Raw genomic sequence first — 54,699 nt, 5'->3', positions numbered from 1 at the left:
GTCGATGTGTCCGTAGACGGTGACGGTGCCATCGTCGTGGAGGATACGGACCCACATGCCGAAACCGGAGGCTGGACCCGCTTCGAGGACCACGCCGTCGGCCACCGCGTAGATGGGGGTGCCGATGGGGGCGGCCACGTCGATACCGAGATGCTGGACGCCCCAGCGGGCTCCGAACCCGGAGGTGAAATTGCCGCTGGTGAACTTGGTGAACAGCGGGCGCAGCTTGGCGGCCTCCTGGGCGGCCAGGTCGGCGGCGAACTGTTCGCCCTTGCGCAGGATGTCGTCGAAGGAGCCCACGTCCATCGGCGTCGAAACATTCAGGACCTGGGGCGATTCCGAATCCTGCGTCTCCGCGCCGGTGAGGCTCACGCTCTGGGCGGCGAGTTCGGTCACCTGATCGGCGGCCTGGAACTCGCCGGTCGTCGGCGCGGTGTCCATACCGGTCTGCCCGGCGGCCACCACGGCACCGGCGGCGACGGCCACCACGGCCGCGCGGCCCTTCAGCGCCGCGGGCGGGGCGGGCAGCCGGTGCGCGCCGCCGGAGCGGCGGTTGCGCGTGGCGCGGGAGGCGGAACGGGATGCGGGGGCGGCGGATTCGGGCGCGCCGGGGGCGGCGGAATCGACGCGGGCGCCGTCGCGGGAAAACTCCAGCGGCTCACCGGAGGCGGTGCGGAACGTGTAGACGGGCCGGTGCTCGTCGGAGGGGTTGGGGTCGGCGGGCGATTCCCAGGCGCTGTCGCCGGAATTCCAGGAGTCACCGGACCATTCGGCCGCGGGCTCACCCCAGCCGCCGTTCGCGGCGTCGCCATCCCAGGTTCGGCCGGAATCCGGGTTCCAGCCGGTGTCGCCGTTCCAGCCGCCCTCGGCGTGCGCGTTCCAGTCGCCCTGGCCGCCGTGGTGCCAGCCGCCGTCGGCGGTCTCGCGGTTCCCGTCGGCGGCGTCGTTCCAGCTGGCGCCGTCGTAGCAGGTACCGCTGTTCCAGTCAGCGCCGTTGTCGCCGAAACTATTGTCGGCGTAGCCGTTGCCACCGTGCGTGCTTTCGGCGTGCGCGTCCCAGCCGCCGTGGGCATTCCACTCGCCCGGTGTGGACGCGGGGGCCTGCCAGCCGTAGACCTGGCCGTGCTCGTACCGGGTGCCACCGGACTGATCGCCGTGGCCGAAATGCCCGGATTCGCCGAAGCTTTCGTCGTCCTGTCGGTATCGGTTGGCCCGCGAGCGCCGCCCGGTCGGGAATGCGCCGTCACTCATGGGCGTTCGTCCGACGTGCGAGGTGGGGGCTCGATTTCGACGGGTCGCCTGCGGAGCGGCTTCCTACCTGCGGAGCGCTGTGCTGCGTCAAGCTTGCCGTCCTCCTGCCGTGACCGTGTTGTGACATCGACCGCAACGACGGTAACGAAACGATTGCGGGTCGGCAAGCGATGAACCCCTCTCGTGTCGATGCTGTGACATTCATCACGTCGCCCCCCGGGATTGCCTCACTGTGCTGTGGGTAACTGCGTGAGCTCTTTCCACTACAAGGCGTCGTAGTCTGTGCCACCCTCCGGGATTCGTCGCGCTCACCTGCCACGTGGCCCGAAAGCTACTCGCGAGTAGTCGTACCCAGCGGTTTTGTGGCCCTGGAGACTGTACCGTGACCTGCGCCACTTAGGCTGTATGCGGCTGATTTCGGCTCCATGTGACTGATTAGAGTCCGACCCGACCCACTGGCCTTCGCGAGCGACCTGCAAGCGGTCGCTACGGGCCGACGACGGGCCGCCAACAAAGACGTTGTCACAACAACGCAGACGAGACGGTGAGTACATGGATCTCTTCGAATATCAGGCGAAGGAACTCTTCGTGAAGCACGGAGTGCCTTCGTCGGAGGGCCGCGTCACGGACTCGGCCGAGGACGCTCGCGCGATCGCGGAGGAAATCGGCAAGCCTGTGATGGTCAAGTCGCAGGTCAAGGTCGGTGGCCGCGGCAAGGCCGGTGGCGTGAAGTACGCCGCCACCCCTGACGACGCCTTCACCCACGCTCAGAACATCCTGGGCCTGGACATCAAGGGCCACATCACCAAGAAGATCCTGGTCGCCGAGGCCAAGGACATCGCGTCGGAGTACTACATCTCCTTCCTGCTCGATCGCGCCAACCGCACCTACCTGGCCATGTGCTCGGTCGAGGGCGGCATGGAGATCGAAGAGGTCGCCGCCACCAAGCCCGACCGCCTGGCCAAGGTTCCGGTCGACGCCGTCAAGGGCGTGGACCTGGCCTTCGCGCGATCCATCGCCGAGCAGGGCCACCTGCCCGCCGACATCCTGGACGCGGCCGCGGTGACCATCCAGAAGCTGTGGGAGGTGTTCATCTCCGAGGACGCCACCCTGGTCGAGGTCAACCCGCTGGTGCGCACCCCCGACAACGAGATCCTGGCCCTCGACGGCAAGGTCACCCTCGACGAGAACGCCGAGTTCCGCCACCCCGACCACGCGGCCTACGCGGATATCGACGCCACCGATCCGCTCGAGCTCAAGGCCAAGGAGAACGACCTCAACTACGTCAAGCTCGACGGCGAGGTCGGCATCATCGGCAATGGCGCGGGTCTGGTCATGTCGACCCTGGACGTGGTCGCCTACGCCGGTGAGGGCCACGGCGGCGTCAAGCCCGCCAACTTCCTCGACATCGGTGGCGGCGCGTCCGCCGAGGTCATGGCCAACGGCCTGGACGTCATCCTGGGCGACAAGCAGGTCAAGTCGGTGTTCGTCAACGTCTTCGGCGGCATCACCGCCTGCGACGCGGTCGCGAACGGCATCGTGAAGGCTCTCGAGATCCTGGGCGACGCGGCCACCAAGCCGCTGGTCGTCCGCCTGGACGGCAACAAGGTCGACGAGGGTCGCCAGATCCTCGCCGACGCCAACCACCCGCTGGTGACCCTCGCTCAGACCATGGACGAAGGCGCCGACAAGGCCGCCGAACTGGCCGCGGCCAAGTAAAGGACACGAACCACAATGTCTATCTTCCTGAACAAGGACTCCAAGGTCATCGTCCAGGGCATCACCGGCGGTGAGGGCACCAAGCACACCGCGCTGATGCTGAAGGCGGGCACCCGGGTCGTCGGCGGCGTCAACGCCCGCAAGGCCGGTACCACGGTCTCGCACACCGACTCCGACGGCAACGCGGTCGAGCTGCCCGTCTTCGGCACCGTCGCCGAGGCCATGAAGGAGACCGGCGCGGACGTGTCGATCGCCTTCGTGCCGCCGAAGTTCTCGAAGGACGCCATCATCGAGGCCATCGACGCGGAGATCCCGCTGCTCGTGGTCATCACCGAGGGCATCCCGGTGCAGGACACCGCCTACGCGTGGGCCTACAACGTGGAGAAGGGCAACAAAACCCGCATCATCGGCCCGAACTGCCCCGGCATCATCACCCCGGGTGAGTCGCTGGTCGGCATCACCCCGGCCAACATCACCGGCAAGGGTCCGATCGGCTTGGTCTCCAAGTCGGGCACCCTGACCTACCAGATGATGTACGAGCTGCGGGACTTCGGCTTCTCGACCGCCATCGGCATCGGTGGCGACCCGGTCATCGGCACCACCCACATCGACGCCATCGAAGCGTTCGAGAAGGACCCCGAGACCAAGCTCATCGTCATGATCGGTGAGATCGGCGGCGACGCCGAAGAGCGGGCCGCGGCCTACATCCAGGCCAATGTCACCAAGCCGGTCGTCGGCTACGTCGCGGGCTTCACCGCCCCCGAGGGCAAGACCATGGGCCACGCGGGCGCCATCGTCTCCGGTTCGTCGGGCACCGCCGCGGCGAAGAAGGAGGCCCTGGAGGCCGCGGGCGTGAAGGTCGGCAAGACCCCGTCCGAGACCGCCGCCCTCGCGCGCGAGATCCTCGAGAAGGCCAGCATCAGCGCCTGATTCGGATATCGGCGCGCGCCGATCCGATGTCGCAAGGCCGCCCGCCGTGTCCGGTGGGCGGCCTTCGCGTATCCGGACCGTTATCTCCAGGTGGCCGGATAACGCCGATCCGGTCGGCTTTCCGGTGCCGTCGAGCAGGGTATTTCGCGGAACTCCGGTGAACAGTGTTGTCGCCCAACGCCTTACGCAACGCTATGCCGGGTAGCATGCGTTCGGTTCGGCGCAAACGCGCCGGTCGCGGGCGGCGGTAGATGGTGACCCGGACGGTCTGGTGCAGTAGCGTCGGGGGAGCAGCCAGCGCTGTTCGTGAACTATTCGATAGGAGACGACGACATGTCATACCCGACCGGGGGCTCGGGGTACAACGCGCCCGCGCCGACGCCCTCCTCCGCACCCGGCTTCGGCCAGCCGCCCGCCGCCGGTCCCGCCGGTGGAGCGAGCGCCGCGGCCGCGACGGGCAAGGGACTGCCGTTCTTCCTGGCCATCGGTGTCGCCGCGCTCGGTGTCATCAACTTCCTGCTCGGATTCACGCCGTTCACCAGCTTCGACCTGGGTGGCGGCGGGGTGGAGGTGGACACGTCGGCCAGCTTCTTCGAGGGTGGCGGCTCCGCGCCGCTGGCTCTGCTGCTGATCGCCGGGATCATGGCCGGGCTGTCGCTGATCTCCAAGCAGAACTGGGCCCCGATCGCGGCCGCCGCCTCGCTGGCGGCGTTCCTCACCCTGCTGTTCAATACCTTCTCGCTCGGTGATTCCGTCTCGCTGGCGTGGGGCGGCATGGTCGTGCTGGCCCTCGCCTTCGCGCAGGCCGCGGTCGTCATCGCGGCCCTGCTGTTCGAGCTGGGCATCCTGAAGCCCCCGGCTCCGAAGCCCGCGCCGCAGCCCGGCGGGTACGGCCAGGGCGGTCAGCCCGGCGGGTACGGTCAGCAGCCGGGTGGCTACGGTCAGCAGCCCGGCCAGCAGTCCCCCTACGGTCAGCAGCCCGGTCAGCCGGGTGGCTACGGTCAGCAGCCGGGCGGGTACGGCCAGCAGCCGCCCTACGGCGGCGGCCAGGGCACCGGTCCGCAGTACCAGCAGCAGCCCTCCTACGGCCAGCCGGGCCAACAGTCCGGTCAGCAGTCCTACGGCCAGCAGCCCGCCTATGGTCAGCAGCCCGGTCAGCCGGGTGGTTACGGTCAGCAGCCGTCCTACGGCCAGTCGCCCTACGGCACCGGTTCGCAGCCGCAGCCGCGCCCGGACGAGGGCGGCCAGCAGTACGGCGGCCAGCAGTACGGGGGTCAGCAGTACGGCGGCGGCCAGGAGAAGCCGTTCGGCGGTGAGCAGAGCGCCGATCCGGCCGCCGACGCCACCAAGGCGTTCCGGCCGGGGCAGGACGACAAGTAGTCGGTCCGGGTATCGACCGATGTGACGAACGGCCCCCGGTGGGAACACCGGGGGCCGTTGTGCTTGCGGGCGACCCGGGTCCGCTCGCGGCTCACACGATGTCGCCCGTGGGCCCCGGGTCGGCCGCTCGCGGACCACGGGAATCCGTGCCGCCGAACCCGGGACCGCTACCCTCGCCCGACGGCCGGTACGCGTCGGACCCCCGCACTGTCCCACTCGCCTCGTCGATCCGCCGCGGTGGCACCACCGCCGCCCGTCGTTCGCCCTCGTCGCCGCTCGACCACCCCGCCGCGCGTTCGCAGCCACGCGCCGCGCTCGAGTTCGATCCGGCGGCGTCGGCGACATCCGCCCCCGGCGGCGCGGTTCGTCGACCACGCTCGAATCGGATTGCCCTGTCACCGTGAATTCTTCAGAACCCTCGCGCAGACCCCGCCCACGCCACCCGGGAGAGGGCGACGGCCCTCCCCCCGACGCGGACCGCTCCGGCCGCTCGCGGGCCCCGCGCCGAGCGCGGCCCGACGATCCGCGACACGGTACGGCGGATTCGCACCGTGCCGCCGCGCCGGAATCACGTCGAGCGCCCCGGGATTCGCGTGCTGCCGCCGAGGGTCCGCGTCGTACTTCCGAGGATCCGCGGCACGCCGACCGGGATTCGCATCGTGCCGCCGCGCGACGGTCACGCCGCGAGCCGATTGCCGACGCACGCCGGGCCGCTACGCCACGCCGTACGCCCGCTGCCGCACCCGCCGAGTCGTCTCTCGACCCGGCCGCCGCACGCCGAGCCGCCGGCGGGCCGCGCCGGACCCGCGGCGACGCGTCGTATCGGGCCGCACCGGGCACTCGCATGCCGTGGGACGGCGTGCGCCACCTGCTGTCTCGGGCTCAGCGGCGCATCATCGCGAGAACGTCGTCATCGACCGGGACCGCCGACATCCGCGCCACACCGCATCACGATGGGATCGACGACTACCGCCGCAGCGGTGCGGGTGAGCCGGGCGGGACACCCGCCGGGCCACCTGGAGGCCGTTCGGCGAGTACCCGGCACGGCGACGCCGAGTCGCGTGCCGACCGCCGGGCGTACCCGGACGACCGGCGGCGCGCTCCCACCGAAGACTCCGGGCGCGGCGGCGTGCGGGCGCGTGCGGGTGGTCGGCGCATGCGTCCGGCGGACGAGCAGATCGACGGCGAAGCGCCCGGCAGCGGCCCTGCGGCCCCGAGCGACTCGGGGGCGCGGTCTCGATGGTGGGAACCGAGCGGACGACGCCTGCGCATCGGTGCGGGCGCGCGGCGGCGTTCCCGCGCCGGGGATTCGGAGGAGTGGGAGCGGGCCTCGGCTGCCGAACGGCGACGCGGCGGTGGTGGGCAGCCGGATCACGCGTCCTCATGGGCGCAGGAGAGCGGGGTGGCCGCTCGCCCGCGCCCTCGTTCGGAGGCGGGGGAGCGTTCCCGCGCCGACGTTGGGCGCACGCCTCCGGGGGCGCGGCGGCCCGGGTCGGCCACGGACCCGTACCGCGCGGGTGCCGTGGAATACGAGCGTGGCGACAACGGGGAGCGGGGGCGTGGGGCTTTCGGGAGGCGTGGGTTCACGGCCGAGGCGGGGCGTGGATTCGCCGGGCGATCGGGTGGTGCACCGGACCGAGGGCCGGCCCGGGGTGGGCGGCGGGGGCGGGTGCGCGGCGCGCCTGAGGCGATGCCGCGGGCGAAGCTGCCAGGGTGGATGTCCATGAGCGCTGCGAAGGCCGCATTGGCGCGTCTGAGCGATATCGAGCCGCCGGAACCGGGTTCGACGGGACCCGGTGGCGGGTTCGGGTCGTTGACTCCGGAACGGGCTCGGGTGCTGCTGGTGGTGGCGGCGCGGGCGTCGAGCATCACCCTGCTGGTCATTGTCGCGCTGGTGTTGGCGGCGCTGTTGGCGGCGGGCAGTGGGCTGGAGGGGACCGGCGGCGCGATCGCGGCGAGCTGGCTCGCGGTGCATCAGGTTCCGCTGGTGATCGGCAAGACCTCGCTGGGACTGCTGCCCCTGCTGCCGACCGGGCTCATGCTCTGGATCGCGGCGCGCGACTGCGCCCAGGCCGTGCCCGCCGAGAGCAATCGCGCCGACCTCGGTTGGATCGTCGGCGCGGCGCTGGGCGGTCCACTGCTCATCACGGCGGTCTGCCTGGCCGTCGCCGACGACGCCGCCGCGGTCGTGTCGTTGCAGCCGCCGAACACCTCGGCCGCCTTCGGCTGGGTCTTCGGCCTGCACCTGCTGGCCGCCGCCGCGGGAATCGGCAGTCGCCGGTGGCGGGAGCTGCTCGCGCTGTCCCCGGTGCCGGTACCGCGCTGGGTGGTGCCCGGGGTGCGGGCCGGGGTGCGGGCGGTGTGGCGGCTGCTGATCGTCGCCGCCGCCGTCACCCTGGTGTCGTTCCTTGCGCACTGGTCCGTCATCGGTGAGACCTACCGGGCCGCGGGCGATTTCGCGGGGGTGGTCGGCCTGACCCTGCTGTCGGTCGCCTACCTGCCGAACGTGCTCGTCGACGCGGTGGCGGTGCTGATCGGCGGGCAGGTGCACATCGGCGCCGGATCGCTGAGTCTGTTCGAGGTCACGGGTGCGCCGGTTCCGGCGGTGCCGATCGCGGCCGCGGTGCCGACCGGTCCGGCGGCGGGCTGGTGGGTCGCGCTGCTCCTGGCGCCCGCCGCGGTGGGCGTACTCGGCGGCCTGGACACCGGACGCACCACCGACGACCGGCCGACCGCCCCGTGGGCCACGCTCACCTCCGCCGCCGTGGCGGCGGTGCTGCTCACCCTGCTGGGTTCGCTCGCGAGCGGCGCGCTCGGCTCCTTCGGACAGATCGGACCGCACCTGCCGCTGCTGGCGATACCGGCCTTCCTCTGGCTGGCGCTGCCCGGATATGTGGGCATGTTCGCCGCGCAGTGGTTCGCCGTCCCCGCCGCCGGCGGTGCCGCCGACTATCCGGACGGCGCGGCGGACACCGCGTATGCCGACGACGACTACCCCGCGGGCGACTACGCCGACGACGACCCCGACGGCGACTACGTCGACTACGACGGCGGATACGACTCCGACGGCGACTACGACCCGGACGGCTACTACGACCCGGACGGCGACGACGACCCGGACGGCGACTACGACGGCGCGTACGACTCGGACAGCGAGTACGACTCCGACGGGTACGGGGACGCCGACTACTACGACGAATTCGACGACTACATGGACGCGCCCGACGGCGACGAACGCGTGGTCGAGGTCGACGGCGAACTCGTCGACGAACCGCCCGCCCTCACCGCCGAACCGCACGCGGACAACGCGGCCGACGCCGACATCGTGGATGCCGAAGTGGTGGAGGCGGACCTGCTCGACACCGGTGAAGTGGACGGTCGTTAGGCTCTAGGGCGGCGGTTCGCAGCCGCCCGCCCCCGCCCCGCCCGACTCACAGGGAGTAGTGCGCTGACGTCCACGCCCGCCCAGCTGCTGCCGCCCACCGCGCCCGCGAGCGTCGTCGTGCTCGCCTCCGGCACCGGTTCACTGCTGCGTTCGCTGCTCGCCGCCACCCGGGAACCGGACTATCCGGCCCGAGTCGTCGCCGTCGGCGTGGACCGCGACTGCGCCGCCACCGCCCACGCCGACGAGTTCGGCCTTCCGAGTTTCCGGGTCGCCCTGCGCGATTTCGACGATCGCGCCGCCTGGGATGTCGCGCTCACCGAGGCCGTCGCGGCCCGCGAACCCGATCTGGTGGTGTCGGCGGGGTTCATGAAGATCCTCGGCCCCGTCTTCCTGGACACCTTCGGCGGTCGCGTCATCAACACCCATCCCGCGCTGCTGCCCGCCTTTCCGGGCGCGCACGGCGTGCGGGACGCGCTCGCGTACGGGGTCAAGGTCACCGGCTCCACCGTGCATCTGGTCGATGCCGGTGTCGACACCGGGCCGATTCTCGCGCAGGAAGCCGTCGCCGTGCTGCCCGCCGACGACGAGGCGTCGCTGCACGAGCGCATCAAGGTTGTGGAACGGCGGTTGTTGGCGGAGGTGGTCGCCGCCGTCGCGACGCGCGGCATTGTCTCCGATGGACGAAAGGCAGTTATTCCAGATGAGCGAGTTCTCCGGTGAGTGAGGCACAGATGGACCCGGCCACGCGCAAGCCGATCAAGCGGGCACTGGTCAGCGTCTACGACAAGACGGGCCTGATCGAGCTGGCCTCCGGTCTGCACGCCGCGGGCGTGGAGCTGGTCTCGACCGGTTCCACCGCGGGCAAGATCGCCGACGCGGGCATTCCGGTCACCAGGGTCGAGGACCTGACCGGCTTTCCGGAGACCCTGGACGGCCGCGTCAAGACCCTGCACCCGCGCGTGCACGCGGGCATCCTGGCCGATACCCGGCGTGCGGAGCATGTCGATCAGCTGGTCGAACTCGGCGTGGAGGCGTTTCAGCTCGTCGTGGTGAACCTGTACCCGTTCACCCGGACCGTGGCCTCGGGCGCGAGCGTGGACGAGTGCGTGGAGCAGATCGACATCGGCGGGCCGTCCATGGTGCGCGCGGCCGCCAAGAACCACCCGTCGGTGGCCGTGGTGGTCGACACCCGCGACTACGACGACGCACTGGCCTCGGTGCGGGACGGCGGTTTCACCCTGGCGCGGCGGACCGAGCTGGCGGCCAAGGCTTTCCAGCACACCGCGACCTACGACGTGGCGGTCGCCAGCTGGATGACCTCGGTCGCGGTGCCGGCCGCCGCTCCCGCCGCCGCGGCGTCCGAGGGCGTGGAATCCGAGGGCGTGGAATCCGATGGCGCGCAGCACTTCCCGGAGTGGGTCGGTGCCACGTGGACCCGTGAGTCGGTGCTGCGTTACGGCGAGAATCCGCACCAGGCCGCCGCGCTCTACACCGATGCGGCCGGACCGGCCGGGCTGGCGCAGGCTCAGCAGTTGCACGGCAAGGAGATGTCGTACAACAACTACACCGACGCCGACGCGGCCTGGCGGGCCGCCTACGACTTCGAGGCTCCGGCGGTGGCGATCATCAAGCACGCCAACCCGTGTGGGATCGCGGTGGGCACGGACATCGCGCAGGCGCACCGCAAGGCGCACGCCTGCGATCCGGTCTCCGCGTACGGCGGGGTGATCGCGGCCAATCGCGAGGTGTCGGTGGAGATGGCCGAGCAGGTCGCCGACATCTTCACCGAGGTCATCGTGGCCCCCGGTTACGCCGACGGCGCCGTGGACGTGTTGCGGCGCAAGAAGAACGTGCGCATCCTCATCGCCGAGGCGCCGCGGCGCAAGGGCGCGGAGCTGCGTCCGGTGAGCGGCGGCGTGCTGCTGCAGGATCGCGACATCCTCGACGCCGAGGGCGACGCGCCCGCCAACTGGCAGCTGGTCGCCGGTGACGCGGCCTCCGACGACACCCTGGCGGATCTCGAATTCGCTTGGCGCGCTTGCCGTGCCGTGAAGTCCAATGCCATCCTGCTGGCCCACGACGGCGCGTCCGTCGGCGTCGGCATGGGGCAGGTCAACCGCGTGGACGCGGTGCAGCTGGCGGTGCAGCGCGCCGGTGACCGTGCCAAGGGTTCGGTCGCGGCCTCGGATGCCTTCTTCCCGTTCTCGGACGGGCCGCAGCAACTGGTGGCCGCCGGGGTCACCGCGATCGTGCAGCCGGGCGGGTCGATTCGCGACAAGGACACCATCGACCTGTGCCGCGAGGCCGGGGTGACGCTGTACTTCACCGGAGCGCGCCACTTCGCGCACTGACCGACGGTGCTCCGAGCCGGTACGCGGGTGACGCGTACCGGCTCCGCTGTATTCACCCGGCGCTTGTATTCACTCGGCGCTCAACACTGTTCGGTCGCCCAGCGGTTTCTCCAACTCGATCTCGAGCGTGCCGAACACCGCGATCATGGTGCACATCCGGCCCACCGCGTCGGCTCGGGTCCCGGCACGCAGTTCCACCGTGACCGTCTCGTCGGTTTCGGTGGTGCCGACGTCAACGCCGTAGCACTCCGGCGACCCGGTCTGGAAGTTCACCGCGATCCTGTCGTCGTCGAGGCGGGTCCAGCTGTCGAAGGGGATGGGGCGGGGGTCGACGATGGTCGGGTCGGCGGTGAAGGACCGGCCCAGCTGTCCTTCGGGGGCTTCGGTGGGTGTGGTCTCCGTGGTGGAGGCGGTGGTGCCGAGTGGCGTGTCGGCGCTGTCGTCCGAGCTCGAGCAGGCGGCGATCGTCAGGCTCAGCAGCCCGGCGGTCGTGGCCGCGGCGAGGCGGCGTCCCCAGTTCCCGTACATGGCCCCAACCCTAATCGTCCGGCCGATTCCGCATGCCCGGTCTGATACTCCGGCGAACTTCTGGCGAAGGGTCGTCAAAATCTCATCGGATGCGGCGCGTATCTCCCCGGCGCGTGGCATCCGAGCAGTAGCCTGTTCGGCAGATGCGCGAATGCACTTCTCCCGCCATCGATTTACCGAAGATCCCCCCTCCGAAAGGACGCATCGTGGGCGACGCGTTGCATGTAGGCGAAGAACTCGGGCTCGGTCAGTCCCTGAAGGGTGGTGCCTACACCCTGACTCTGCAGAATGACGGCAACCTCGTGCTGACGGAGCCGGACGGCAATGTCGTCTGGCACACCTCCACCCACGATCAGGGTGTCGAGCGGGCCGTGTTGCAGGCGGACGGCAATTTCGTGCTGTACAAGGGCGAGGGCGCGGCCTGGTCCACCGAGACCAATGGCAAGGACGCGGACCGTCTGGTGGTGCAGCCCGACCGCAATGTCGTGCTGTACGGCAAGGACGGCAGCGCGCTGTGGTCGTCGGGCACCAATACCGACAACCCGATCCAGGCCGAGCCGGAGGCCGCCGCGGCCCCCGCGGCGGAGGCTCCGGCCCCGCCCCCGGCTCCGGAGACGCGCACGCACACCGTCGCTCCCGGCGAGACCCTGTGGGCCATCGCCGAGCAGTACTACGGTGACGGCAACCGCTACCTGGAGATCGCTGCGGCCAGCGGTATCGACAATCCGGACATGATCAATGTCGGTCAGGTGCTGACCATCCCGTAGGCGGTCGGTCGCGCGGAACGAGCATCGAGCCCCGGCGTCAAAGGCGCTGGGGCTCTTCTCGTTCCGGGCGCGTCGGCAAACTTCCCGGCACAATGTGTGCCATGAGCCTCGGCTACGTTCCGGTCACCGTCGAATCCACCTGCCGCACCTCGGCGGCGACGGCCATGGAGGTGATCGCCCCTATCGATCTGCCCACCATCTTCACCGGCATGGGTCCGCTACCCGCCGTCCGCGAGGTGCGCGACCAGTCCGGCCCGTGGGATACCGCGGGCAATACCCGCATCGTGGTCCTCTCCGATGGCTCCACCGCCCGGGAGGAACTCACCGGTTACACCCGAGCCCGCCATTTCAGCTACGAACTCACCGAATTCACCGGCACCATGCGGCGGCTGGTGGCCAAGGTCGACGGCGAGTGGACCTTCACCCCGGCGGGCCGCAATTCCCTTGTCCGCTGGACCTATTCCTTCTTCCCCCACCCCGGCCGTGCCCGCCTGGTCCGCTTCGTCGTCGCCCCCCTCTGGCGTCGCTACGCCACCGCCACCCTGGCCCGCGCCATCCGCGAGGCCGAAAAGGCCACCGTCTGACCCCGACCGCGAGAACGCATCGAGTTCGCCCGCGCGAACGAATCGAGCCCCCGATGTGAAAACATCGGGGGCTCAGCCCTTTACGTCCGCGCCCTTTACGTCCGCGAGTCGCGTCAGCGGCTGGTGAACGGCAGCAACGCCATCTCCCGCGCGTTCTTCACCGCGACGGCGACCTGCCGCTGCTGCTGCGGCGTCAGCCCGGTCACCCGGCGGCTGCGAATCTTGCCGCGGTCGGAGATGAACGTGCGGAGCAGGTTCACGTCCTTGTAGTCGACGGTTTCGATACCGGCGGCGATCAGGGGGTTCTTCTTCGGACGTCGGGCCTGCTCAGCGCGGACCTTCTTCGACGGTGCTCGCTTCACTGCCATGTCAGCGGTTCCTTACTCACGAGATGTGGTTGCTTACCAGCTCGATTTGTGCACGCCGGGCAGTTCGCCCCGGTGTGCCATCTCGCGCACGCGCACGCGCGAGAGACCGAACTTCCGGAGATGGCCGCGTGGGCGTCCATCCGCGGCGTCCCGATTGCGCAAGCGTACCGGACTGGCATCGCGCGGCAGTTTCTGCAGGGCGGTCTGCGCGGCGGCGCGGTCGGCCTCGGAAGTGGTGGGCCTGCGGATGAGCTCCTTGAGCTCGGCACGGCGCTCGGCGTAGCGCGCCACCACGATCTTGCGCCGCTCGTTCTTCTCGATCTTGGACTTCTTGGCCACGTCAGCGCTCCTCGCGGAAGTCGACGTGCTTGCGCACCACCGGGTCGTACTTCTCGAGCACCATCCGGTCGGGATCGTTGCGGCGGTTCTTGCGGGTGACGTAGGTGTACCCGGTGCCGGCGGTGGACTTGAGCTTGATGACCGGACGCAGCTCGGTCGACTTGGATGCCATGGGTGGTCTTCCTAGATCTTCTCGCCGCGCGCCCGGAGCCGGGCCACCACGGCCTCGATCCCGTCGCGGTCGATGGTTTTGATGCCCTTGGTGGAGACGGTCAGCGTGATGCGCCGGTCCTCGCTGGGCAAGTAGTAGGTCTTGCGCTGGATATTGGGGTTCCACCGCCGGTTCGTCCGCTTGTGCGAGTGCGACACGGACTTGCCGAATCCCGGTTTGCGCCCGGTGACCTGGCAGATGGCCGACATGTCACTCCCTTCCAGTCGTTGATGACAATCGTTTTCGACAATGCCTGTCGGACAATGTACCGTTACCTTCCGGTAAATGAAAATCGTTATCGGAAGAGGTGATGGTGGTGCCGGGGATGCACGACGACCGCAAGCCCGTGCTCGTGGTCGCGGGCCTGCCGGGGCGTGCCGCCGCGGGCGTCGACCAGGTGGCGGGTGAACTCGCGGAGCCGGGCACCGTCGTGGTCCGCCACGACCTGAGCGAACTGCGGCAGGGCGTGGTCCGCCGCATCGTGCACAGCGAGGGCCGGGCGAGCGAGACCATCCTCGAACTCGCGCACGGCTGTGTCTCCTGCACGCTGCGCGCCGACCTGCTGCCCTACCTGTGCCTACTGGGACAGCGCGATTCGGTGCGCCGCATCGTGCTCGCCCTGGACCCGGCATTCGAGGCCGAGGCGGTCTGCCAGGCCATCGAGAATGTCACCGTCACCGGCGTGCACGGCCGCGTGGACGGTCCGGCCGGGCGCAGCGTGCGGATCGAGGCCGTGCTCACCTGTGTGGACGCCCGCGACTGGCTGGCCGACGCCACCGGTGACGACACCCTCGCCGACCGCGGCCACGTCACCACCGACGACGAGCGCACCGTCGCCCAGCTGGCGGTCGGCCAGGTCGAATTCGCCGACGCCGTCATCGCCGTCGAGGTCGCCGCGGTGGACGAGCTCGACCAGGCCCGCCTGGCCGCGGTCTTCGACCGGCTGGTGCCGCTCGCGCCGGTGTTGTGGGTGGCCGATCCGGACGGCGCGTCCGGCACCGATCTGCGCGCCCTGCTCGACCAGATCCCCGCCGACGCGCGGCGTGGCCGCGGCTTCGGCGCGCACGCCCCGCTGCTGCGCGGCGAGCCGCCGCTCGACACCGAGCACGGGGTCACCCTCATCGAATTCGCCACCGACCGCCCCTTCCATCCGGAGCGACTGCACTCCGCGCTGGATGTCCTGTTCGAGGGTGTTGTCACCGCGCGCGGACGGATCTGGCTGGCCACCCAGCCCGACGAGGTGGTGTGGCTGGAGTCCGCGGGCGGCGGCCTGCGGGTCGGCAGCGCCGGGAAGTGGCTGGCCGCCATGACCGAATCGGAACGGGCGCAGGCGGACCCGGACCGGGCGGCGATGGCGGCGCTGCGCTGGCATCCGGACTTCGGCGACCGGGACATCTCCCTGGTCATCCTCGCCCACGACGCCGAGCCGAACACCATCCGCGAGGCGCTGCACTGGGCGCTGGTCGACGAGGACGAACTGCGCCTCGTGCGGCGCGCCCCCGACCGGGTCGCGCAGTGGGAGGACCCGTTCGGGGACTGGCACGAGGATCCGTGCGAGGCGACCGAGGAGACCCGCTCGGTCGGCACCGAACCGTCCGGCCCCGCCACCGGCGACAACCGTTCCAACGAAAGGTAATGCGATGAAGCCAGGTATCCACCCGGACTACCACCCCGTGGTCTTCCGGGACAACAACACCGGCAAGCAGTTCCTCACCCGCTCCACCGCCACCTCGGACCGGACCGTGGAGTGGGAGGACGGCAACACCTATCCGCTGCTCGTGGTCGACGTGACCTCCGACTCGCATCCGTTCTGGACCGGTGCGCAGCGTCTGCTGGACACCGCCGGACGCGTGGAGAAGTTCGAGCGCCGCTACGGCAGGCGTCGTCGCGCGGGCGGGGCCCAGGGAGAGGAGAACTGAGATGGCGGTTCCGAAGCGGAGGATGTCGCGGTCCAATACCCGCAGCCGACGGTCACAGTGGAAGGCGACGCCGCCGGATCTGGTGCCCGTGACGGTGAACGGCGTGGTGCACAAGGTACCGCGCCGACTCCTGGCCGCCGTGCGCCGCGGCCTGATCGATCTCGACAAGCCCTGAGCGACCGATCGATACGCGACGCGTATCACTGATACGGAATGCCCGGATGTCCCGATAGACCGGAACAAGCCGACGGTCCGGGCAGGGGCCGAAAGCCGAAGGCGTCGAACCGCGGTGCGGTTCGACGCCTTCAGTGCCTGCGGTTCAGCGCGGCGTCGGCCGAAGCGCTCCAGGTGCGCCATTCCTTCGATGACGAGTGATTTCGTACGGCGAGGGTAACTCGTCGGGAACGCCCGATATCGTCTCGGTACCCGACCGGTAGCACGTGTACACGGGCGGCAAACGGCTTTCCACCGCGCGCTTGATTCACGGAGTGCGGAACAGAATTGTCCTCGGGAAGTGATGAACTCGTGGCCTCGCGTCGGTATCCTCGTGGCCGAGGGCGGGTTCTCCGGATTGCCGGGGAACCCGCTCATCGCCAGTTCAGGGCCGTTTTTCCGGTGCTTCCGCGGCGCTGTTCTCCGCGCCCGGTACCGTTCGCCGGTCATCGTCGTCGCCCCAGCCGGGCAGCGGCAGATCCGGAAGTAGCTGCTCGATTCGATTGCCGACCGCGGTGGCCGGACCCTCGATGAGGGAGAACGGCCACGGCCAGTGCGGACCGGACAGTCGCTCCACCTCCTTGGCCAGCTCCGCGGTGGTCGCCTCCAGTTCGCTGATCTCCGTGCGCAACTCGTCGATGTGATCCAGCGCGGCGGCGAGGCCGTCCACCACGGTGCGGTACCGACCCTCCGGATCGGTGCCCAGCTGCGGCCACCCGGACAGGCCCGGACCCCGCAACTGGACCTGCACGTCGCGCAGAATCGCCTCCTGTTCGGGTGTCAAATCCGCATCCTCCTGTTCGAAGTCCCATTGGCCGAAATCGGCTCGGTCGGTGGTGTTCACATCGCAGCGCACGCCGTTCACGTCCACCTGGGTGGCGTGCTGCAGGATGTGCCGCCGCGGTTCGAGGTTGTTGCCCGACCAGGCCACCGTCTGCCAGGCCCAGGTGGCGGTACCCGTGTCCAGGGCTCGGCTGATCGGCCAGTAGCCGCCGTAGATCCCGGTGTTCTCGCGGCCGAGCACACTGGCCGCGCCATCGAGGTAGGCATTGATGGGCGCCTGCTGCTGCGGGGTGGCGTCGAAGTCCACGGAGAAGTAGATGGGCCGGTCGCGGCGGCCGCCGCAGCGCAGCACCTGCGCCAGCGCGGCCCGTGCGTCGGTGACGCCCGCGCCGTAGCCGTCGAGCATGCGGGTGGCGTAGGTCTCCCAGTTGGAGACGATCGAAACATCGTGCGCGCGCAGGTCGTCGGCTTCGGCGGGGGTGAGCAGCTTGCCGGGCAGGGTGGGGCCGCCGTCGGAGAGGTAGCGGACGACGAAATCGAAACCCGCGGCCCGGATCGCGGCACCACCGGGCCGACCTCCTGCGTAGTCCAGCCCGAAACGCATGCTTCCCACTGTAATTCGCGAGACGCGCCGCCGCCCGTGCATCCGGAAATCGGTCAGTTCGGGAATACCGCTCCGCTCCGGGTCGTCGGTGAGCCGCCGACCCGGCCGGGTGACCCGCGGCCCCGCACGACGTGTCCGGGCGAGGTCGGAGGTCGGTTCAGCGCACCGCTTCCGGGACGCGGTCGGCCGCCGCGCCCGGCCGGCGCGAGCCACCGACGGGTGCCCGGGCGGGCACCGCGCCGGATTCCCGACGGTCCGGGGCGACCAGAATGGCCGTGATCGGAATCGCCAGCGCGAGTGAGCCGATGATGAAGAACGGCACGAAGAAACTGAACAGGTCGACACCCTCCGGGGTCGGAGCCGCATGGTCGACATCGAAGCTGACGCCGACCAGACCGGTGTAGTGCATACCCGCCACGACCAGTGCCCATCCGACGGCGGCGCCCAGCATCAGCAGCGACGAGCGCACGGTGAGACTGAACCACAGCACCGCCACCGCCAGCACCAGCGCGATGGCGTAGACGGCGATGATCGACAGCACATTGTGCTCCACCTCGCCTTGGACGTGTACCGACAACAGCACGACCAGTTCCATGGAGCCGAGACCGGCGCCCATCACCACCGCCCCGATCCCCAGCCGCACCCGGTTCAGGGTGCGCCCGGCGATGACGAGCGCGGCCAGCACGGTGGTCCCCGACAGCGCCGAGAAGACCGCGATCAGCATGCTGTCGTAGCGCACCGGACTGCCGTGCGCCCCCACGCCCAGCATGGAGACGAAGATCGGCATGGCGACGCCGACGCCGCCGATGGAGCAGGCCGCCACGAACAACCACACGAACCGGAACCGTGCGGTCACCGATTTGGTGGACTGCCGGATGCAGGCCAGGCCGACTGCCGCCCCCGAAGCCGACACGATCAACGCCAGCGCGATGATCCAGTAGCCCATTGCGAAGTAGATCACGCGGTAAGTACTCCCAGGTTCGTTCTGACTGTCCGGTTCGCGCCCCGCCTGCCAACGGGACGCGGCTGCCTAACCGCGCCAGGCGCTTTCGCGCTGCTGGGCCATGAGGCGTTCGATGGCGTACTCCGTGACCGCGGCGAGGGAACGGCGCACCTCACCCGGGTCGCGGGCATCGATGTCGACGATCGGCACCCCCTCCCGGATGCTGAGCGCTTCGCGGAGCTCACCCACCGGGAAGCGGGGCGCGTCGGGGAAGCGGTTGACCGCGACGAGGAACGGGAGTTTCTTGGCCTCGAAGAAGTCGACGGCGGCGAAGCTGTCCTCGATGCGGCGGGTGTCCACCAGCACGACCGCGCCGATCGCCCCGCGCACCAGGTCGTCCCACATGAACCAGAATCGTCGCTGCCCGGGGGTGCCGAACAGGTAGAGCACCAGGTTGCCGGGCAGGATGATGCGGCCGAAATCCATCGCGACCGTGGTGGTTTCCTTGCCCGGCGTCGCGGCGAGGTCGTCCACGCCGTCGGACATGCCGGTCACCATGGCCTCGGTGCGCAACGGCACGATCTCCGAGACCGCACCGACGAACGTCGTTTTGCCCGCACCGAATCCGCCCGCGACGACGATCTTCGTCGATGCGGTGCGGAACTCGCCGCCCTCACCGGGACGCGGGGGGTACTGCTGTGCCGCCCCGGTATTCGGGTGCTGCGGTCCGCCGTTGTAGGGCGCGGCGTCAAAGCGCCCGGAGTCCATGCAGGGTCCTCTCCATCAAAGATCGGCGTTCGTCGAAGGTCGCCTGATCGCTCAGAGTCGAATGCACGCGCAATGTTCCGGCGACCACCAGGTCACCGATCACCACACGTACCATGCCCAGTGGCCGCTGCAGGTGCGCGGCGATCTCGGCCACCGAGAGCCGGGCCGTGCCGAGACGCAGGATCTCGGTCCGGATGTCGCCCGCCGGCCAGTCGAAATGGGCAGTGTAGGAGAGGGTCTCGACGACCGCCTCCAGTGGCAGCTCGACCGCCGGCTCGGTGCGGCCGGAGGTCAGTGCGTATGGGCGGACACGCGATGTTGGCCGGCCGGCGCCGGCGCCGTTCGGTGCGGACATGTGCGGTGGCCGATCACGCGGTCTGGCGGGCGGTGGCCTGCACCACGGACCCGACGCGGTCTACCAGTAGCGCCATCTCGTAGCCGATGCGTCCGATGTCGTGCTGCTTGTTGGCCAGCACCGCCAGGTGCGAACCATTGCCGACACTCATGACGAGCAGGTAGCCGCGCTGCATCTCGACGATGGACTGCATCACCTTGCCGCCGTCGAACAGCTGGGCCGCCCCGGCCGACAGGCTGGCCAGACCGGCGGTGACGGCCGCCAGCTGCTCGGCGCGGTCGTTGGGCAGGTGCGGACTGGTGGCCTGGAGCAGACCGTCGGCGGAAACCAGAACGGCGTGCGAGACCCCGGGCACCTCCCGGGTGAACCGGGTGACCAGCCAGTTCAGATTCTCATCGGTTGTGGTGCGCTGTTCGGTCATGCATGCCCTCCGTCGTTGTATGGGGCTCCGTCTTTGTGCTGGGCGTCTGCCCGTCCACTGAGAACCCCGCTCAGATGCCTGGTCAAGCTGTGACGAATCTCTTCCGGATTCCGTGCGCCCTCTTCGTCCGCGGGTACCGCCGCGCCGGGGACCAGCTGGGCGCCCGGGCGGCGAATCGGCAGGCCGCCCTGCGTCTTCCCGCCGACCGCCGGTTCCATGGCCTGTTCGGCGGCGGCCCATCCGGCGTCCGAGGACGAGGTCCACGCGGCCCCGGTCTGTCCGCCGACCGCCGGTTCGACCAGCCACTCCGACACCATGCGCTGGTAGATGGGCGTGGGCGCCTCGCCGACCGGACGCAGCGCCTGAGCGGGCGCGGGCGGCCGCGGCGCGGCGGGCGGGCGCTCGGCGGCACCGTTTGCGTTCGGGGACGCGGCGTTCGGGGTTGCGGCGTTCGGGGTTGCGGCGTTCGGTGCGCCGACGGCATTCGGCCGCGGGGAACCGGGATCGGCACCGCCGCCGGATGAGCCGGTGCCGCCGGTCGCGGAACCGTTGCCGACGGTACCGACGACGCTGTCGCGGCCGGTGTCCTCCGTGCCGCTGCCGCTCGTATCGTCGCTGCCGTTGGTGCCATTGCCACCATTGTCACGGCCGTTGCCGCCGAGGGTGACGAAACCATTGCCAGGAGTGGCGGTGCCGTTGCCGCCACCCGCGAAACCGTCGTCACCGGCGGCGGACGGGCGGGCCGGTGCGAAGCCGTTGTCCCGGACGCCGTTCCGGCCGCTGTCGGCGTTCTCGAAACCGTTGAAGCCCTGACCGTTGCGGCCCTGCCCGCTCAGGCCCTGCCCGGTGGCGTCCTGACCATTGAAATCCTGCCCGTTGAAGTCCTGGCCGCCACCGGTCGGTGCCGCGGAGCCGGGCGCGGGCTGGTTGCGGCCGCCGCCGTGGGCGAGTCCCCAGGCCTCGACATCGCTGGCCTGGTACTGCTGGGTCTCGTTGTTGTCCCACTCCCTGTTCTCGCCCCAGAAGTCCACCGGGGTCGGCTCGGCCGGAACCTCCCGCGGCGTGTCGCTCGGTGGCGGTTCGACCGGTTCGCTGGCGGGCGGACGCCGCTGCGGCAGGCCGGAACTGGTGACCCCGAATCGCGGTGTGGACTCCGGCGGATTCGGCACCGGCATGAGCCGGGGCGGTGCGATCGCCGGGGTCGCGGGCGGGGTTATCGGCGAACTCAGGTTCGTGAACTGGGTGTTCAGTGCCGCGGGCTGGCTCTGCGGATGCAGCGGCAGCGCGGGCGCCACCGGCAGTGTCCCGGTGAGCGGGTAGCTGCCGGTGCTGCTGTCGTTGCGTTCCGGCGCGGGCGAGACCAGGCTGCCCGGCAGGTGCACGCTCGCGGTGATGCCCGGCTGCGCCACCATGGCGGAGGTGCGGCGCAGGCTGACCGTGATGTTGTGCCGCTTGGCCAGGCGGCCGACCACGAAAAGGCCCATGCGGCGCGCGGTCTCGACATTGACCTCACCGCCGGAGGCGAGCCGGTCGTTGATGGATTGCAGATCCTCGGCGTTCATGCCGAGGCCGCGGTCGGTGATCTCGATCAGGTAGCCGCCGTCCACGGCCCGCGCCACCGACACCGCCACCGGGGTCGAGGGCGGCGAGTAGCGCAGCGCGTTGTCGATGAGCTCGGCCAGCAGGTGTTCGATGTCGACCGCGGGCTCACCGGCGACGATGCCGTCTGGCACGGTGCCGATCTCGACGCGCTGGTAGTCCTCCACCTGGGAGACCGACGACCACAGCATGTCCGACAGCGGCACCGGCGGCAGATGGCCGCGGCGCAGCGCGGTACCGGCGAGCACCAGCAGGTTGTCGCCGTTGCGGCGCATGCGGGTGGCGAGGTGGTCCAGGCGGAACAGCGATTGCAGCCGCTCGGAGTCGTCCTCGTCGCGTTCCAGTTCCTCGATCAGATTGAGCTGCTGTTCCACCAGCGATTGGCTGCGGCGGGACAGGGTTTCGAACATATTGCCGATCTGCAGGCGCAGTCGCGCCTGTTCACCGGCCAGGTGCAGCGCCTGGGCGTGGATGTCGTCGACGGCGCGGGCCAGCTGGCCGATCTCCTCGGTGGTGTGCACGTCGACCGGATTGATCTCGGGTGTGGTGCCGCCGGAGCGCACCACCTCGAGTTCCTGCGGCAGGTCGATGTGGGCGACCTGGAGGGCGTCGCGCCGCAGGCGGCGGACCGGGACGACCAGCGAGCGCGCCACCACGAGCGCGATGGCCAGGCCGGCCAGCAGCATGCCGATGACGATCGAGGTGTCACGCAGTACGTTGTTGCGGGCCTCGGTGCTCAGGGCGGCGAGATTCTCATCGAGAGCGGCGGCGAGGCCGGTGGACTCGCGATGGTAGGCATCGACGCTGGTGTTGATGGATTCCGTCATGGCCGGTACGGCCATGGGGTCGGACACGTTCTGCATGAGGATGCCGATGCGGGCCTGCGCGGCATCCTTGAGCGTGGTGTAGGCGGCGGCCTGCTCGGGCTGCATGCCGCGGTACACCTCGAGCATGGTGACCTCGGCGCCGATGGCGGTGAGCAGTCGGGTCCGCAGCGCCGGGTTGGTGCCCGCGCCCGGCGTCGCGAGCATGATGCGCTCCTGCGTGAGCAGGCGGTTCGCGGTCATCACGGTGCCCATTTGCAGGAACAGCTGCTGCACCCGGAGGTCGGCGACGGATTGCGAGGTCGACAGCGCGTTCTGGATCTTGCCCGAGACGGTGTCGGCCTGTTCGCCGATGGCCTGCGCCGAACCGGTGCGCAGCGAATTGCGCATGCTGCGGGCGATGGCGAGAGTCTGGGTCAGTTCGTCCGTGACGGCGGCGCCGGGCTTGGCGGTGCGCAGCACCGTCTCCAGGTCGGCCGCGGCCTGGTCGAACTTGGTGGTGGCGGTGTCGATGACGGGGTCGGCCGCCGGATTGCCGAATCCGGTGATGGCGGCGACCGCGAGTTCCTGTGTGGCGGACTCGAACTTGATGGTGGGGTCGAAGACCACGGCCTGTTCGGTGCCGGTGCTCAGTTGGTTGATGGTCTGCAATTCGCCGTTGATGCGCAGCACCGCGAAGGTCGAGGCTAGGAGCACCGGTAGCACCAGTACGATGCCGACCTTGCGAGTGACGGGCCAGTTGGACAGGCTGAATTGCCAGGACCGGGGTGCAGCTTCCATCCCGTTTCCGTCGCCTCCGCTTTCACGAGTGGACCCCGGGGTCGTATGCGGTTGTACGGATGTGGGGTTCAACCCGCGCGGAACCAACTAAGGGTCTTCTTTTACGGCACGCAACATACCGCGAGAAGTGTGTATCGGCAATTCGGACGACTCGTCGTGACCGACTCCGAAAGTAGCTGGGCGCAACATCTTTCGAATTCACATTCGCACGCCAGAGCCGACACGCATCACTGTCGAATAGAAAGACGCAGGTCACTCCATGGTGTCACTCGGCGTGTCGGATGCCGCCTTCTCAGTCACCTCTCAGTCGCTGCGGTCAGACTGGAGGCCATGCGCATTCTGGTAGTCGACGACGACCGCGCGGTTCGCGAATCGCTGCGGCGTTCGCTGACCTTCAACGGCTACACCGTCGACCTCGCCGTCGACGGCGTCGACGCCCTGGACAAGGTGGTCGGACAGCGCCCGGACGCCCTGGTGCTGGATGTGATGATGCCCAGGCTGGACGGCCTCGAGGTGTGCCGCCGCCTGCGCAGCACGGGCGACGATCTGCCGATTCTGGTACTCACCGCGCGGGATTCGGTATCGGAGCGAGTGGCCGGTCTCGACGCGGGCGCGGACGATTATCTGCCCAAGCCCTTCGCACTCGAGGAACTGCTCGCGCGACTGCGCGCACTACTGCGCCGCACCACCGCCGATGCGGCGGATTCCTCGGAGACGATGAAGTTCGCTGATTTGTCGCTGGATCCGGTTACCCGGGAGGTGTGGCGCGGTGAACGACAGATCTCGCTCACACGTACCGAATTCTCACTGTTGGAAATGCTGATGGCGAATCCTCGGCGTGTGCTGACGCGCAGTCGCATCCTGGAGGAGGTGTGGGGGTACGACTTTCCCACCTCCGGCAACGCACTCGAGGTGTACATCGGATATCTGCGCCGCAAGACCGAGGCCGATGGTGAGCCGCGACTCATCCACACCGTGCGCGGCGTCGGCTACGTGCTGCGCGAAACCCCTCCGTAGGAGTCGCGCTCGTGGGTAGAACCGTTCCGCGGCGACCGGTGGTCGCCGGAATCGGGCATCCGGCCGGATCCTTCGGCAAGGACGCGGCCGAACTGCGCCCGCCCATGCCGCTGACCCGGTCGGTATCGCTGCGCTGGCGGGTGACGCTGCTGGCGGCCTCGCTGGTGGCCGTCGCCGTCGCGGTCACCTCCATCGCCGCGTACGCCATGGTGGCGCGCTCGCTGTACGCCGACGTGGACGCGCAGCTGCGCGCCCGCGCGGCGCTGATGATCGACAACAACTTCGACAGCCTCGGCTTCCAGTCCATCGTGCTGGCCGGGCTGTACTCCAGCGACGTGGGCGTGGCGCTGATCTTCCCGGACGGCGCGGATCTGCAGCGCTATGTGCCGCCGCAGGCCACCAAACCGCCCATCGGCGCGCAGGAGGAGGCGGTCGCGCGCGGCGAACTCGGTTTCTCTTTGCACACCGTCGACAACCAGCGGGTGCTGGCCCGGCGCACCAATTCCGGCTCCACCCTGGTGGTCTCGCAACGGTTGCAACCCACCCGCGAGGTGCTCGACCGGCTGGCCTGGCTGCTGTTCGTGGTCGGCGGCTGCGGCGTGGTGCTGGCCGCGGCGGCGGGAACGGCGGTGGCGCGCACCGGCTTGCGTCCGGTGGCGCGCTTGACCGCGGCGACCGAGCGGGTGGCCCGCACCGACGACCTCACCCCCATACCGGTGACCGGTGACGACGAGCTCGCCCGGCTCACCGAGAGTTTCAACACCATGTTGCGTGCCCTGGCCGAATCGCGGGAGCGGCAGCGCAGATTGGTGTCCGATGCCGGGCACGAACTCAAGACCCCGCTCACCTCGCTGCGCACCAATATGGAACTGCTCATCGCCTCCAGTCGCCCGGGCGCGCCGCGCATCCCGGACGAGGACATGGCCGAACTGCGCGGCGACGTGATGGCGCAGATCGAGGAATTGTCCACGCTGGTGGGCGATCTGGTGGACCTGGCGCGGGAGGACGCGCCCGAGACGGTGTACGAGCAGGTCGACATCGGGGATGTGGCCGAACGCGCGCTGGAACGGGTGCGGCGGCGGCGCACCGGCATCGAGTTCGACGCCGCCCTCCGCCCCTGGTTCGTCTACGGCGATGAGGCCGGATTGGAGCGGGCGCTGCTCAATGTGCTCGACAACGCCGCCAAATGGAGTCCGTCCGGGGCCAAGGTCTTCGTTCGCATGACCGAGAACGGGCGCGGGCTGCTGGAGTTCACCGTGGACGACGCCGGGCCGGGAATCCCGCCCGCCGAACGGGAACTGGTCTTCGAGCGGTTCTACCGCACCACCGCCTCGCGCTCCATGCCCGGTTCCGGGCTGGGGCTGGCCATTGTCAAGCAGGTGGTGACCAAGCACGGCGGCACCATCACGATCGACGGTTCCGACCGCGGTGGCGCGTTGATCCGTATCGTGCTTCCCGGGACGGGCGCGCCGCCTCCGGTCACCGCCTGACCTGGCACGAATGCTCGGCGAAAAGCCAGCGCGATCTCAGTCCGCTCTCAGCCGTCGCCAGCAGGCTGGTCGTCAGACTCGAGGAGAAACGAGAGACATGACCGAGGATTCGAAGGACAAGCGGAGCGATCGGCCCGAAGCGACCGGCGCCCACCCCGGAGCGGCCACCCCCGGCGACCCGGCCACCCGGCCGTTCGACGCCGCGGCCGACCAGCCTTCCGGCGTCGTGCACCCGACCTTCGGCCACACCCCGCCCAACCCGTCCGCCGGTTCGGTCGGGGGACCGGCGGACGCGGGTTCGGGTGGCGGGACCGGCCGGAGCGGCGAATCCGCGTGGCCGTTCGGCGGTGGTGCCGGTGATCCGGCCGCGCAACCGTTCGGCGGCGCGCCGGGGCAGCCGCACGGTGGCGGTCGGTCCTTCGGTGGGGCAGTCCCTTTCGGCGGTGGGGCCACCCCGTACGGCCCCGGCACTTCGGCATACGGCGCGGCGGGGCGGGGCGCGGGCCACGATGCGTCGGGAACCGCGGAGATTCCCGTCGGTGAATCGCATTCGGCTGGGTATGTATCGGATATGAGTGGTTCCGGGCAGGGTGGATTCCAAGTCGGCCCATACACGACCGCCGCCATGGGTGCGGGCGGTACAGGCGGGCACGCGGGTGGCGGCGGACTGTTCGGCCAGGGCGGGCCGGGCGGCCACGCCGGACACGGCGGGTACGGCGGGTACGGCGGCCGGAGTGGGCCCGGCGGGCACGGCGGCCAGGGTGGACCCGGCGGGCACGGCGGCCAGGGGGGACCCGGCGGGCCGGGCGGACCCGGCGACCCCGGCCACCCGGGCGGACCGGGCAACCCGGGCGGACCCGGGCAGCCCGGCTATCCGGGCGATCCGGGGCACAAGGGCGGCAAGCGCACCGCCCTGCTGGCGGGCGCGGTGGTGCTGGCGCTGGTGAGCGGTGGTATCGGCGGCGTGGTCGGCTCGGTCGCGACGCGCGATGCCGGTGGTGGCCGACCGGCCGTCACCAATGCCCTCGACGCCCCGCGCGAGAAGGCCACCAATGTCGCCAGCGCCCCCGCGGGGTCGGTGCAGGCGGTGGCCCAGAAGGTGGTGCCGAGCGTGGTCATGATCCGGGTGGAGGGCAATCGCGCCGAGGGCGAGGGCTCCGGCGTGGTGCTGTCCAGTGACGGCCTGATCCTCACCAACAACCACGTGGTCAGCGGCGCGGGCCCGAACGCCCGGATGGAGGTCGCGTTCAGCGACGGCTCCACCGCCCCGGCCACCGCGGTGGGCAGCGACCCGGTCTCGGACCTGGCGGTCATCAAGGTGAGCGGGAAGTCCGGCCTCACCCCGATCGAACTGGGCAGCTCGGAGAACCTCCAGGTGGGTCAGCCCGCGGTGGCGATCGGCTCGCCGCTCGGCCTCGCGGGCACCGTGACCACCGGTATCGTGTCCGCTCTCAACCGCCCGGTGTCGACCAGTGGCGATTCCGGCTCGACGGGCACGGTGATCGACGCCATCCAGACCGACGCCGCCATCAATCCGGGTAATTCCGGTGGCGCGCTGGTGGATATGAACGGCAAGCTGATCGGGATCAACACCGCCATCGCCACGCTCGGCGTGTCCGATCTGTCCGGCGGTCAGAGTGGTTCCATCGGCCTCGGCTTCGCCATCCCGGTCGACCAGGCCCGGCGTGTCGCCGATGAGCTGATCAAGACCGGCAAGGTCACCTACGCCCAGATCGGGATCAAGGTGCGCGGCCGCGACGACGTGAACGGCGCGCGGGTGGTGGAGGTGACCCCGGACGGCGCGGCCGCGGCGGCGGGCATCCCGAACGGCGCGATCATCACCAAGCTCGATGATCAGGTCATCGACTCCGGCAACGCGCTCATCGCGGCGGTGCGCTCGCACCAGCCGGGTGACAAGGTGAAGGTCACCTTCACCGACGAGCAGGGCAACAATTCGAGAACCGTCGAGGTGACCCTCGGCGAGGTAGTGGAGGGCGGCCGATGAGCCAAGTACGAACCAGACCGATCGCGCTGGCCGCGGAGCGGATCCTCCGGGACGGGGGTTGGGAGCCGTTGTCGGGCAAGGACGCTACGGTGAGCACCATGGAAATCGATGCCGCTGTGGCGGGCCGTGCTCTTGTCGTGGTCGTCGACGACCGAACCGCTCACGGCGGTGTGGACTCGCTGGGTCCGCTGGTCACCGAGCTACTCACCGAAGCGGGCTTCCTGGTGGACGCCTCGGTGTCGGTGCAGGCCGACGAGGTCGAGATCCGCAACGCGCTCAATACCGCGGTGATCGGCGGCGTGGATCTGGTCATCTCGGTGGGCGGCACCGGCATGTCGCCGCGGGACTGCACGCCCGAGGCCACCGCCGAGGTGCTGGACCGGGAACTGCCGGGGATCAGCGAGGCACTGCGTGCCTCCGGATTGTCGGCCGGTTCGGTGGACGCGGGCCTGTCCCGTGGCCTGGCGGGCGTCTCGGGCAGCACCCTGGTGGTCAACCTGCCCGGCACCCGCGCCGCCGTCCGCGACGGGATGGCCACCCTCGGTCCGCTGGCGATCCGGGTGATCGAGCAGCTGTCCGGTCTCGCGGATGAACTCTGACCCTGATCGCGATACCGCGACCGGCCGCGAACCCGAGGCCGGTCGCGATTGCGAGCCGCCCCGGCGCAAGAAGCTCTCGGTAGCGGAGGCGGCGCGGCTCGCGCGGGTTTTCGGTGACACCCTCCCAGCTACCACCCGGGACGAACGGACGCCGGAGCCGAACGCGGGCGCGTCCGACGACTGGTTGCGCTCGCAGGTGCCGCCGCATCACGGCTGAAATTGATCGGTGCGATCTGCACCGGCTATCGCCGGCAAAGGCTCGACGCTTAGCGTCGAGCCTTTTCGTTGTTTCTACGAATTCCCTGCTCACCGCACTTATGCAAATCAAGTGATATGAGAATCATGGTCAGTGTGATTCAGATCACACACTGTTTACCAACTCTTACATTGCTCAGTCATTGCCTGAGTGTTTAATGTCCCACTTCGGGCTGTACAACCCGTGGGTTCTCCAGTCTCGGAGTGTGGCGTTGCCGCGCCCACTGCAACAGGAGCCTGGCCCGGCTCCTGCGGCTGAACTCGCTTGGAGCACAAAATTTGTCATTGGTTACACGGTGGCAACAAAAGAGCGACAAACTGAGCTGGGCCTGAGAGGACCCATTTCAGCCTCGGGTGTCGAGGCTGACCGCTAGAAACCTGATGAGGGGAAGTATGAGCGAGAACCGCACCAACGGTCTGCGTCGTGGTGCCCGGATCGCGGGCGCTGGCGCGGCTGCGGCCGTTGCCATCGGCCTGATGTCGACCGGTGCTGCCCACGCGGATACCTTCGTGCCGTTGCCGGACGGCCAGAAGACGAGCCCGGGTGGCGAGGTCACCATTACGCGCACGGGCGAGCAAGCGATCGTGTCGCCGTCGCTGGCGGCCAACGGCGCCGGGCGCACCGTGTGGGTGAGTGGCAATGCCACCGCCGATGTCCGGAGCACCCCCGAGGGCGACCCGGGCCCGTGGAACGGCCCGTCGGGTCGTGACGGATCCAACAACTCGTCCACCCACGGCGCTTCGCGAATCAGCACCGGCTACATCATCGGCTGCCAGGTCAGCATCGGTGACGAGGCCGTGTCCGCGGGCGTGTCGGCGAGCGTCAACCTGAGCGATCTCGGCGGCGGCGTGTCCATGGGCCTGGAGCTGGGCCCCGGCCAGGTCAAGTGGGTCGAGGTCGAGGGCAAGGACATCCTGAAGCCGGGCGTCTACTCGGTCGAGTACATGGATGCCGAGATGCAGATCCAGGGCTGCGCGGGCTACGCGCAGGCCCGTTCCTACACCGTTGTCGAGATCATCGGCGACCACTACTCGAAGACGACCCTCTACGGTATGCCGTTCAGCATCGGCTGACGTGTCCCGGTCTCGCCAAATCACTTCTCGCGCAAGCGAATCAAACCCTTGAGGGAAAACAATATGAACATCCGTAAGACCGTGGCTCGGATGGCTGGTGTGGGTGCCACTGCCGCCGTCGCCCTGGGCCTGTTCTCCACCGGCGCCGCCAACGCCGACACCTTCGTGCCGCTGCCGGGCGGCGAAATCACCAAGACCCTGTCCGACGGCACCGCCGTGACCGTTCGCCTCGTCGGCGAGTCGGCCCTGATCAGCCCGTCCATGGGCGCCACCCCGCTGCACCGCAACGCCTGGGTCTCCGGGTCGGCTCAGGTCGAGCTGTCCGGTGCCAGCAAGGGCAAGATCTACCCCGGCTACGTGGTCGGCTGCCAGGTGAACATCGGCGGCGGCGGCGTCGAGGGCGGCGTCGAGGGCAGCGTTCCGCTGGAAGAGGGCGGCAGCGCCTCCCTCGGTGCGTCCACCGGCGGCAGCCTGTCGCTCGGCCCGGGCCAGGCGGCGCGCTTCTACGTCCTCGACATCGAGAAGCCGGATGACTACGGCAACGAGGACCACGGCAGCAACACCACGTTCAAGGGCCAGAGCGGCTCGGTGACCTGGGCCGACACCACCATCGGTCTCAGCGGCTGCGCCGGGTACGCCCAGGCGCGTGCGTTCGTCACCGTCAAGGTCGAGACGGACAACGTCATGAGCACGGTCACCCTGTGGGGCCAGCCGTTCAGCCTCGGCTGATCGACGCCTAGTTCGAGAATGGGCCCGGTGCGGTTTCGCACCGGGTCCATTTCTTTGTTTCGCGCCCTTCTTTGTTCACCGCGTGGTAGTCCGCCGTTCAGGATTCGTGTTTCCCGCCGCTGTGTTCGGGGCCCGCGGCGAGCAGATCACGAATCTCGGCGAGCAATTCGAGCTCGGTCGCGGCGGCTTCGGCTGTGCCCCAGCGATTTTTGGCCTTGTTCGTCGGAACCACCACGATGAAGTAGAGCAGGGATGCGATGATGACGAAGTTGAGCGCGGCCGTGATGATGGGGCCGATGGCGATGAAGGTCGCCGGTTTGTCGGCCACGAGCTGGAATCCCAGCCCGAGTTCGTCGCTGCCGCCGAATACGGCCAGCAACGGGTTGATGATGCCATTGCTGAAAGCGGTGACAATGGCGACGAATGCGGTACCCATGACCACGGCGACCGCCAGGTCCACCACATTGCCGCGAAGCAGGAAATCCTTGAATCCCTTGAGCATGGCCGAAACTCCCTCTGCTTGATCGCCGCGCCGGGGCGGGTCGGATACGAGCGCCGGACGGTGCGTCCGGTGGAGCCGTGCACTGGTGGTTCATCGGGGATACGGGGAATGTTAATCGCTCGGGGGTATCGGTCAGTGGAACACCACCGTGAGGGCGGTGCGTAGCGAGGCGGCTGCGACGGCGGTGGCATGTCGGGCGTCGAGCGCCACCAGCACCACCTGTGCACCGGAATCACGTGGCCCGTCGGCTCCGGACACCAGCACCACCGCGGCATCGGTCGCCAGCACGCGCACCGGCCGCGCGGTGTCGGCTCCGGCGGTCCGCCGCGGCCGCTCCTCGCGGGCATGGTCCGCGGGGCCCTCCTCCTCCGCCGCGACCACGTCCACGCGGTCACCGGCGCGCAGCACGGACGCGACCGCGGCGTCCGCCAGGCGGATCGGGACGATGCGCGCATCGGGGGTACCGGCCGCCGCGGCGGCCAGCCGGGGGCCGACGACGCGGACGTCGGTCAGTATCTCACCCGTGCGCACCGCGCCGGTCAGCGTCGCACCCAGGACCGCGGCGGGATCTCCCGCGAAACCTTCCGGCAGCCCGGCGGTTTCGCGACCGACGGTGCGGATGTCCGTCGCGCCGAGCGTATGCCCGGGCGGTAGCTCCCGGGCGGCGACCACGACCTCGGTGCGCCGGTCGGCCGGGTCGCCGCGCAGTGCCAGTACGGCGGCCAGCGCCAGCAGGCCCACCGCCACCAGGCGGCGCAGGACGGCACCGTCCGACCACGGCGGTCGTGGGAGCTCGGCGAGCGCGGAGCGCAATCGGTTCATGGCCGGGAGCCTAGGCCCGCGCACGGACCAGCCGACCCCGGAGGCGACTGCCGAAGGGGTCGGCTGTGGATAGCGAAAGCGGTGTGGACAGAGCCTGTTTCAGGCCCGGTCCGTCAGGCCGCGGAGGTGCTGGATCCGGTGCTGGAGCCGACGGAGGCCGTCGACGCGGTGGCCGTGGAACCGCTGGACGAGCCGCTGTCGGAGGACGCCGCCGCCTTGGCCGGTTCACTGGAGGTCGACCCGTTGCGGCTGTCGGTGCGGTAGAAGCCGCTGCCCTTGAACACGATGCCCACCGAGTTGAACAGTTTGCGCAGCTTGCCGTCGCACGCGGGGCAGACGGTCAGCGCGTCATCGGAGAAGGACTGCACGATGTCGAACTTGTTGTCGCACTCGGTGCAGGCGTACGAGTAAGTAGGCATCGGATTACCTCCACGGTCTCTGTCGACTTAGCACTCTACAGCCGATAGTGCCAACGCGGGTAATCGACCGCTTGTTCCTCTCCGCCTCTCCGGGTCTCCTCTCCGCCTCTCCGGGTCTTCAGCGGACGGCACAGTGCCGTGGGGGCTCATGCACCCGTGCCGGCGGTGGGGGAGCGAACCCATTCTGGGCGTACCCGAGGAGTTACCCCGATCCTTGCGAGATCAGTGGTCGCGTTGCTCTGGTGATCGGCGCTCGCGTTTCTCGGCGACGGGAGCGCAATGGTCGTCTCGCTCGGGGGTGATCAGGTGGTCGCTCAGGCGTGCGGCTCGGCAGGGGCGGGCGCTTGTGTGGGGGCGGCGCGGCCTGCTCGTGCGGGATCGGTGCACGGGTCGTTGATAGGAGGGGGCGTCTGCACGTGGAGAACGGGCGATGGTTTTGCGGGTGGGCGTGGTTTCTCGCGTGCGATCTGGTGGCCGTTGCCGTGGGGGCGTGGTCAGTCGTGGGTGTCGGCCTCCAGTCGGCGGAGGCCGTGGTGGGGGGTGAGGACCCAGCCCATGCGGTGGTCGTGGGGTTCTTCCGGCAGGTGGTCGACCAGTTCGTCGTCGCGGACCACGGCGATGAGCCGGGCGTCGGGGCGGGCGGCGTGCAGGGTGCGGTCGTAGTAGCCCGCGCCGCGGCCCAGGCGGACGCCGCGGCGGTCCACGGCCAGCGCGGGGATCAGGATCAGCTCGGCCAGGTCCAGGGCGTCGGGGATCGTCGGGCCGTCCGGTTCCAGAAGGCCGTAGCGGGCGCGGCGCAGGCGATCGCCGCCGAGGTATTCGGCCCAGGCGAGCGGGCCGGGTGGGCCGGTGACCGGGAGCAGCACCCGCGCGCCGCCAGCGCGCAGCGCGTCGAGCAGGGCGAGCGAACCGGGCTCGGAGCCGACGGGGACGTAGGCGCACACCCAGCCGTCGGCATGCAGTGCCGTCACCCCGGCCGCCAGGGCCGCGGCCTCGGCCATACGCTCCTCGGCGGATACGGCGGCACGGCGTGCCAGCAGCTCGGCCCGCCACGCCTGCTTGTCCCATTCGCCGGTCGTCACGGCCTCACCCTAGGTGTTGCCAGCGCCGTGCCCCGGCGGTGTGATAGGTGTCGCAGTGTCCGATTTTCGACCTGAGACTTCCGACGCCAGCTGCGAATATCGCTGTTGCCGCGCGATAGCGGGGCGCTGTGGACGGTTTCGGCACACCTCCGGACGGGCAGCTTATCCCCGTGTGAGCAGTGACGTTCGACGCGCTCGTCACGGGTTCGCCGCATAGGCTCTCCGGCATGTCGGAGCGCTGTCGAATGCGTCTTCGGCCCAGGTGACGGATGGATAGGGTGTGTTCATGACAGCAGATGCCGGACAGTCCGGGAACGGGTCGTGCTTCCGCACCGCGGTGGTGCCCGCGGCCGGACTCGGCACCAGGTTCCTGCCCGCGACCAAGACCGTGCCCAAGGAACTGCTACCGGTGGTCGACACCCCCGGTATCGAGTTGGTCGCCGCCGAGGCCGCCGACTCCGGCGCGAGCCGCCTGGTCATCGTGACCTCACCCGGCAAGGACGGGGTGGTCGCGCATTTCGTCGAGGACCTGGTCCTCGAGGGCACGCTCGCCGAGCGCGGCAAGTTCGCGCTCCTGGAGAAGGTACGCAAGGCCCCGGCTCTCCTCGATGTCACCTCCGTCGTGCAGGAGGAGCCCCTCGGGCTGGGACATGCGGTCGCGCAGGCGGAGTCGGCACTCGACGACGACGAGACGGCCGTCGCCGTGCTGCTGCCCGACGATCTGGTGCTGCCCAGCGGTGTGCTGGCCGTGATGAACAGGGTGCGCGACGCCTTCGGCGGTTCGGTGCTGTGCGCCATCGACGTGCCCAAGGATCAGGTGAGCGCCTACGGCGTCTTCGACGTCGATCCGGTGGCGGGCGGCAACCCGAATGTGCTGAAGGTCAACGGCATGGTGGAGAAGCCCAAACTGGAGGACGCCCCCTCGACCTACGCGGCGGCGGGCCGCTACCTGCTCGACCGCGCCGTCTTCGACGCCCTGCGCCGCATCGAGCCCGGCGCGGGCGGTGAGCTGCAACTCACCGACGCCATCGCGCTGCTGATCGCCGAGGGCCACCCGGTACACGTGGTGGTGCATCGTGGGTCGCGCCACGATCTCGGCAACCCGGGCGGCTATCTTCGTGCTGCGGTCGATTTCGCTTTGCAACGCGAGGAATACGGCCCCGCCCTACGCGAGTGGCTGGAACAGCGCCTGCGTCCGGATTGGGATCCGCAGCCGACCTCGTACGAATGATCCGCGTGACCGGTTGGGTCGGGTTGGAACGAGGAAGGGCTGAATGCGCTCGGTTGAGGATCAGCAGATCAAGGTGACCGCGGCGGCCGTAGCGCCGCGCCCGGTACGGGTGGCGATCTCCGAGGCTCAGGGACTGCTGTGCGCCGAGGACGTGGTGACCGAGCGTCCACTGCCGGGGTTCGACCAGGCGGCCATCGACGGCTACGCCGTACGCAGTGTCGACGTCTCGGGCGCGGGCGCCGACATCCGGGACGAGGACGGCCGCCCCATCGATCTGTCCCTGCCGGTGGTGGGCGAGGTGGCGGCCGGATCGCGGCAGCCGATTCGCCTGCAGCCCAGGCAGACCGTGCGCGTCGACACCGGCGCCCCGCTGCCCACGCTCGCCGACGCCGTGCTGCCCCTGGACTTCACCGATGGCGGCCGTGCGCGGGTGAAGGTCTACGAGCCGGTGCGCACCGGCGACTATGTGCGCCGCATCGGCGACGATGTGCAGCCGGGTGATCTCGCCGTGCGTGCGGGCACCATTATCGGCCCGGCGCAGGTGGGACTGCTGGCGGCGGTCGGCCGCGACAAGGTGCTGGTGCATCCGCGCCCCCGGCTGTCGGTGCTGTCGGTGGGCGGGGAGCTGGTCGACATCGACCGCACCCCCGGGCCCGGCCAGGTCTACGACGTGAACTCCTACGCCCTGGCCGCCGCCGCGCGCGACGCCGGGGCCGATGTGAACCGGGTCGGCATCGTGAGCGGCGACGCCAAGCGGCTGCGCGACGTGGTCGAGGGGCAGTTGGTGCGCTCCGAGGTCGTGGTGATCGCGGGCGCCGTCGGCGGTTGGGCCTCGGAGCAGATTCGCGAGGCCCTCGAGGGGCTGGGCGAACTGGAGATCACCCGGGTGGGTATGCATCCGGGGTCGGTGCAGGGGTTCGGGCGCTTGGGGCGTGACGAGGTGCCCACCTTTCTGCTGCCCTCGAATCCCGTCGGCGCGCTGGTGGTCTTCGAGGTGATGGTGCGACCACTGATCCGCATCGCGCTGGGCCGTCGCCACCCCATGCGCCGAATCGTGAAGGCGCGCACCATCCTTCCGATCTCCTCCATTCCCGGGCGGCGCGGCTATCTGCGTGCCCAGCTCATGCGTGACGAGCAGACCGGTGAGTACCTGGTGCAGCCGCTCGGCGGTCCCAACGGCGCGTCCTCGCACCTGTTGGCGACGCTCGCGGAGGCCAACTCGCTCATCGTGATCGATCCGGAGGTCACCGAGGTGCGTACCGGTGACGAGGTGCGGGTCGCCTTTCTCGCGCAGCGTGGGTGAGCGGCGGCATGAGCGGGTCGGGCACGAACGATGCGGCTGGGATGCGGCCGAGCCGACCGGTGGGCCGCCGGTTGCGGGTGGTGGTCGACGGGCGGGCCACGCGGGGCCACCGGTCGTGCCGGACGGGCACGGCATGAATGTCTTCCGGGCCGGTCAGCATCCCGGATGGCCCGCGCATCTGGGGCCGGTGCGGGTGGCGGCCGGACGAGTGACCCTGCGCCCCATCCGTTTGCGGGATGCGACCGCCTGGAGCCGGATTCGGCTGCGTGATCGAGAACACCTGGAGCCGTGGGAGCCGACCGGACGCGGTTCCTGGGAGGCGCGCAATCACGCCTCGAACTGGCCGTCGCTGTGGTCGAGTCTGAAGGCCGAGGCGCGTCGGGGTGCGATGATCCCGCTCGTGATCGAGGTCGAGGGCCAGTTCAGCGGCCAGCTGACGGTCGGCAATATCGTGCGCGGCGCATTGCGTTCGGCCTGGATCGGCTACTGGGTGTCCAAGGAGGTGGGCGGTCAGGGCGTGGCCACGGCCGCGCTGGCGCTGGGCCTGGACCACTGCTTCGGTGCGGTCGGGCTGCACCGCGTGGAGGCCACCGTGCGCCCGGAGAACCTGGCCAGCCAGGCGGTATTGCGCAATGTGGGGTTCCGTGAGGAAGGGCTGCTGAAGCGGTACCTGGATGTGGACGGCGCGTGGCGCGACCACCTGCTCGTCGGCATGACGGTCGAGGAGGTGTCGGGCACGGTGGTGGACCGTCTCATCCGTACCGGACGGGCAATCCCGGGTTAACTCCTGTGACTAGTGTGGCGGGTGTGGACGGCGCGCCTGCCGGGAATTCCTATGTTGCCGAATTAGCCTACGGACGTCGGTGGTGCGCCTGCGCCACCATGCGGCGCATGTCGAAGGGACTGCTGTCGAAGGGACTGAGGCCTGGCGGGACGGAGGTGGAGCACGATGCCGAATTCGATCTTGTGGATCGGTCTGGTGGTGCTCTGGGTATTCGTGCTGTTTCCCATGCTCGCCGGTCGGCACCCGCGCATCCGGCAGACCACCGACGCGGCCCTGGCGACCCGGGTGTTGCATCGTGGGGACGCCAAGCGACTCATCAGGAAACGGCCTGCCGCCGGACACGACACCGACCCCGACTATGTACCCACCCGGAGAGTTGAGCATCCCCACACCGATGATGCGGAGGATCGGATGACGAGATCGGACGACGAGACCGCCACCGGCGACGACGATTTCGAGGCCGACCGCGAAGTCGATACGGTTGCCGCGCCGCACGCGGAGTCCGGCGCGGACCTCGACGACGAATTCGCCGCCGCGACCGAGCGCGCGGATGACGAGGATCGGGTGGCGGCCGACCGGTTCGATGCCGACGACCCCGGGACTCACGACGCGGCCCCGGTCGACGCGGACAGCGACGACGAGTACGAGCGCGACGGCTATGCGCGCGATGACGAGCGCGGCGGCTACGAGCGCCGTGATGATGAGCGGGACGGTTACGAGGGCGACGATGACGAGCGGGACGCCGCGTACGAGGCGGATGAGCTCGACGACGCCGACTCCTACGCCGGATCCGGCTCCGGCGCAGACGATCGCGACCTGGAAGCGGACGACGAACCCGCTCCGGCCGCGGCGCGGGCTCCCGCCGTCATGGCCCGGATTCCCGCCGCCCGCACACCGGAACCGTACGACGAGGACGAATCCGAGTACGACGAGCGGGATTTCGTGCCCTCCCGGCGCGGTCGCGGCGGCTACGACCCGGAGGCCGATGCCATCGCCCGCGCCGCCCGCTACCGCTTCCGCCAGCGGGCCGTCCTCGGACTGGCCTGCAGCGTGGTGCTTTTCGCCGCGGGCGGGCTGCTGGTGTCGTCGGGAATGTGGGGGCTGTGCGCGCTGTCCGCGGCCGTCCTGGTGGGTTATCTGGCCTACCTGCGCAAGCAGGTGCGGATCGAGGAGGACATCCGTCGCCGCCGCGCCGCCCGTTTGGCCCGCCACCGGCAGCGCGGTGACGCGGACGACGAGGAGGAGTCTCCACGCCGCGTCGTCGATCGCAGTTCACCCGACCGGGAGAGCGCCCGCACCCAGCTGCGGCGCGCCACGCTCCTGGAACCCGACGACGAGGATCCGATGTTCGAGCATCTGGAGATGTTCGACGCCGCAGTCGCCCGTGAAACCCGCCAGCGCGCGGCGGGCGCGCGCATGCGCCGCGCGGTAGGCGAGTAGACCACCAGCACGGCACGGCTCACACGGTGGCCCCGACCTTTCCGGTCGGGGCCACTGGTCTAATGCCCGATCGCCCGAGCACGGTGCTCGGGCCGCCGTCACCCTGTCGACCGAACTGCCGCTGCTTGGTTGGTCGATGCGCTGCTGTTCGGTTGGTCGACGCGCTGCTGCTGGGTCGGCCGATCCGCCGCTACTTGGTCGGCCGCCGCGCCGGTGCTCGGTCAGCCGATCTGCCGCTCGATCTGTTCGGCGAGGGCGCGGAGTCGGGTGGCGAATTCGCGGGCGGCGGCGGGATCGCCGCTGGACTCCCGGACCGCGCGGCGGGTGAGAACGGCGAGGCGCGATTCCAGTGCGGCGAAGGGGCCGCTGCGGCGGGTGGTCGTGGATTCGGGGAGGTCGCCGCGTTGCCAGGCACGCAGTCGTTCGACCACGTCGGCTTCGTCGAAGCGCGGCGGCAGCAATGCCACCGCCTCGCGGAGCGTGGCGGCGGTGATCTTGACGTTCTCGGCCGCGAGCGTGGTGTAGACCGTCACGGCCGCGTCGTCGCCGTGCTCGGTGGCCACCGGCAGCAGTTCGCGAATCTGGCCCTCGTTGATCGCGGGTGCGTGCCGGTGCAGGCGCGCGGCCAGCGGCCAGGCGCGAATCAGTTTGTAGGCGTACGAGCGCCGCATATCCCAGCGCTGTTCCACATAATCGTCGAAGGTCGCGTACCCATTGCGGTAGAGGCGGCCGTCGCGGACGATCTGCAGCGCCCGCCCGGCGGACCAGAATGCCTGGCGCAGGGTGTCTATCGAGGATTCACAGAAGGCCAGCTGCACGTGCTCGGATTCGCTCAGTGGCCCCTCTCCGGCTACCGGCACAGGTAATTCCAGAATCGTGGGTGCGGCCTCCTGCGGAGGCGGTACCGTGCCCAGCCGAATCGCAATCGCACTGTCTTCCGCACAAGCGTCCTCGAAGTCCCGACGCCGCCATTCGGCATGCCACGACGGCGGGTGTTCCGCACGCTCGGATGAGGGGATCGCCGCAGGTCCAGGGGGTTTCGGCATGAACATTCCGCCCGAGGTGAGGAATTCCGACAGGTGCCGGAAGAGTCTCGCACGCACGCACGCGATGCCTCCGTATTGCGCGCTGAAAATCGCCGTGACGACCGGATTCTCGTGCTTGTCGCACGTGCCGCTGTGTCCAATTGGACACAGCGATTCACCGCATGCACGTGCGTTACGTTAGTCGTTCGTTATCGAAACACGCGTGTCGGACTGTGCATAACCCTGTGAACAAGCGAACCATTCGATGTCGAAGTGTGGATGTGATGAGTGTCAACCGAGTAGCTCACAGCTCGATCGGAGGACTGCATCATGGAAACAGGCGGAGACAGACATCGGTTTCGTTTCTTCGCACGGCACATTTCTTGGCGGCCACTGGTGGTCGGGGCGCTCGGCGCCGCGAGCCTCGCCGTGGCTTTGCTCTACTCCGCGGGTTCGGCGAAGGCCGAGCCGGTGGCGGTGCCCGGCTTCGGCGCCATCGCACCGCAACCAGCCGCCGCCCCGGCGCCCGCACGGAGCGTCACCGTCGCGGGACTCGGCACCTTCCCCGTGCCCGACGGTGTGCCCCCAGTGGTCGGCATCCCCGGAGTCACCGACAATCCGGCTCCCGCGGCCGTTCCGGACCGTCCGACGACGGGGGAGCGCGCCGTGCGGGCCGCACGCTCCAAATTGGGCACCGCCTATCGCATGGGCGGCACGGGGCCGGACTCCTTCGACTGCTCCGGTCTGGTGCAGTGGTCCTACCGCGAGGCGGGAGTGGAGCTGCCACGCACCAGCCAGGGCCAGTTGGCCGTCGGCACCCCGGTCGGCGTCGACGAGCTCCGGCCCGGCGATCTGGTGTCGTTCTACGGCGGCGGTCATTCGGCCCTGTACGCGGGCGAAGGCCGGATCATCCACGCCTCCACCTACGGCGTGGGCGTCACCGAAACCGAACTCGGCGATATGCCGATCACCGGCGCTCGCCGATACTGACCGATCCGGAGACTGGAACGCCGACGTCCCGGTCGGATTTCATCCGACCGGGACGTCAGCGATTGCGCTCAGGAGCCGCCGGTTCAGTTCCGGCGCTGCTTGGTGGTGCGGGCGCGACGGCGCTCGGCCTGCATTTCGGCGAGCTCACGCTCGAGGTCGTCCGCGACGCGGAACTGACCCGTGTCGTAGATGTCGCTGGCGTCGCCGTCCTTGTCGTCCTTGCCCTTGCCCGAGGTCACCGGAGAGCTGATGGTCTCGGCCCAGATGGCGTCCAGCTCGGCGGCCGCCGCGGCGGACGCGCGGGTGGCCTCGGCCGAGGTGGTGCGCTGCTCCGGGGCCGCGGGGATCGGGGTGGTTTTCGCGGCGGTGGTGGTCGGCGCGGTGCCGTTGCGCTTGGGGGCGGCGCCGTTCTTCGTGGCCGCCGGAGTGTCCTTGCGGTCGGCCGGTGCGGCCTCGAGGGCCGGAGTGCGGGCCTTGCCCGCGGCTTCGGCGTCCTCGGCCGGAACCGTTTCCGCGTCCAGCACCGGGTCTCTCGGGCCGTCCTCCTTGGTCTCGGTCCGTTCGGGCGCCTTCTCGACGGCCTGGTGCGGGGCGGTCATCTTGTAGTCCGCCATGGTGGAGAGCCTGCGCACCTGTAGCTTCTGCCGGATCTGCTCGGCCGGGTCCGGCAGGCCCCGAATCTGTTCGGTGGCATGGCCGATGGCTTGGCCGTAGCGCGCGCTGACGGCATTGTGGATGAGCAGCGCGACGCCGATCATGACCGGCGCGACCGCGTGCACCGCCGTCTCGTACCAGTCCGCGGCGGCCACGTACGGGTAGGTGTTGAGTCCGACGGTCAGTGCGAGCAGGGCGAATTCGGCGATGTGCACCTGGCGGCGGTTCTCCAGCACACCCCACTCGGCGACCTTGTTGGTGCCGATCATGATGATGATCAGACAGACGCTGATCATGCCTTCGAGCAGGTAGCTGAACCAGAACAGCGGATTGCCGGGGCCGCCGGGCGCGATGTTCTGCTGCACGTTGACCGCGGACCACAGCATGCCCGCGCCGACCACACCGGCCAGGGCGCGCAGCGACCACGCGCGGTGCTTGTAGAGCGAGGCCAGTTTCGCATGCGGACTGGATTCGCGTCGCTGCGCGGCGATGGCCTTGCGCGCCATCAGCAGATCTCGCATATCGGCCTTCTCGATCTCCTCGCCGGTCGCCCTGGCGCGGTCGGCCGCCGCCGCGGTGGCCTGGACCTGCTTCCATCGCTGTTCGCGGTCCTGGATGCGAATCCGTTCGGCCAGCTCCCGTTCGGCAGCCAGCTCGTCTTCGGACAGTGCTTCGGTCAGGGCGGGATCGAACTGATACGCCAGCCGTCCCCGCGCCTTCTCGACGCGATTGGCTAGCTGCGTGACATCGTCCTCGAACGGAAACTCGATCGTCATATCTCCTCCCGCAGCAGACGATCCGACCCTGGACAGGTGTTCACGAGTGGCAATCGCACATGCCATTAATAGTCGATGGCTCGCTCAGACGAAACTGGGGATTTGCCATCAGTCCAGTCCGCCTCGGCGTGCCGCGCGCGACACGCCCAACAATCGCTCGATTACGCACCGTTAGGTTCGGTCGGATGACCTGCAATGAAACGGACATAAAGGTTTCGGATCGCGCGTGTCAGGGTACGAGCTCCGCGCTGTCGATCCGGTACGCGTCACCCGCCCGCACCAACTGAGCCCGCCGGGTTTCGGTTCCGGTGCGACCGTCGTCGTAGCGTAGCGAGAGTCGGTAGGTGACCGTCAGATTCGCCGGATTCGGACTTACCTCCGAAACCGTGACGGAACCGACTGTGCCCCAGAAATCTTGATAGGCGGCGTATCCGCCGACGAAGTCCTGATAGCGCGGTGTCAGGCGCGACCACGCGGCGGCGGTGTCGCCCGGCAGCAGGGCGTAGTGGTCGCGAACGTAGTCCGCCAACCCGACGGTCGGCTCCGGCGCGCTGGTGGTTCCTGTGGTCTCGACGGAACTCGGCGGTGTCGTCGCGGCTGCCGTCGGCGGCGCGGCCGGTGTCGTCGCGGCGGACGTCGTCTCGGCCGCGATCGTCAACGGCGGCGGACCCGGAGCCGCGGTGACGGTCGGCCTCGTCGGGGACGAATCCCGGTCCACGAGTAGGCCGATCGCCACCGCCGCCGCGAGCAGCACCGCGACCCCGGCGGTCACGGCCAGCACGGTCCGGCGGGTGGACGAGCCCGGCGTGGCCCGGGTTCGCGTCCACACCGGCTGCGAGTACGGCGGGGTGGACGGGGGCGGGGGCGAGGGATTGAGTTGCGTGGCGGCCGTTCTGGACGGCTTGCCGCCCGTATCGGCGGCGTCGCCCGCCAGCGCGTCCCGCGCGGCGGCGGCCAGCGCGCCGGCGGACGGATAGCGCTGTGCCGGATCCTTCGCCATCCCGCGCGCGATCACCTCGTCGAAGGCCGCCGGAATCCGCGTGTCCGCCAGGGAGGGACGCGGCGGGGGTTTCGACAGGTGCGCGGCGATCTGCCGCTCCACGCTGTCCCCGGGGAACGGCTTCGCCCCGGCCAGGCATTCGTAGAGCACGCAGGCCAGCGAGTACACGTCGGCCCGGCCGTCGCACTCGTCGTGCGCGAGCCGCTCGGGCGCCATGTACGCGAAGGTGCCGACCGCCGCGCCCGTGGTGGTCAGACTGCTGTCGCCGCCGCCGCGCGCGATCCCGAAATCGATGAGGTAGGCGAAACCGTCCGCGGTGGTGAGCACATTCGAGGGCTTCACGTCCCGGTGCAGCAGTCCGGCCCGGTGCGCGGCGTCCAGTGCCGCGGCGATCTGGCCGAGGTAGGACACCGCCGTGGCCGGGGGCATGGGACCGCCGGTGGCGAGCCGGGTGGACATGTCGATGCCCTCGACGAGCCGCATATCGAGGAACAGCCGACCGTCGATCTCACCGTAGGCGTGGATCGGAATGATGTGCGGTTCGGTCAGTTTGGCGGCCGCCTGTGCCTCCCGGCGGAACCGCTCCCGGTACACGGGATCGTCGGCGAAGTCGGGCGGCAGCACCTTCAGCGCGACCACGCGATCGGTCTCGGTGTCGTAGGCGCGATGGACCTGCCCCATTCCGCCCTCGCCGAGCAGTCCGAGGAGGCGATAGCGACCGAAGGTAGTTCCTTCCACCCCGACAACCCAACCACACTCGCCGCGAATCCCACAGTGCCGCAGTGATGGTGGACAGGCCCGCGTGCCATCGCCACCACGGTGGCGAGCCGCTGCGGGCGGAGGTTGAACTCCCTGGTCACGGTGGCCGAGGTGAAACCGGCGGTGTGTCGAAAGCCGTAGCGATCACCTACGACGATGTGGCAGAACCAGCACGCCATGATCGCCGCTGCCGGATTTCGTCCCGGGGCCGAGGAATTCGGCGGCGGTGTGCCGTGCGAGGTTCGGGCGCAGTGGCGAGCGCGGAAAGCTCGGGCGGCCGAGGAAACAGGCGGCGGTGCGCCGTGCGCGGTTCGGCGGTGTGGCGTGTGCGGTTCGGTGGTGTGCGGTTCGGCGGTGTGGCGTGCGCGGAAAGCTCGGGCGGGCAAGGCATCGCGGCGGTGCGTCACGCGTCGGAGCGCGACGGCTCCGTGGGATTCCGCGTCTGCCCGGATGCCCACGGTGTTGGGGTCGTGTGGGTGCGGTCGTGGCTGGCATACGGTGGCGTCGTGAAGGCGAACGGGGTGTGGCAGGAGCGCGAATTCGAGGGGGTGGCGGAGTTGTCGTCGCGGCGCTTCCTGACGCCGGAGGAGGTCCACCGCTTGGCCGGGGCGCAGCGGGATTCGGCCGCCGCGCTGTCGGGGGAGTCCGGGGGCGCGCGGGAGCGCGAACCGGCGCACCGGCTGCGCGGCCTGCTCTACCGACTGGTGTGCGGGTCGAGCGTGAACGTCGGCGGCACACCCCGGCACAAGGCGGCCCCGGCGCAGATCGTCGCCGAGTGGCGTCCGGTCGCGGCCGCGCTGACGCTGTGGGGGTTGGCCCGCTGGATCGGGCCGGACACCCTGGAGGCGACCGAGGCCGGGGTGGAGTGGATCGCCGCCGATCTGCGGCTGCGCGGTGTGGAACTGACGCCGTGAGCTAGTCGTGCAGCACGTTCAGGGCGCGGTCGATGTCGTCCTCGGTGTTGTACAGGTGGCAGGCCAGCCGCAGCCGTCCGGCGCGCAGTGAGCCCACCACCTTGGCCGCCCGCAGCCGCTCCAGCGTGTCCGGGGTGACGGCGAGCGAGACCACCGCCGAATCGCCCTGGGGCAGGCCCAGGCCCGCGCGCAGCCGGTTGGCCAGCGCGACATCGTGCCGGTGGATGGCCTCGATGCCGACGGCTTCGATGAGGTCGAACGCCGGGCGCTGGGCCAGCACGGCGGGCCAGACGGGTGAGACGTCGAAGCGGCGGGCGTCCTCGGCCTGCCGCAGCGGGCCGTCGTAACAGGTCTGCCACGGGTCGAAGCCCGAGTACCAACCGGCGGCCAAGGGGCGCAGCGTATTCAGCGCCTCGTCGGTGCCCGCGAGGTAGGCGGTGCCCTTCGCGCCGAGCAGCCACTTGTATCCGACGCTGACCACCCAGTCGGCCCCGGTGTCGTGCACCGGATACCAGCCCGCGGCCTGGCTCAGGTCGAAAAGCGTTCGCGCCCCGTGGGTGCGGGCCGCGGCGATGGTGGCGGGAAGATCGAGCACCGCGCCGTCGGCGGACTGCACCGCCGCGGCGGCCACCAGATCGTCTTCCGGGCGAACGGATTCCGGGAGTTCCGCCAATGGGACGGTGCGCACGCGCAGCTCGGGCCGGGCCAGGAACGGCCACAGCACCGAGGTGAATTCGCCTTCGGGCACGAGCACGTGCGCGCCCGCGGGCAGGCTCGCGGCCACCAGTCCCACCAGCTGCGACACTTGCGATCCGAGCGCCACCTGATCGGCCCGCATCCCGGTCAGCCGCGCGAACGACTCCCGGCACGAGGCGGCCACGGCATCGACGGCGGGAATGTCGAACTCGCCGCGCATGCGCTCGCGTTCGGCCTCGCCCGCCGCGTCCACCGCGGTGATCGGCATCAGGCCGTAACTGGCGGCATTCAGATAGGTGACGGCGGGGGCGAAGGCGTCCCGGACCGAGGACGGCAGCAGGTCGGATGCGGCGCTCATCCCCCCATCGTGTAAGCAGCCGTGACATCGGACAAGAGCCAGCGCGGCGAATCTGGCCCGAACAGCCGGAGCAGCCACCGCCGGAACGATCGACCGCGGCGGGGCACACCGCCGGGTACGCGCGCCGTGGGCGTAAGCCCTCGGCACCGGTATGACCCCTGCACCGTCGTCGTAGACGTCGCCGGGCACGGCCCGTGGCACTCGTATAGCCCACGGCACCGGGGTGTGCGGAGCCCCACGCCCGGATGCGGAGGGGAGTTGCTCTCGGGGCGCTAGACTGTCTCAGACGTTGGGATTCGGCAGGAAGGGCGATGCGATGGGAGCTCAGACGGTAGTCGCCGATGTCGCGGACGAGCTGGCTCGTCGTGTCGTCGAGGGTGTCTACGAGGCGGGTGACCTGATGCCCTCGGTGCGGCAGGTCGCGGAGGAGTTCGAGATGAACCGGGCCACCGCGCAGCTGGTGCTCGGCAGGCTGGAGTCCTACGGGTTCGCCCAGGCGTACCGGGGCAAGGGCTTCGTGATTCGCGATGTGCGCGCGGATGGGGGCGCGGAGGTCTACCGCCGGGTCTTCCAGCTGTCGCTGGGCACGCCCGAGGTGGCCGCGGAGATGTTCCGGGACATCGTGGCCGAGGAGCGCGGCATCGTCCTGGACGCCCTGGTGGGCTACACCGAGTGCGGGGAGCGGCTCGGTGCGGGCGAGCTGACGGCCGCGGTGGACGAACTGGAAACCCTTGCCCGAAAGCCCGATCCGGATCACCGCGCCATGCTCGCCCTGGAGCTGGATCTGGTGCGCCGCCTGCTCACCGTGCTCGACCACGGCATGCGCCGGGCCGTGCTGAACTCCATCGGGGAGACGGTGCTGGACGTGCCGCAGGCGGTCGCCGCGTACTACGCCGCCGGACCCGACCTGCACGTCCTGGTGTGGCGCGCCCTGCTGGCGGTGTGGGAGTCCGACGGCGGTCCGAGTGCGGCGCAGCTCGCGCTGTTCGAGGATCTGTTCGAGATGTACCACGTCAAGGTGGCCGCCCGCTTCGCCGAACTGGTCGGGGCCTCGGGCGAGCCGGGGGCGGAACGGTCGTCGCGCACCGCCTGAGCGTCCGCCGCCGTCCCGGCCCGCGACAGAATTCGCCGGACCAGACTCGAGACGTCATGCGCGGGCTCCGGAGCGTTCAACTGCCCACCGTACGGTCGGAACACAGCTGAGCCGACATCGTGGAGGGCACCATGGTGGATCCGTTGCTTCGAACCGTATGGCTGGCGAATGTCGCCGCCGGAGCGGCCGCCCTCACGGTGCGCACACCGGTGTACCGTCGCTCGCACTTCACCGCGGTGCCAGTGGAATCCGCTCTTCCGCAGCGTGATTCGGTGCGTGCCTCGGATCTCGAGGTGGTCACCGTCACCGATACCTCGGTGGTGCTCACCTGGACCACGCGCGCCCGTGATCGCCTGGGATGGCCGCGGCCGGTGCCCGCCGACACCGAGGTGCGGATCGGTCCCGCGGACAGCGTCGGATCGCTGCCGGTCCGGTTCGCCGACACCCGTCGTACGGCCTACCACTACGCCGAGGTCACCGGCCTGGAGCCGGGACGTTCCTACCGCTTCGAGGCGTACTCCGGCGGGGTGCGCGCCCGCCCGGCCCGCACCCTGGTCACCCTGCGGGCCGATGCCCCCGAATCGACCGGCGTCATCACCACGGCCACCCCGCCGCCGGGACGGCTGCTGCGAACCATCGCCCTGGCCAACGACATTCACTTCGGCGAGCGGGAGAGCGGGCTGTTCCTGCCCGGCGTGCCCAGCGGAATGCGCCACGAGGACGAGGACCATCCGGACATGATGCTGGGGGCCGTGCTCGACGACCTCCGGGCCTCGAACCGTGCGGCCGATCATCTGGTGGTGGCGGGCGATCTCACCGACGAGGGCTCCCCGGAGCAGTCGCGCGGTGTGCGCGATCGACTCGACGGCTGGGGTGCGCTGGGCCGTGACTACTTCGTCTGCCGTGGCAATCACGACCAGCTCGAGGATGCCGACGACGATCCGTGGGGTTCGGTCTTCCATCCACGTCGGCATCTCGTCGACCACGAGCTGGGCGGGTTGCGGTTGATCGGCCTGGACACCACGCGCCCGCGCGGTGCGGGCGGTGTCCTCGACGCCGACCAGCGCGCCGCCCTGCGCGAACTGCTGGCCCCCGATCCTGACCGACCCACCCTCGTCTTCGGTCATCATCCGGTGACAACCCATGCCGCCGTGAGTAATTCGCACGGACCCGGCTTCGTCTTGGATCGCGCGAGCGCCGCCGCGCTGCACGCGCTCTACCGGGCCGCGCCGGGGGTGTTCCTGCACCACAGCGGGCACACCCACCGCACCCGCCGCACTCGCCCGGACATTCCGGTGGGCGTCGAATTCCTCGAAATCGCCTCGGTCAAGGAGTATCCCGGCGGTTACGTGCTGCTGCGGGTGTACGAGGGCGGCTACATGGTCAACTTCTACAAGACCCGGGCGATGGCGGCGCGGCGTTGGAGCACCCGCACGCGCCGCCAGTATCTCGGACTGCTGCCCGATTACGCGCTGGGCAGCTGCGCCGACCGCAATCACGTTGTGCTGCGAGACTTCTCTGGGCTGAGGTGACTGGGCAGAGGTGACGGGTCACAGGCGGCGGAAGCGGGCCAGCCAGGCCGCCACCTCCACCCGGCCGTCCCGTACCTCCAGCCCCTCCGCCTCCGCCGCCACCGGTTCGGTGACCCGGCCGAGATAGCGCGACGGACTCAGCTCCTCCAGTTCCCAACCGTCGGTGAACGATTCGCGGATGATGTCGTCGCCGATGCGGGGGCCGATGCCGGGCTCTCGATTCGACAGCGCCAGGATGTGCACCCGGCCGCCGGGCTCGCACACCGCGCGCAGGCTGCGGACGTACTCGGCGCGCAGTTCCGGCTCCTCGCCGAAGACGTGGAAGAGCGCGCTGTCGACGATGGTGTCGAAGGCGGGGGCGCGTCCGTCCGTCGCGAGCGCCTCGGATTCGGCCAAGCGCAGGGCGTCGGCCACGTCGAAGCGTGCGGACGGCACGCCCTGTGCCGCGGCGTTGCGCCGCGCGTGCGCCACCGCACTCGGGGACAGGTCCACTCCGCGCACGTCGTAGCCCAGGCGGGTGAGCAGGATGGTGTGCTCACCGGCCCCGCTGCCGGGGTCGAGTACCCGCCCGCGGATCCACCCCGCACGCTCGAGGGCCACGATGGCGGGCTGCGGCTCTCCGATCACCCAGGGCGCGGTGTCGTTGTCGTAGACGGCATTCCAGGTTTCGACTGACGAATTCATACGGTCGAGCCTCCCTCCTCAACCCGGGTTGAGGTCAACCGTTACGAAACACATAACGGACCGTAATCGTCTGAGACGGAGGAATCAAACCGTAGACAGTCATATTCGTCCGGCATTACCGTTGTTGAATCGGCGATCGGGCCATCGTGGCCCAGACAACGATGTCGAGAGGATGTTCCATGGCCGCGCCCATCACCCCGGCTCCCGTACCCCTGCCGCCCGACACCCGGTTCGATATCGGCCCGGAGCGGTTTCCCACGGTGCACGTGGACACCACGGTCACGATTCCCATGTCGGACGGCGCGGTGCTGTGCGCCGATCTGACCCGTCCCGCGTACCGGCGCACCGAGGCGGTGCCCGACGCGTTTCCGGTGGTCGTGAACTTCACGCCGTACAACCGGATGGGCAATCGGGTCGCCGGGCGGTTCGGACGGGTGGCGCGGCGTGCGGGGAACGCGGTGCGGCCGTCGGATCGGCGGCGCTTCCGCGGCCGCGACCTGCTGCACACTCCGGCCGGGGGCGCGGTGGACGTGTGGGCGTCCAATCGCACGCTGGTGTCGCGCGGCTACGCCGATCTGGTGGTCGACGTGCGCGGCACCGGCTCCTCCACCGGCACCTGGGACTTCTTCAGTCCGCGCGAGCATCAGGACTACGTCGAGGTGCTGCGGTGGATACGGGAACAGCCCTGGTGCGATGGACATCTCGCGATCACGGGCATCTCCTACGGCGGTATCGCCGCCCTGATCGCGGCGGGGCAGCGACCGGAGGGGCTCGACGCCGTCTTCGCCATCGTCGCCGGTGAGGACCCGGTGCGGGAGTTGGGCCTCACCGGCGGCGTGCCGACGCCCGGCATGGCGGTGTGGCTGGCGGCGGTGAACGCCGGGAAGTTCCTGCCCTCCCCGCGCGGTATGGTCCGCAACCAGGTGTTGCGACCGTACCTGCGGGATCGGTTCCGCTATCCGGCGAGCGGGTTGGGTCTGGCCGCCCGCATCGCCACCGGTGACGGTCACCCCGACGGCTTCCTCAACGACCAGTGGGCGGCCCGGCTGCCCCGCTTCGAGGACATCACGGCGGCGACCTGGATCCACGGTGCCTGGCACGACGTCTACAACCGCTCCAACTTCCACATGTTCGACCGGCTCGCGCTGACCGACGGCGCGAAGCAGGTGCTCGTCGACGATGGCTACCACATCAGCGTCGGCAGCGGATTCGGCGCACCCGGGAACCCGCCCGCCTTGGATGAACTGCAATGCGCGTGGTTCGACAAGTGGCTCAAGGGAATCGACAACGGCATCGACGGCTACGGGCCGGTGACCGTGCGGCGGCAGGGCGGCGGCGGATGGGTGACGCGGACCCGGTTCCCCGATCCCGCCGTCGAGGTGCGTCGGCTCTACCTCGGTGCGCGGTCCAGCGGAGCCGCCGATCACGCCGACACCGACGCCTCGCTGGAATCCCTTCCGCCCGAGGAGATCACCCGACTGCCGCTGCCCACCGTCCGAGGCAGCCTGGCCTCCGGCAATACCGCCCTCATGTCCCTGGGCGTGGCCACCCTGTTCGGTCGCCGCTTCGGAGCCGACGACCGTCGCGCGGAGGCCACCGCCGTCACCTTCACGACCGAACCGCTGGCGGCCGATCTGGTGCTGTGCGGCCCGCTCACGGTGCACCTGCGGGTGGAAGCCGATGGGACGGAAGCCTTCTGGTCGGTCACCGTCACCGATGTGGAGCCCGACGGCACCTCGGCGGCGCTCACCCGGGGTGCGTTGCTGTCCTCGCTGCGCGCGATCGACGAGCAGCGGAGCCGCTACGTCAACGGTGAGCTGGTCTTCCCGCATCACACGCTGCGCGCGGATTCGGTGCTGCCGGTGCTGCCGGGGGAGCCCTTCGACATCGATATCGAGATCAACCCCACCGAGGCGGTGCTGCGCGCCGGGCATCGCCTGCGCGTCGCCGTGGCCCCCACCAGCGTCCCCCGGCACTTCCTGCCGCCAACGGTGAAGCGAAAGATCAATGGTCAGACCATAGTTCTCGATCCCGACCATCCGAGCTATCTCACCTACCTGGCGGTTGCCTCGGATTAGCGTCGCGCGGAGATCTTAGGTTCGCGCGGAGATCGGCTCCGGCCCGCGGAAGGTGCCGCGGTACGCCGAGGGCGTGGTGCCGAGCGTGCGTGCGAACTGTTCGCGCATGGTCACCGCGCTGCCGTACCCGCACCGTTCGGCAACGCGTTCGATGCCGAGGTCGGTGGTCTCCAGCAGCCGCTGCGCCAGGACGATGCGCTGGGTAGCGATCCAGTCGCTCGCGCTCGTGCCTATGGTCTTTCGGAAGTGCCGGGTGAAGGTGCGGCGGCTCATGGCGGCATGCGCGGCCAGTCGGTCCACGGTCAGGTCGCCGCTCAGCTGCTCGATGGCCCAGCGCAGTGTCGCCGCAAGCGGATGCTCCGAATCCGTTGGCGGCAGGGGATGTTCGATGAACTGCGCCTGCCCGCCCGCCCGATGCGGCGGCATGACCAGTCGTCGCGCCACCCGATTCGCTAGTTCGGCCCCGTGCTGGCCGCGCAGCAGATGCAGGCAGGTGTCGATGGCGGCCGTGGTGCCCGCCGAGGTGACGATATCGCCGTCGTCGACGTACAGCGATTCCCGATCCAGCCGCACTTCCGGAAACCGCCGCGCGAACACGTCGGCCCACTTCCAGTGCGTGACGGCGGGGCGACCGTTCAGCAATCCGGTATCCGCCACCACGAACGCGCCCAGGCACAGCCCGACCACCCTGGCCCCACGCTCGTGTGCCGTCCTGATCGCCGCGAGTATCCCGATCGGCGCGGCCAGCTCCGGATCGGGCCAGCTCGGCACGATCACCATCGTCGCGTCCGCGACTTCTTCCAGGCCGAACCCGGTCGACACGGTGAATCCGGCCGTCGTCACGATCGGGGCCGCGCCGGGTGTGCACACCCGGACCTCGCACGGCGGCAGCTCCGGCGACGGCTGCTCGGCCCCGAACACCAGGCACGGCACCGACAGGTGGAACGGATTGATCCCGTCGAATGCCACGACCGCGATCACATCCATGGCGATCCTTCCGCTACCACTGGCCCGATTCCGTCGATTGTAGGCACGTGCGCCACTGTCGGTGGCGGTCCGGGTGCGCGATCGTGGATTCCGATCTGCTCACCCCGCGAAAGGACACACCGAAATGACCACTGCCGCACCGACTCTGCGCACCGTCAGCGGGCTCGACTCGCAGCCGCCCCGGCTCGCCGACGCCACCCTGGTGCTGATCGACTTCCAGAACACCTACACCACCGGCGTCATGGCGCTGCCGGACGCCGAGGCGGCCCTGGCCGCGGCCGCACGGCTGCTGGCGGCGGCCCGGGAGCTGGGCCGCCCGATCGTGCACATCGTCAATGACGGCGGGCCCGACGGCCCGTACGACATTCGCGCCAACATCGGCGCGATTCACCCCGCCGTCGCGCCGCTGCCCGGGGAGCCGGTGGTGGTCAAGCGGGTGCCGAACGGATTCCACGACACCGAACTCGCGGAGGTGCTGCGGCGGCTGGGCTCCGGGACGGAGCTGGTGCTCGCCGGATTCATGACCCATATGTGCGTGCAGTTCACGGCGGAGGGCAGTTTCCATCGCGGCTACCGCCCCACCGTCGTCGCCGACGCGACCGCCACCCGGTCGCTGGCGGGACCCGACGGCACCACCGTATCCGCCGCGGACCTCCAGACCGCCGCCCTCACCACCATCGGCGACCTGTTCGGCGTGGTCGTGCCGTCGGTCGACGCGCTCACCCGGTGAGCCGCACGGTGCGGAAGGCGAACCACACAGCGCCCGAACGAATGTCGTAGACGGCGACCCTGGAGACGGCGCGCGTGTCGAACGCGGCCGGGGCGCGGAGCCCGACACGGTGCTGCGCGGGGATTCCGGCGTCGTATCGGGGTTGGCCTCGGGCATGCTGACGGTCGAGCAGGCGGTCGCGGCAGGGGAACTCCGGGGCCGGGAAGCGGACCTGCTCACCGTGTTCGGGGGCCATTGAGCGCGGGGAGTCGACCGTCCGGTACCCCGGTCCGGCGTCAGGCGTTCGGCGGATCCGGAACCTGCACCTCGATCTCCCCACCCAGTTCGAAACCGCCCTCGAGATGCAGCTGGTCTCCGCTCCAGAATCGGCCCGGGTCATACCAATTGGGGCTGCGACGCTGCGGCAGCAACCCCATAGACTGATAGGTCGCGGCCACGATCTCCGCGCAGTAGGCGCTCTCCAGTTCCCGGGCCGCCGCGTCCCGGCGGCGCGGAATGCGGATCCGGCCGCGCAGCCACCGTCCGGCCAGGCTCGCGGTGGAGGGGAAGGGGGTCCCGTCGAGCCGGGCGATGGTGCGCAACAGGCTGTCTTCCATCTCGCGGGTCACCGGGCGATCCAATTGCCGCAACCAGGCCCGCTGGCCGTAGCGGTGCGCCCACACCAGCACGGCGTCGCGCAGATTGTGCAACTGCACGCCCCGATGCGCGGTGCCCGTCCACATATCGGGCAACGAGCGCCCCAGCTCCGCGTGCCAGATCAGCGCGGGCAGATCATCGAGCACCACCGACATGCCGACATGGTTCACCGGACTGTTCGTCGTCATCCGAATCGCCCGATCGGCCGCCGAATGCCCACGAAACAACCAGATGTCCCCGGTCCTGGTGAGCTCGATCGCCCGGTCGAGTCCGATGCTCGTCCCCGTCATGGACGTAGCCTATGCGGTATGAGGTGGTGGAAGGCAGTGGGATTGGCGGGTGCGGCCGGCGTGGTGGCGACCGGCGTGGTGGTCGTGCGCGCCGAGCGCCGCCGCCGCGCGTACACCCCGGACCAGGTCCGCGAACAACTGCACGCCCGATACGTGCGGGCGGCCGAGACGGAACCGCCCCCCGCTCCCGCACCCGAGGCCCCCGGAGGCCTCCGCGCCCGCATCCGTCGGCTACTGCGCCGCCGCAAACCGAGGAACCCGTCGGCCTAGGCGATACGCGCGGAATTCGGCATCGGCGGCATCGGCCAGGCCGACCTGCCGCCGCCCGGCGAGGCGGCAACGGAGATCAGGCCGGGCGGTCGAACTCCCCACGTGCCGTGCTCGCGGCGAACGCATCCCACACGCCCGGCGCGAAGACCAGGGCCGGACCGGTCGGGTTCTTCGAATCACGCACACCGACATGGTCTTCCGGCAGCCATGCGATTTCGACGCAATCGCTGGTGGCCCCGCTGTGGCTGCTCTTGAACCACGCGGTTCCGGAGTCAGGTCTGATCATGCTCGAACTCCTTCGTAACCCGGCGAGTGAACTCCCGGGTGGTCTTCTCGTCCAGCGCGGCGCTTCGAATCGCCGCCGCGTACCGACTATAGATCCGCACGTCATCGGGCTTTTCCAGGTATACGTCCTGGGTGGGGCCGCCTTCGATGAAGACGAGCGGCGGCTCGATGGGTGCGTCCGCGACGTGGTCGTCGAACTCGAGGATCGTGAACGATCCATGTGGCAATCCCCAAGGCAGCCCTGCCGAGAATGGGTACAGCCGCACGGTGACGTTGGGTCGCTTCGATATTTCGGCCAGGTGACGTAACTGCGCCGCCATGACCTGTCGCCCGCCGACCATCCGATGCAGAGCGGATTCGTGCAAGAGTACGTCCAGCACAACAGGATTGGTCTTGCGAGTCACGATGGTCTGGCGCTTCATCCGGTGCTCGATGCGACGGTCGACATCAGTGGCGCTGGTAAATCCGGGGTATGCACTGATGACAGCGCGAGCGTAGTCGGCGGTTTGCAGGAGACCCGGAACATGCTCGTGATAGGTGGTCAGCCGCCGCGCGGCGGCCTCGAGCCCGACGTACATGTTGAACGCGTCGGAATACAGCCCGCCGTAGGCGTGGTACCAGCCCTGGGTCCGAGCCAGGGCTGCGAGGTCGATGGCTGCGGCGGTGTCGGCGGGGCCGACCCCGTAGACCTCGCACAGTGCGCGCACGTCCTGCTTGCGCACTTTCTGGGTCTGACCGGCCTCGATGCGCTGGAGCGCGGATGGGGACAGGTCGACCAGCTTTGCGGCGGCAGCGAGGGTGAAGCCATTGGCGTCACGCCACTCGCGTAGGAACCGGCCGAGTTGCCGTCGCGGAAGTGTCGAACTCGGGTGGACCTCGATGTCGTCGTGCGTACTGGTCATACCGGCGTCCCTCTGCTGAATCGGATCGATCGGATCGCGAAATCGGGTGCGGTTTCCTGCCCTTTCGGTTCAGCTTATGGGGCTTCAGGAGACTTGTTCTCGGGTTTCCGATTTTCGTTATTCCGATCCTCGGCCGGTGCTGTGCTTGAACCACGACGAAGGCATGGGAGGTAACACGATGTCACGCAACAACCCGTGGTCGGTGCAGGCGATCATCGACCGCATCGAACGCGAGAGACGGCAGCCTCTTGCCCCCGAACCGGCGA

The 54,699-nt window shown here is 69.7% G+C and carries 56 protein-coding genes (2 of these 56 running past the window's edge); 30 read left to right on the top strand and 26 right to left on the bottom strand.

The window, feature by feature from the left end:
* A protein-coding gene (locus tag QMO76_RS35335; protein ID WP_372341945.1) for a M23 family metallopeptidase crosses the window boundary here: on the bottom strand, positions 1-1,251 show its 5' portion. It extends 183 nt beyond the left edge of the window; 1,251 of the gene's 1,434 nt are visible here — the first part of the coding sequence; the start codon lies at positions 1,249-1,251; its stop codon lies off the left edge, out of view.
* Positions 1,252-1,803: 552 nt separating this feature from the next.
* Between QMO76_RS35335 and sucC the strand changes: the two genes are divergently transcribed.
* The 6 genes from sucC (at position 1,804) to purH (ending at position 11,016) form a co-directional block, all read left to right on the top strand.
* Entirely contained in the window at positions 1,804-2,970 is a 1,167-nt protein-coding gene (sucC, locus tag QMO76_RS10960) for an ADP-forming succinate--CoA ligase subunit beta (protein WP_306361086.1), read from the top strand.
* A gap of 15 nt (positions 2,971-2,985) precedes the next feature.
* A complete protein-coding gene (gene sucD / locus QMO76_RS10955) occupies positions 2,986-3,900 on the top strand; it encodes a succinate--CoA ligase subunit alpha (protein WP_306361085.1) in 915 nt (304 codons plus the stop codon).
* Between the two features lie 333 nt (positions 3,901-4,233).
* Positions 4,234-5,280 carry a DUF5336 domain-containing protein gene (locus QMO76_RS10950; RefSeq protein WP_306361084.1) on the top strand — a complete coding sequence of 349 codons (1,047 nt, stop codon included), beginning with the start codon at positions 4,234-4,236 and terminating at the stop codon, positions 5,278-5,280.
* 1,723 nt (positions 5,281-7,003) lie between these two features.
* On the top strand, positions 7,004-8,665 hold the full coding sequence (locus QMO76_RS10945; protein ID WP_306361083.1) for a DUF6350 family protein: 1,662 nt from the start codon (positions 7,004-7,006) through the stop codon (positions 8,663-8,665).
* 63 nt (positions 8,666-8,728) lie between these two features.
* Entirely contained in the window at positions 8,729-9,385 is a 657-nt protein-coding gene (gene purN, locus QMO76_RS10940) for a phosphoribosylglycinamide formyltransferase (protein WP_306361155.1), read from the top strand.
* 11 nt (positions 9,386-9,396) lie between these two features.
* The gene (gene purH / locus QMO76_RS10935) at positions 9,397-11,016 is read left to right on the top strand and encodes a bifunctional phosphoribosylaminoimidazolecarboxamide formyltransferase/IMP cyclohydrolase (RefSeq protein ID WP_306361154.1); all 1,620 of its coding nucleotides are present in this window, start codon (positions 9,397-9,399) and stop codon (positions 11,014-11,016) included.
* A gap of 69 nt (positions 11,017-11,085) precedes the next feature.
* Here purH and QMO76_RS10930 read toward each other — a convergent pair whose 3' ends face one another.
* Positions 11,086-11,544, bottom strand: a complete 459-nt coding sequence (locus QMO76_RS10930; RefSeq protein ID WP_306361082.1) for a hypothetical protein — start codon at positions 11,542-11,544, stop codon at positions 11,086-11,088.
* Between the two features lie 206 nt (positions 11,545-11,750).
* On the opposite strand from QMO76_RS10930, the gene QMO76_RS10925 reads away from it, so the two are divergent.
* Positions 11,751-12,311, top strand: a complete 561-nt coding sequence (locus tag QMO76_RS10925) for a LysM peptidoglycan-binding domain-containing protein (protein WP_306361081.1) — start codon at positions 11,751-11,753, stop codon at positions 12,309-12,311.
* A 101-nt stretch (positions 12,312-12,412) separates the two neighbouring features.
* Positions 12,413-12,895: an SRPBCC family protein gene (locus QMO76_RS10920; RefSeq protein WP_306361080.1), complete on the top strand. Its 483-nt coding sequence runs from the start codon at positions 12,413-12,415 to the stop codon at positions 12,893-12,895.
* 113 nt (positions 12,896-13,008) lie between these two features.
* On the opposite strand, the gene rpsR is transcribed toward QMO76_RS10920, so the two are convergent.
* Genes rpsR through rpmB form a run of 4 tightly spaced genes read right to left on the bottom strand, consistent with a single transcriptional unit; the run spans position 13,009 to position 14,022 of the window.
* A complete protein-coding gene (gene rpsR, locus QMO76_RS10915; protein WP_011211513.1) occupies positions 13,009-13,263 on the bottom strand; it encodes a 30S ribosomal protein S18 in 255 nt (84 codons plus the stop codon).
* A gap of 33 nt (positions 13,264-13,296) precedes the next feature.
* Positions 13,297-13,602, bottom strand: a complete 306-nt coding sequence (rpsN, locus tag QMO76_RS10910) for a 30S ribosomal protein S14 (RefSeq protein WP_306361079.1) — start codon at positions 13,600-13,602, stop codon at positions 13,297-13,299.
* 1 nt (position 13,603) lies between these two features.
* Complete coding sequence (gene rpmG / locus QMO76_RS10905) at positions 13,604-13,774, bottom strand: 50S ribosomal protein L33 (RefSeq protein WP_306361078.1); 171 nt, start codon at positions 13,772-13,774, stop codon at positions 13,604-13,606.
* Between the two features lie 11 nt (positions 13,775-13,785).
* On the bottom strand, positions 13,786-14,022 hold the full coding sequence (rpmB, locus tag QMO76_RS10900) for a 50S ribosomal protein L28 (RefSeq protein ID WP_039817163.1): 237 nt from the start codon (positions 14,020-14,022) through the stop codon (positions 13,786-13,788).
* Between the two features lie 116 nt (positions 14,023-14,138).
* On the opposite strand from rpmB, the gene mrf reads away from it, so the two are divergent.
* From mrf to rpmF, 3 genes are read left to right on the top strand one after another with little or no spacing between them, the layout of a single operon-like run.
* Positions 14,139-15,449, top strand: coding sequence for a ribosome hibernation factor-recruiting GTPase MRF (gene mrf, locus QMO76_RS10895; protein WP_372341950.1), 1,311 nt, complete (start codon positions 14,139-14,141; stop codon positions 15,447-15,449).
* A gap of 4 nt (positions 15,450-15,453) precedes the next feature.
* Positions 15,454-15,732 carry a type B 50S ribosomal protein L31 gene (locus QMO76_RS10890; protein WP_306361076.1) on the top strand — a complete coding sequence of 93 codons (279 nt, stop codon included), beginning with the start codon at positions 15,454-15,456 and terminating at the stop codon, positions 15,730-15,732.
* A 1-nt stretch (position 15,733) separates the two neighbouring features.
* A complete protein-coding gene (gene rpmF, locus QMO76_RS10885; protein ID WP_306361075.1) occupies positions 15,734-15,907 on the top strand; it encodes a 50S ribosomal protein L32 in 174 nt (57 codons plus the stop codon).
* Positions 15,908-16,330: 423 nt separating this feature from the next.
* Here the strand turns inward: rpmF and QMO76_RS10880 are convergent, their stop codons facing one another.
* The 6 genes from QMO76_RS10880 to QMO76_RS10855 all read right to left on the bottom strand — a co-directional run bounded on the left by QMO76_RS10880 (position 16,331) and on the right by QMO76_RS10855 (position 23,022).
* On the bottom strand, positions 16,331-17,332 hold the full coding sequence (locus QMO76_RS10880; RefSeq protein ID WP_306361074.1) for a DUF1906 domain-containing protein: 1,002 nt from the start codon (positions 17,330-17,332) through the stop codon (positions 16,331-16,333).
* Positions 17,333-17,489: 157 nt separating this feature from the next.
* A complete protein-coding gene (locus QMO76_RS10875; protein WP_306361073.1) occupies positions 17,490-18,293 on the bottom strand; it encodes a hypothetical protein in 804 nt (267 codons plus the stop codon).
* Positions 18,294-18,362: 69 nt separating this feature from the next.
* Positions 18,363-19,043 carry an ATP/GTP-binding protein gene (locus QMO76_RS10870; RefSeq protein ID WP_195114111.1) on the bottom strand — a complete coding sequence of 227 codons (681 nt, stop codon included), beginning with the start codon at positions 19,041-19,043 and terminating at the stop codon, positions 18,363-18,365.
* The gene (locus tag QMO76_RS10865; protein ID WP_306361072.1) at positions 19,024-19,398 is read right to left on the bottom strand and encodes a DUF742 domain-containing protein; all 375 of its coding nucleotides are present in this window, start codon (positions 19,396-19,398) and stop codon (positions 19,024-19,026) included. The genes QMO76_RS10870 and QMO76_RS10865 overlap by 20 nt, the downstream gene beginning before the upstream one ends.
* 13 nt (positions 19,399-19,411) lie before the next feature.
* Positions 19,412-19,819: a roadblock/LC7 domain-containing protein gene (locus tag QMO76_RS10860; protein WP_029931164.1), complete on the bottom strand. Its 408-nt coding sequence runs from the start codon at positions 19,817-19,819 to the stop codon at positions 19,412-19,414.
* Positions 19,816-23,022, bottom strand: a complete 3,207-nt coding sequence (locus QMO76_RS10855) for a sensor histidine kinase (RefSeq protein ID WP_306361071.1) — start codon at positions 23,020-23,022, stop codon at positions 19,816-19,818. Before QMO76_RS10855 ends, QMO76_RS10860 begins: the two co-directional genes overlap by 4 nt.
* A gap of 330 nt (positions 23,023-23,352) precedes the next feature.
* Here QMO76_RS10855 and QMO76_RS10850 point away from each other — a divergent pair, with 330 nt between their 5' ends.
* The 7 genes from QMO76_RS10850 to QMO76_RS10820 all read left to right on the top strand — a co-directional run bounded on the left by QMO76_RS10850 (position 23,353) and on the right by QMO76_RS10820 (position 30,191).
* Positions 23,353-24,039, top strand: a complete 687-nt coding sequence (locus QMO76_RS10850) for a response regulator transcription factor (protein ID WP_306361070.1) — start codon at positions 23,353-23,355, stop codon at positions 24,037-24,039.
* Positions 24,040-24,143: 104 nt separating this feature from the next.
* Positions 24,144-25,529 (top strand): HAMP domain-containing sensor histidine kinase, encoded by a 1,386-nt coding sequence (locus QMO76_RS10845; protein WP_306361153.1) that lies wholly within the window; start codon positions 24,144-24,146, stop codon positions 25,527-25,529.
* A 625-nt stretch (positions 25,530-26,154) separates the two neighbouring features.
* Positions 26,155-27,534: a S1C family serine protease gene (locus tag QMO76_RS10840; protein WP_372341949.1), complete on the top strand. Its 1,380-nt coding sequence runs from the start codon at positions 26,155-26,157 to the stop codon at positions 27,532-27,534.
* 98 nt (positions 27,535-27,632) lie between these two features.
* A complete protein-coding gene (locus QMO76_RS10835) occupies positions 27,633-28,133 on the top strand; it encodes a molybdenum cofactor biosynthesis protein B (protein WP_178070443.1) in 501 nt (166 codons plus the stop codon).
* Positions 28,123-28,350: a hypothetical protein gene (locus tag QMO76_RS10830; RefSeq protein ID WP_306361069.1), complete on the top strand. Its 228-nt coding sequence runs from the start codon at positions 28,123-28,125 to the stop codon at positions 28,348-28,350. The genes QMO76_RS10835 and QMO76_RS10830 overlap by 11 nt, the downstream gene beginning before the upstream one ends.
* Positions 28,351-28,781: 431 nt before the next feature.
* Positions 28,782-29,462, top strand: coding sequence for an MspA family porin (locus QMO76_RS10825; RefSeq protein ID WP_306361068.1), 681 nt, complete (start codon positions 28,782-28,784; stop codon positions 29,460-29,462).
* Between the two features lie 90 nt (positions 29,463-29,552).
* Complete coding sequence (locus QMO76_RS10820; protein WP_372341944.1) at positions 29,553-30,191, top strand: MspA family porin; 639 nt, start codon at positions 29,553-29,555, stop codon at positions 30,189-30,191.
* Positions 30,192-30,288: 97 nt separating this feature from the next.
* Here QMO76_RS10820 and mscL read toward each other — a convergent pair whose 3' ends face one another.
* From mscL to QMO76_RS10800, 4 genes are all read right to left on the bottom strand, one after another.
* On the bottom strand, positions 30,289-30,693 hold the full coding sequence (mscL, locus tag QMO76_RS10815) for a large conductance mechanosensitive channel protein MscL (protein WP_306361066.1): 405 nt from the start codon (positions 30,691-30,693) through the stop codon (positions 30,289-30,291).
* A gap of 132 nt (positions 30,694-30,825) precedes the next feature.
* Positions 30,826-31,515: an RcpC/CpaB family pilus assembly protein gene (locus QMO76_RS10810; RefSeq protein WP_306361065.1), complete on the bottom strand. Its 690-nt coding sequence runs from the start codon at positions 31,513-31,515 to the stop codon at positions 30,826-30,828.
* Positions 31,516-31,628: 113 nt separating this feature from the next.
* On the bottom strand, positions 31,629-31,934 hold the full coding sequence (locus tag QMO76_RS10805) for an FmdB family zinc ribbon protein (protein ID WP_306361064.1): 306 nt from the start codon (positions 31,932-31,934) through the stop codon (positions 31,629-31,631).
* A 494-nt stretch (positions 31,935-32,428) separates the two neighbouring features.
* Positions 32,429-33,016: a 5-formyltetrahydrofolate cyclo-ligase gene (locus QMO76_RS10800; RefSeq protein ID WP_306361063.1), complete on the bottom strand. Its 588-nt coding sequence runs from the start codon at positions 33,014-33,016 to the stop codon at positions 32,429-32,431.
* A 286-nt stretch (positions 33,017-33,302) separates the two neighbouring features.
* Between QMO76_RS10800 and QMO76_RS10795 the strand changes: the two genes are divergently transcribed.
* From QMO76_RS10795 to glpR, 4 genes are all read left to right on the top strand, one after another.
* Entirely contained in the window at positions 33,303-34,247 is a 945-nt protein-coding gene (locus QMO76_RS10795; protein WP_306361062.1) for a UTP--glucose-1-phosphate uridylyltransferase, read from the top strand.
* Positions 34,248-34,290: 43 nt separating this feature from the next.
* Positions 34,291-35,550 carry a gephyrin-like molybdotransferase Glp gene (glp, locus tag QMO76_RS10790; protein WP_306361061.1) on the top strand — a complete coding sequence of 420 codons (1,260 nt, stop codon included), beginning with the start codon at positions 34,291-34,293 and terminating at the stop codon, positions 35,548-35,550.
* A 133-nt stretch (positions 35,551-35,683) separates the two neighbouring features.
* Positions 35,684-36,334 carry a GNAT family N-acetyltransferase gene (locus QMO76_RS10785; protein WP_306361060.1) on the top strand — a complete coding sequence of 217 codons (651 nt, stop codon included), beginning with the start codon at positions 35,684-35,686 and terminating at the stop codon, positions 36,332-36,334.
* A gap of 165 nt (positions 36,335-36,499) precedes the next feature.
* Entirely contained in the window at positions 36,500-37,774 is a 1,275-nt protein-coding gene (gene glpR / locus QMO76_RS10780; protein WP_306361059.1) for a gephyrin-like molybdotransferase receptor GlpR, read from the top strand.
* Between the two features lie 221 nt (positions 37,775-37,995).
* Here glpR and QMO76_RS10775 read toward each other — a convergent pair whose 3' ends face one another.
* On the bottom strand, positions 37,996-38,634 hold the full coding sequence (locus tag QMO76_RS10775; protein WP_306361058.1) for a hypothetical protein: 639 nt from the start codon (positions 38,632-38,634) through the stop codon (positions 37,996-37,998).
* A gap of 594 nt (positions 38,635-39,228) precedes the next feature.
* Here QMO76_RS10775 and QMO76_RS10770 point away from each other — a divergent pair.
* Positions 39,229-39,789: a C40 family peptidase gene (locus tag QMO76_RS10770; RefSeq protein ID WP_306361057.1), complete on the top strand. Its 561-nt coding sequence runs from the start codon at positions 39,229-39,231 to the stop codon at positions 39,787-39,789.
* Positions 39,790-39,872: 83 nt separating this feature from the next.
* Here the strand turns inward: QMO76_RS10770 and QMO76_RS10765 are convergent, their stop codons facing one another.
* The gene (locus QMO76_RS10765) at positions 39,873-41,219 is read right to left on the bottom strand and encodes a hypothetical protein (RefSeq protein ID WP_306361056.1); all 1,347 of its coding nucleotides are present in this window, start codon (positions 41,217-41,219) and stop codon (positions 39,873-39,875) included.
* Positions 41,220-41,448: 229 nt separating this feature from the next.
* Positions 41,449-42,957: a serine/threonine-protein kinase gene (locus QMO76_RS10760; protein ID WP_306361055.1), complete on the bottom strand. Its 1,509-nt coding sequence runs from the start codon at positions 42,955-42,957 to the stop codon at positions 41,449-41,451.
* Positions 42,958-43,484: 527 nt separating this feature from the next.
* Here QMO76_RS10760 and QMO76_RS10755 point away from each other — a divergent pair.
* Positions 43,485-43,892: a hypothetical protein gene (locus QMO76_RS10755; RefSeq protein ID WP_306361054.1), complete on the top strand. Its 408-nt coding sequence runs from the start codon at positions 43,485-43,487 to the stop codon at positions 43,890-43,892.
* A gap of 1 nt (position 43,893) precedes the next feature.
* Here QMO76_RS10755 and QMO76_RS10750 read toward each other — a convergent pair whose 3' ends face one another.
* Positions 43,894-44,946, bottom strand: a complete 1,053-nt coding sequence (locus tag QMO76_RS10750) for an aminotransferase class V-fold PLP-dependent enzyme (protein ID WP_306361053.1) — start codon at positions 44,944-44,946, stop codon at positions 43,894-43,896.
* A gap of 316 nt (positions 44,947-45,262) precedes the next feature.
* Here QMO76_RS10750 and QMO76_RS10745 point away from each other — a divergent pair, with 316 nt between their 5' ends.
* Positions 45,263-46,039, top strand: coding sequence for a GntR family transcriptional regulator (locus QMO76_RS10745; protein ID WP_306361052.1), 777 nt, complete (start codon positions 45,263-45,265; stop codon positions 46,037-46,039).
* A 131-nt stretch (positions 46,040-46,170) separates the two neighbouring features.
* Positions 46,171-47,571, top strand: a complete 1,401-nt coding sequence (locus QMO76_RS10740) for a metallophosphoesterase (RefSeq protein ID WP_306361051.1) — start codon at positions 46,171-46,173, stop codon at positions 47,569-47,571.
* A gap of 18 nt (positions 47,572-47,589) precedes the next feature.
* On the opposite strand, the gene QMO76_RS10735 is transcribed toward QMO76_RS10740, so the two are convergent.
* The gene (locus QMO76_RS10735; protein WP_306361050.1) at positions 47,590-48,255 is read right to left on the bottom strand and encodes a class I SAM-dependent methyltransferase; all 666 of its coding nucleotides are present in this window, start codon (positions 48,253-48,255) and stop codon (positions 47,590-47,592) included.
* A 179-nt stretch (positions 48,256-48,434) separates the two neighbouring features.
* Here QMO76_RS10735 and QMO76_RS10730 point away from each other — a divergent pair, with 179 nt between their 5' ends.
* Positions 48,435-50,333 (top strand): CocE/NonD family hydrolase, encoded by a 1,899-nt coding sequence (locus QMO76_RS10730; protein ID WP_306361048.1) that lies wholly within the window; start codon positions 48,435-48,437, stop codon positions 50,331-50,333.
* A gap of 15 nt (positions 50,334-50,348) precedes the next feature.
* Here the strand turns inward: QMO76_RS10730 and QMO76_RS10725 are convergent, their stop codons facing one another.
* Complete coding sequence (locus QMO76_RS10725; RefSeq protein WP_306361047.1) at positions 50,349-51,320, bottom strand: GlxA family transcriptional regulator; 972 nt, start codon at positions 51,318-51,320, stop codon at positions 50,349-50,351.
* A gap of 124 nt (positions 51,321-51,444) precedes the next feature.
* Here QMO76_RS10725 and QMO76_RS10720 point away from each other — a divergent pair, with 124 nt between their 5' ends.
* Positions 51,445-52,050: an isochorismatase family protein gene (locus QMO76_RS10720; protein ID WP_306361046.1), complete on the top strand. Its 606-nt coding sequence runs from the start codon at positions 51,445-51,447 to the stop codon at positions 52,048-52,050.
* Here the strand turns inward: QMO76_RS10720 and QMO76_RS10715 are convergent.
* Complete coding sequence (locus QMO76_RS10715) at positions 52,040-52,285, bottom strand: hypothetical protein (RefSeq protein ID WP_306361045.1); 246 nt, start codon at positions 52,283-52,285, stop codon at positions 52,040-52,042. The two genes, QMO76_RS10720 and QMO76_RS10715, sit on opposite strands and share 11 nt — an antisense overlap.
* A gap of 40 nt (positions 52,286-52,325) precedes the next feature.
* Complete coding sequence (locus QMO76_RS10710) at positions 52,326-52,976, bottom strand: hypothetical protein (RefSeq protein ID WP_306361044.1); 651 nt, start codon at positions 52,974-52,976, stop codon at positions 52,326-52,328.
* An 18-nt stretch (positions 52,977-52,994) separates the two neighbouring features.
* On the opposite strand from QMO76_RS10710, the gene QMO76_RS10705 reads away from it, so the two are divergent.
* Positions 52,995-53,246: a hypothetical protein gene (locus QMO76_RS10705; RefSeq protein WP_306361043.1), complete on the top strand. Its 252-nt coding sequence runs from the start codon at positions 52,995-52,997 to the stop codon at positions 53,244-53,246.
* Between the two features lie 76 nt (positions 53,247-53,322).
* Here the strand turns inward: QMO76_RS10705 and QMO76_RS10700 are convergent, their stop codons facing one another.
* Both QMO76_RS10700 and QMO76_RS10695 read right to left on the bottom strand, forming a co-directional pair.
* Positions 53,323-53,532 (bottom strand): DUF397 domain-containing protein, encoded by a 210-nt coding sequence (locus QMO76_RS10700; protein WP_306361042.1) that lies wholly within the window; start codon positions 53,530-53,532, stop codon positions 53,323-53,325.
* The gene (locus QMO76_RS10695) at positions 53,519-54,433 is read right to left on the bottom strand and encodes a helix-turn-helix transcriptional regulator (protein ID WP_306361041.1); all 915 of its coding nucleotides are present in this window, start codon (positions 54,431-54,433) and stop codon (positions 53,519-53,521) included. The genes QMO76_RS10700 and QMO76_RS10695 overlap by 14 nt, the downstream gene beginning before the upstream one ends.
* A 178-nt stretch (positions 54,434-54,611) precedes the next feature.
* Here QMO76_RS10695 and QMO76_RS10690 point away from each other — a divergent pair, with 178 nt between their 5' ends.
* Positions 54,612-54,699: the 5' portion of a hypothetical protein gene (locus QMO76_RS10690; protein WP_306361040.1), read on the top strand. It continues 302 nt past the right edge of the window; 88 of the gene's 390 nt are visible here — the first part of the coding sequence; the start codon lies at positions 54,612-54,614; its stop codon lies off the right edge, out of view.

It is taken from the genome of Nocardia sp. CC227C (assembly GCF_030767025.1).
Classification (GTDB): Bacteria; Actinomycetota; Actinomycetes; order Mycobacteriales; family Mycobacteriaceae; genus Nocardia.
Note: the sequence above shows the minus strand (reverse complement) of the source record. Positions and strands in the feature narration are given on the sequence as shown.

Excerpts from the sequence above, each read along its gene's own strand:
- sucC (WP_306361086.1), top strand. The coding sequence starts at position 1,804 with ATGGATCTCTTCGAATATCAGGCGAAGGAACTCTTCGTGAAGCACGGA.
- sucD (WP_306361085.1), top strand. The coding sequence starts at position 2,986 with ATGTCTATCTTCCTGAACAAGGACTCCAAGGTCATCGTCCAGGGCATC.
- QMO76_RS10950 (WP_306361084.1), top strand. The coding sequence starts at position 4,234 with ATGTCATACCCGACCGGGGGCTCGGGGTACAACGCGCCCGCGCCGACG.
- QMO76_RS10945 (WP_306361083.1), top strand. The coding sequence starts at position 7,004 with ATGAGCGCTGCGAAGGCCGCATTGGCGCGTCTGAGCGATATCGAGCCG.
- purH (WP_306361154.1), top strand. The coding sequence starts at position 9,397 with ATGGACCCGGCCACGCGCAAGCCGATCAAGCGGGCACTGGTCAGCGTC.
- QMO76_RS10930 (WP_306361082.1), bottom strand. The coding sequence starts at position 11,544 with ATGTACGGGAACTGGGGACGCCGCCTCGCCGCGGCCACGACCGCCGGG.
- QMO76_RS10920 (WP_306361080.1), top strand. The coding sequence starts at position 12,413 with ATGAGCCTCGGCTACGTTCCGGTCACCGTCGAATCCACCTGCCGCACC.
- rpsR (WP_011211513.1), bottom strand. The coding sequence starts at position 13,263 with ATGGCAGTGAAGCGAGCACCGTCGAAGAAGGTCCGCGCTGAGCAGGCC.
- rpmG (WP_306361078.1), bottom strand. The coding sequence starts at position 13,774 with ATGGCATCCAAGTCGACCGAGCTGCGTCCGGTCATCAAGCTCAAGTCC.
- rpmB (WP_039817163.1), bottom strand. The coding sequence starts at position 14,022 with ATGTCGGCCATCTGCCAGGTCACCGGGCGCAAACCGGGATTCGGCAAG.
- mrf (WP_372341950.1), top strand. The coding sequence starts at position 14,139 with ATGCACGACGACCGCAAGCCCGTGCTCGTGGTCGCGGGCCTGCCGGGG.
- QMO76_RS10890 (WP_306361076.1), top strand. The coding sequence starts at position 15,454 with ATGAAGCCAGGTATCCACCCGGACTACCACCCCGTGGTCTTCCGGGAC.
- rpmF (WP_306361075.1), top strand. The coding sequence starts at position 15,734 with ATGGCGGTTCCGAAGCGGAGGATGTCGCGGTCCAATACCCGCAGCCGA.
- QMO76_RS10880 (WP_306361074.1), bottom strand. The coding sequence starts at position 17,332 with ATGCGTTTCGGGCTGGACTACGCAGGAGGTCGGCCCGGTGGTGCCGCG.
- QMO76_RS10870 (WP_195114111.1), bottom strand. The coding sequence starts at position 19,043 with ATGGACTCCGGGCGCTTTGACGCCGCGCCCTACAACGGCGGACCGCAG.
- QMO76_RS10865 (WP_306361072.1), bottom strand. The coding sequence starts at position 19,398 with ATGTCCGCACCGAACGGCGCCGGCGCCGGCCGGCCAACATCGCGTGTC.
- QMO76_RS10860 (WP_029931164.1), bottom strand. The coding sequence starts at position 19,819 with ATGACCGAACAGCGCACCACAACCGATGAGAATCTGAACTGGCTGGTC.
- QMO76_RS10855 (WP_306361071.1), bottom strand. The coding sequence starts at position 23,022 with ATGGAAGCTGCACCCCGGTCCTGGCAATTCAGCCTGTCCAACTGGCCC.
- QMO76_RS10850 (WP_306361070.1), top strand. The coding sequence starts at position 23,353 with ATGCGCATTCTGGTAGTCGACGACGACCGCGCGGTTCGCGAATCGCTG.
- QMO76_RS10845 (WP_306361153.1), top strand. The coding sequence starts at position 24,144 with ATGCCGCTGACCCGGTCGGTATCGCTGCGCTGGCGGGTGACGCTGCTG.
- QMO76_RS10840 (WP_372341949.1), top strand. The coding sequence starts at position 26,155 with ATGGGTGCGGGCGGTACAGGCGGGCACGCGGGTGGCGGCGGACTGTTC.
- QMO76_RS10835 (WP_178070443.1), top strand. The coding sequence starts at position 27,633 with ATGGAAATCGATGCCGCTGTGGCGGGCCGTGCTCTTGTCGTGGTCGTC.
- QMO76_RS10830 (WP_306361069.1), top strand. The coding sequence starts at position 28,123 with ATGAACTCTGACCCTGATCGCGATACCGCGACCGGCCGCGAACCCGAG.
- QMO76_RS10825 (WP_306361068.1), top strand. The coding sequence starts at position 28,782 with ATGAGCGAGAACCGCACCAACGGTCTGCGTCGTGGTGCCCGGATCGCG.
- QMO76_RS10820 (WP_372341944.1), top strand. The coding sequence starts at position 29,553 with ATGGCTGGTGTGGGTGCCACTGCCGCCGTCGCCCTGGGCCTGTTCTCC.
- mscL (WP_306361066.1), bottom strand. The coding sequence starts at position 30,693 with ATGCTCAAGGGATTCAAGGATTTCCTGCTTCGCGGCAATGTGGTGGAC.
- QMO76_RS10810 (WP_306361065.1), bottom strand. The coding sequence starts at position 31,515 with ATGAACCGATTGCGCTCCGCGCTCGCCGAGCTCCCACGACCGCCGTGG.
- QMO76_RS10805 (WP_306361064.1), bottom strand. The coding sequence starts at position 31,934 with ATGCCTACTTACTCGTACGCCTGCACCGAGTGCGACAACAAGTTCGAC.
- QMO76_RS10795 (WP_306361062.1), top strand. The coding sequence starts at position 33,303 with ATGACAGCAGATGCCGGACAGTCCGGGAACGGGTCGTGCTTCCGCACC.
- glp (WP_306361061.1), top strand. The coding sequence starts at position 34,291 with ATGCGCTCGGTTGAGGATCAGCAGATCAAGGTGACCGCGGCGGCCGTA.
- QMO76_RS10785 (WP_306361060.1), top strand. The coding sequence starts at position 35,684 with ATGAATGTCTTCCGGGCCGGTCAGCATCCCGGATGGCCCGCGCATCTG.
- glpR (WP_306361059.1), top strand. The coding sequence starts at position 36,500 with ATGCCGAATTCGATCTTGTGGATCGGTCTGGTGGTGCTCTGGGTATTC.
- QMO76_RS10765 (WP_306361056.1), bottom strand. The coding sequence starts at position 41,219 with ATGACGATCGAGTTTCCGTTCGAGGACGATGTCACGCAGCTAGCCAAT.
- QMO76_RS10750 (WP_306361053.1), bottom strand. The coding sequence starts at position 44,946 with ATGAGCGCCGCATCCGACCTGCTGCCGTCCTCGGTCCGGGACGCCTTC.
- QMO76_RS10745 (WP_306361052.1), top strand. The coding sequence starts at position 45,263 with ATGGGAGCTCAGACGGTAGTCGCCGATGTCGCGGACGAGCTGGCTCGT.
- QMO76_RS10740 (WP_306361051.1), top strand. The coding sequence starts at position 46,171 with ATGGTGGATCCGTTGCTTCGAACCGTATGGCTGGCGAATGTCGCCGCC.
- QMO76_RS10735 (WP_306361050.1), bottom strand. The coding sequence starts at position 48,255 with ATGAATTCGTCAGTCGAAACCTGGAATGCCGTCTACGACAACGACACC.
- QMO76_RS10730 (WP_306361048.1), top strand. The coding sequence starts at position 48,435 with ATGGCCGCGCCCATCACCCCGGCTCCCGTACCCCTGCCGCCCGACACC.
- QMO76_RS10725 (WP_306361047.1), bottom strand. The coding sequence starts at position 51,320 with ATGGATGTGATCGCGGTCGTGGCATTCGACGGGATCAATCCGTTCCAC.
- QMO76_RS10720 (WP_306361046.1), top strand. The coding sequence starts at position 51,445 with ATGACCACTGCCGCACCGACTCTGCGCACCGTCAGCGGGCTCGACTCG.
- QMO76_RS10715 (WP_306361045.1), bottom strand. The coding sequence starts at position 52,285 with ATGGCCCCCGAACACGGTGAGCAGGTCCGCTTCCCGGCCCCGGAGTTC.
- QMO76_RS10710 (WP_306361044.1), bottom strand. The coding sequence starts at position 52,976 with ATGACGGGGACGAGCATCGGACTCGACCGGGCGATCGAGCTCACCAGG.
- QMO76_RS10705 (WP_306361043.1), top strand. The coding sequence starts at position 52,995 with ATGAGGTGGTGGAAGGCAGTGGGATTGGCGGGTGCGGCCGGCGTGGTG.
- QMO76_RS10700 (WP_306361042.1), bottom strand. The coding sequence starts at position 53,532 with ATGATCAGACCTGACTCCGGAACCGCGTGGTTCAAGAGCAGCCACAGC.
- QMO76_RS10695 (WP_306361041.1), bottom strand. The coding sequence starts at position 54,433 with ATGACCAGTACGCACGACGACATCGAGGTCCACCCGAGTTCGACACTT.